This is a genomic window from Achromobacter piechaudii NBRC 102461, from assembly GCF_001571245.1.
Lineage (GTDB): Bacteria > Pseudomonadota > Gammaproteobacteria > Burkholderiales > Burkholderiaceae_B > Achromobacter > Achromobacter piechaudii.
The window spans coordinates 278,966-328,613 of the sequence record NZ_BCTK01000014.1 but is presented as its reverse complement, the minus strand read 5'-3'; the positions used below and the strand labels follow the sequence as shown (position 1 = coordinate 328,613).

Genomic DNA, 49,648 nt, shown 5'->3' with positions numbered 1-49,648 from the left:
CTGCTGGCCGGACTCCGCCCGTTCGGAACGCTCAATCTAGTAAATGCAGGTGTCCCGCGCTGAGCTAACGCCTCTACACGCCGCCCGGCCGCACCTTCTCGAGTTCGCGGACAACATCCAAAAAGTTAAGCTCGGTATATGCCATCGATGTCCGCACATCGTCATGTCGCATGGCCTTCGCGATCACCCGCACGTCCACGCCCATCGCCGTCAATTGCCGGCCGAACGTATGCCTAAGCCAGTGCGTTGAAGCGCGCTCAAGCAGCCCTGCGTCTTGATCCCGGCCCGCATCGCGAAGCCGCACTGCACACCCCTGAAACGCGCTGGTGAGTATGTCCCAAAGGGTAGCCCGCCGTCGAATCTCCCGCCACCGCCGCTGACTGCGGCGTCCCACCACCGACGACGAGCAAGGGCCCGGACCTTCCACTTTTCGCGTGCGGGTCGAGAGAATAAGCGCCGTTGGATCTCCGGAGGCAGGCTCGGGCGGAAAGCTGAATGCGTAGCGGTAGGCACGCAGGTCATCCATGACGTTGGACGGCAAGGCTACTCGCCCGGCTTTCCCGCCCTTTCCATGTCTGACGAGCAAGGACCAATGCGCGCGTCCGGACTTCGGATCCGCGTAAAGCTCCACGTCCCCCATGGTGGCTAACACAACCTCACTTGCCCGCAACCCCGTGAACTGCAGCAGACGCAGAATGAACCGATCTCGCAGAAACATCAGCCTCTTTTCGACTGACCCACGCGCAGCCTGTTCCATCGATTCCAGAACTTCCTCGATCAAGTCCGGAGGCACTGCATGGCGACGCGGCGCGTCGCGCCCCACCCCGCCGCCACTTCCGATAGACGCCATTGGATTCGCACGTCTATACCCTGCCTCAAACCAAAACTTGAGTAGTGCATGCAGGACCTTCTGCGCATTCGCGAGTGCTGACGCTCCGAGCCTGGTTCGAAATGGCGTCCAGTCAGGATCGCCGGCGCGCGCGGTGCGCCTACCGCAAACATGGTCACCCGACCTTTCGCGCAGGAATGCAAGGTAGCGGGTCACGTCAGGGATAGACCACCGGCTAGGCCCATCCGATCCCACCAGGTTGCAGTACCAGCGGATACGCTGAATCTCGCGCCGATAGTTCGCGAGGGTATGAGGACTTACCGGCGGTCGACGCGCTGCCAGCACGTCTAGCCAGCGCTCCGCGGCGTCCCAGTCATCGCGGACCAATCCCAGGACGCACGGAACGCCCTCTGAGCCGCTCGTGATGGAAGAGGCCGCGGTAGAAACCACGGCGTTCATCGCGGCGCTCCGGTGGCCCCTAACGCGGCTCGCCTGTATGAATCCAACAGCGCTTGTTCTTCCTTTCGCAGTACCTGCAATCCTTCATAGCGTTCCCGCCAGAGCCGGCTTTCCGCGCGTGCCGCTTCAATTGCCCGCAACGCAAAGGCACGCCCGCCCTGCTCGGCTTGTGTGACCTGCGTCACCGTATTCACTAGCGCGGCCATCTTGTCCGCCAGGGCAGAGAGGGCGCGGTCAGCGCTATCAACCTGCCCCAGCGCGCGAGCCAACTCGCATTGTTGCGCGCTCATCGCCGCCTCCAATCGAGCTTTGTCTGCCTCAAGCACCAGGCGTCGGCGGCGACTCTCCTCAAGCTCGATCGCGAGCAGACGTACCGGTGTAGGGTCCTCCTGACGCGCCAGGACCTGCGCCGGCGCAGCTGCAGCGCAGCTATCGTGATCGGCGCCGGTCGACGGCGTCTGCACCATGGCTTTCTGCACACCCACCAGCACGGAGAGGATGGTTTTGGTGGACGGGCTTCGCGTCGGTGCGTACGCCCGCAGAATTCGCTGGTACGTGGGAACGCCATACAGGCGCCCCGTAACCTCCAGCACCGCGTTTACTAGCCCACCAAGAAAAGCGCGGTTATCCGCTACCGCCGGATACGCTTCCTGCAGGCGCCCGACGGCGACCATGATGCGTCTCGCCTGGTCGTCTGTTAGCTGAAAGGACGGCCTACCCATTGCCGGCTAACCTCCAAAACCACGATCATGAAAATCGTCATATTTATGACGCAAGTTTTTCTATACCGTACACACCGCGCAGTGTGTACGGTAGAGCCGCCAGTCGGCCCAGTGAGCAGCAACTTCCTCATCCAATCAGATCCTGGCAATCCAACCGCTGGCGTCGTTCAACTGCAAGGATCGAGTCCATCAACCGGTCCACGAGTTGCCGCATTCCCTCGACATCAAGAGTCGCCGACACAGGGCCGCGCCCCTGCGCTGTGCCCAGGTCGATCGACAGGCAGGCCTTTGAAGACGCATGAAAGGCACTCTCGTCGAATCGAAAGGACACCTGTCCCATCGTTCCAATTGCCGCTCTGAACGGCACTTGCACGCTAACGTGTCCCATTGCCCTTCTCCCATTCGAAATGACGGCATTTCGGGAATTTGCTGCACCCCAGGAACCGTCTGTCCGAGGTGGAAGAAACACGGCTCACAAGCTTGCCGGCCCCGCAGGTAGGGCACGCCGCCCCTGCACAACCCGCCCAGGGCTCACCGCCGGCAGAGGCACTCAATACTTCCGCAGTTGGCATCGACGCCGCAACAGACCCTGCGCGAACCCACGGCTTACCGCCCTCGTCCGGTTGAGTATGTTTGCACTCTGGGTAGGCACTGCATCCCCAGAAAGCCCCCCGTGAGCCCTGTCGCAAGCGCAAAGGCTTACGGCAAAGAGGGCATGGGTATGCCTTCTGCGTTCCTCCGGGAGTGACGCCCGCGCCCGTCGCGGTACCGGCGCGTGGCTCGAATTCGAATTCCAGACGTCGTTCTTCATTGAGCTTAAGCCTGGCATTGAACGAACGCTTTGCCTTGCTAACGAAGCCCTCCAGCACCTCCGTCTTACCCACGCTGTACAGCGCGGTTAGCTCCGCATAAGACAACTCGCGTCCGGCCACCGAGCGATCCTGCCGAAAGCCGCAACCGGCGCTGCACGAAACCTGACGAGCGCTCGCCAGCAGTGGGGCCTGGCACCGAGGACAAGGCGCAGCGAGGGAGGTCTTCGGCGCTGCCGGCAACGCAGCCGCCCTGGCCTTCAGCGTCTCGACGAGGCGACGTGCGAACTGCGCAGTCTCAGTCATGAAGAGCGATCGCTCGTACTGTGCGCGCTCCATAAGACGAAGTTTGGATTCCCAATCGCCGGTCATCCTGGGCGACGTGAGCTCTTCAAGGCCATTGGTTTCCAGAAACTCCACAAGCTGAATGCCCTTGTCCGTGGGAACCAGGTGCTGCTCTTTCCCCTGTCGCCGCAAATAGGGCTCTATCGGACGCTTGGCCCGGTCTTGATCTGCCAGGAGCACCTCGATAATCGACGCGCGAGTGGCGGGCGTACCAAGGCCGCGCTCTATCATCGCCTCGCGGAGATCGTCATCCTCTAACAGCTTACCGGCAGTTTCCATTGCCCCCAACAGCGTTGCCTCATTGAACCTGGATGGAGGCTTGGTCTTCTGGGCAACGAGCTTCACATCCCGGTTTGCTGCGGCTTCTCCCTGTACCAGTGGACAAAGAGACGGCGCCTCATCCTCTGCGTCGGGGTCTCGCCCATAGACCGCCATCCATCCAGCGTCTTGAAGCACCCGGCCTGTCGCGGTGAACTCGTGCCCGGACACGATTGTCGTCCGCTCTGTCTTGGCGAATGACGCCGGCGGATGGAAGGCCGCCAGGAACCTCCGAACGACCAGGTCGAAGACCTTTGCCTCGCCGTCGGTCAAGTCGCCCGGAAGTCGCCCCGTCGGAATGATGGCGAAGTGATCAGAGATCTTCGCGTTGTTAAAGATCCGCTTATCCTGACGGACCCAACTGTTGGCAATGACCCGTCCCGCATGCTCGCCGTATGCGCTATCCGCCAAGGCTTCGACGACTGCTATGGCCTTGCCCACGTAGTCCTCTGGAAGCGCGTTCGAATCCGTCCTTGGGTAGGTGAGTGCTTTGTGCTTCTCGTACAGGGCCTGGGTCAGGTCCAACGTCTTTTTCGCGGAGAATTTAAACCGCTTGTTGGCCTCGCGCTGGAGCGTCGTCAAGTCGAACAGCTTGGGAGGACTGCTGGTGACTACCTTAGACTCATCGCGCACGGATGTGGGCGGAGTTGCCCGGCAACTTGCAAGCAAGGCGTCTGCCTTGGCTTTATCCCATATGCGGTGTCTCGAATCCCCCGCGGATTCTCCTGCGTCAATGGCCGGCCCACGCCAGCGGGCAACATACTCCCCAGCCTGCACCGCAAAAGTCGCGTGCAGCTCCCAGTATGGCCTCGGAATGAAAGAGCGAATAGCGAGCTCTTGATGGACGACAATCGCAAGCGTCGGCGTTTGCACTCTGCCGACGGAATTTCGCTCCCGCCGATCAGTCTGCGCTTCGAGCAGGGCGGAAACCGCTCGGGATCCATTAATGCCAACCAGCCAGTCTGCCTCCGAGCGGCTCCGAGCCGCATCGCCCAGCCTCGCGAAAGCGGACGCTGGCCGAAGCCCCTTAAATGCCTCACGGATCGACGCAGGAGTCATGGACTGAATCCACATCCGAAACACCGGCTTTTGTGCCTTGTGGAACTCGTAGATCAGGTTAAAGATTAGCTCGCCCTCGCGGCCTGCGTCGCAAGCATTGACCACCTTGGAGACGTCGGGCCGGGCAATCAATTTCCCGAGTAGTTTGAGCTGATCTACGGTGCCCGGAATGGCACTGAGAGCGAACTGATGTGGAATTCGGGGCAGGCCCCCGAAACCCGCGGAGGGATGGCCAGATTCTGGATCGGCGATCTGCACCAAGTGTCCGATACCGGAGCTGACGACGAACTGTTCACCTTCCAGCCAGTTTCCGACCTGGCGGCACCCGCCGATTGCGGCAGCGATATCGCGCGCAACGGATGGCTTTTCGGCAATGATGAGCGTCTTCATCAGTCACGCTCCCGAAGGATATTGCGCGGGCAATTGGGGCGCTGTGCCTTGCCCTGTAGGAAGGACGCCCGCGTCATCTCCTCGCGCCCCAGCCGCCGGCACACCGAAATTGCGTGCCATGCACCAAAGCAGACAGCGTATCCGACAAGGTAGGCGATGAGGGCCGTGTTCAACGGCCGCCCGATAAGCTCGGCGATCGTTCGGCTCCCGGACGCGCCTCCTGACAGGAAATGAGAGATTGCGCTCACAACGAGCGCTCCAGAGCAGGCGATCGCTAGGAGCGCCCACAACCGGCGAGGGGCTCCCATCACTGCGGTGCGCGCCCTCTTGGCGACGACCGCTGCCCCTAATCCCGCCTCACGAGCGGCGACGCGAGCGTACGAAATTCGCTGAGCAACAGTAGTGCGCATGGTCGCCTCTACGCCGCACGGGCCATGGGGCTTGCCGTCATGCCCTTGAGCACCACTACGCCCGCGCTCAGCCTAAGAATATCCTCCACCTTACGCTTGGCGTCCTGGAGGTTGTAGGCAACATCCGTTTTGTCGGCCGTTTGCCACCAATATCCAACCGATCCGATCAGGTCCACTCTGCCAAGCACGCGCTGATCCTTGCCCACACGCAGAACGTGCGATTCCCGAAATTGCTCCCACTTCGGCCTTCTCGTGCTGATACGCATCACAAATCCTCCAAGCCAGGGGCAGCGGCGCCACCCCCGGAATATGTTCACTGGGTTAGATCGCAGCCGGAGCCGTATCGCTAGCCTTCGGCGCCTCGGGTTGAGCCTTCGCACGGTATTGCACGGATTCGACCCGTTGAAGGCCCAAGGTCACCCGTTCCGCATCCATGCACATACCAGCTTCGGCCTGGTTGCTCTGCTCGTTGACCCAAGGCCGCGCATACGTCGTTCCAACCACGGTCACGGATGCGCCGACCCGGACGACCTCATACACGCGCTTGGCGGTCCCTTCGTGCCAAATGGTCACCTGCACCGGAAATGTCCGGACGTCGTCTTGGACGTATCCACCATTCCCGTCCGACTTGTAGTCGGCGCACATCACGCGCAACTCACAAATCTGGCGATCCTCACCCTTCACTTTCACCGTCTTCAAGACCGGGTTCGTCAAGACGTTTCCGCCCATCTCACTTCGCATTGCCATATCAACACTCCAAAAAAGTTATCCTCGTTATGTATTTGAGCCATCTGTACTGGGTCGTCCGCCCAACTTTGATGGCATCAAGATTGCTGGTTTCGTCCATAGCGTTTTCTGTTTTGCAGCAAAACGTCCTGCCGGATCGGTACACCTCTCTCGTTCACGACAACACCGCGCCGCTTCGCCCTTGATTCTTCAAGGCCCGTCATGATGTCGTTCACCAGCACACTTCCGAAGAACGCCAGCAGTGCGGCGAAGCCGATCCAAATTCCGACCTCAGTCCAATACGGCCAGAGCGGATACATGATGTGGAGCACGAGGAGAGCAATTGCTATCAGCGCGGGAGACGTTACGATCGCAATGGCGGCGATGACCCAAACCCAGCACAGGGTGCGAGCAGATGCACGCGTTGGGTTAGTGAGTTCGCTCATCGCCCGTTCCTGTTTTGCAGCAAAACAGGCGGCTCAGCCCCCCCCCTCCGCTTTCTGGCGCAGTGCCCCGTTCCGCAGGTACGACTCCAATTGATCGACCGCTTGACGCAACACGCTTTCGAGGACATTGAGCTCCATCGCTCGTTTTTCGCAGGCATGAAAGTGCTCGACGACCGCCGGAGGAAGGCTGGTCAAGGCACGCTCCAACGCTTCGAAAAGCACGTACCTGGCTTGTCCTCGAATGCACCAGCGCAGGCGCGCCCGTCCCATCTCTCCACGTCCACGCTCCTCCACCAAACGCAGGTAGCAACCCGCATCGAAACGTGTCGTGTCACGCGCCAATGAGCTCATCGCATCCCGAGTTTGCGCCACGGACTCAGATAGCTGCCTCGACAGGGAGCGGAACGCTCCCTTACCCTTAAAGGCTTTTATGTCCACAGATACGGATGACGCCAAACGCGATCCGGCCCGGACGTCCCCATTCGCAGCCGAAAGATCAGACTGCGGCGGCAAAGCGGCCTGATCCCCGCACATGAAACGCACTGAAGCTGTCGACATCAAGAGCTCCGTCTAAGCCAACAGGCTCTTATCGACACCCGCTCCAACCTCGTCGGTCAGAGGGACAGCATCCAACAGCCGTAACTCCGCAGCAGACAGATTCAAGCGGCGCTTGGTGTGACGGGGCGCGTCTTCACCCATAAACACCGCCTTCGGCACGTCCCCGAAGATTGCCTTCACGGCCTGCGTTCTCTGCTGAGACGCGGCGTCGGCGCCGGCCACGAAATCCACGCGGCTGAGCGCGACCAACTCCTCATTCATCAGGTACTTCTGCCAGTAGAGGACGCGCTCGAATACGCTCCGACATTTGTGCTTGACCGATTGCAGCAGTGCGTGTCCCTGCCGTCCGGACACCAGGTCGCGCCTCTGGGCGCTCTTCAAAACCCGCGTGAAATAGTCCACCTCGACGATTAGCAGGGCCACCATGTAGCCGTAGGGCGACGCGAAGCCGAGCTGCATTTGCGCGGGCTCGCGCGATTGCAGAACCGAGTACGTCAGCCCCTTGTCTTTCATCTCGTCCAGCTTATGGAGAAGTTGCGCTTGCTCCGCTTTGATGTACGCGCGCACTTCTTCAATGCGAGACTTCGTCTCGACCAGCGCCCAGTCGGCATATGGATTGTCATTGGACGATAGCGACCAGAGCGATCGAAGCGCCGCGGCCACGCGCTTTCCTCCGGCGATCGGCGCGCCTTGCTTGCCCGGCTCGACCGCCTTGCCCATGAACAATCGGAGCGCCTCCAAAGTGTGGAGAGACATCACGTCCTGACTCTCCGCGACAAGGGAAGGCAACGACTTTATCTGGCGGGCTTCCGAATTGCCCACAAGAGGATCGGCGCCAGCACGGGCCTCATGAGATTGCCGCATGCGTTTGAACTCGGCATCTCGCTCGTAGTAGAGCTGCAAACGACCAAACAGCGGATTCGCAGGGTCGGGGTCATCTTCGTTGAGCAACGCACCAAGAATGCGGCGCTCGCCCTCCAAGTCGTAGCCGTCGGGAAAAGGGGAGGTGTCTGCCGTCGCAAACGCGGACAAGGAAGTATCAATCGCCATTTTTTTCGGTGCCATCAGGCGCTTCTCCGTTGTTGAGTATGTTTTGGGGTGCTGCTGGCCCACGACGCTGATAGGCTGCTCCACGACGGCAATGCCATCTCGCAAAGCACTTCCTGTCTGGGCCTGTTTTGCTGCAAAACGGTCATGTTCGTGTGCTCCGTCCAGCCATCGCCGCCCGCAGTTCCGCGATACGGGCTCGACCCTCCGCCTTCGAGGACGGCTCCAAAGCCGGCGATACGTCCGCCATAACCCCTGCCTCAGCGGCGCGAACCGATGCGCTTACCGCCGCGAGATTGCGACGCCGTTGCGCCTCAACGTGAGCAAGTTCAGGAACAAAGCGCCCTTGTTGGGCCAGAAGCACAAGCCGCCTCAGGTATCCGAGCGGGTTCTCCACCGTCTGCTTTCGAGCGCGGGCAGCGAATTCGTCCAGGAGCGTCTGTCGGAAAACGTCCGGTGCGTAGCCAAGAATGGTCATCGCACCTTCTCGGCTCTCCGGAGGGAGCACGTCTGGCCAGATAAGCGAATCCAAGCCCACCACCACGGATGTGTTTTGCAGCAAAACGGCGTCGTTTGCGCTCGCGTGGGTTGTGGTCGTTGGTGTATTCGAGGATGTAGTCGTACCCCTTATAGAAGTGGACGAATTCAGCAAACTGCTTTGAACTTTTCGAGCAATCTGCAATGGACGATTCCCGCAAACTGATATTTCCGGTTGGGTATTTCCAGTTTGCTGATTTCGTACATTGGCCCGCCCGACGCTCTGCTTCTGGGCGGTTGCCATGCCATCGTCCGTGGCCATCTGGAATGCTTGGTGACGACGAGTGGTAGCCATGCCCGCAACCTCGGCCCTCTTTTGGACAGCGGCCTGGGAGGCGAACTGCTGCTCCAGTAGTTCGCACAGCAACGCTGGGTCGACCTGCGTGTACACGCGTTTCGCACCCCGATTCAGGTGAAACTCTTGAACAAGACCAAGGGCTTTCAATCGGTCCTTGGCGTTCTCCAATGAGCGCCGATTGAGCGCCAGATCCTCTTGCCAATTCAGCGCGGTCAAGCTGAACCAGGGATAGCCGGATTCGACCGACCTGCGTTGTAGTTGAAGCAAACGCGACAGCAGCAAACCTGCGTTCACTCCGCCCGTCACGTCTGCGAGAATTCGGTGATAAGCCGTCGTGGGACCCAGGAGATCCCGGACGGCGCGCTCAGGGGCGCGCATAAACTCGAATGTGAGTTCCACTGGTAGGGCCTCCTTACGGCAGACTTCCAGCGCTCTCGCTATGTTTGGCAGATTCATCCGGTACCACAACGTGGCGGGCCGGCCCGCGAGCGTCTCCTCCACAAACCCGAGATTGCGGAGGCGCCGGCGTGCCGTATCTAACTCGGCACGCGACAGCCCTGTCTCAAGCCACCACTGCTGCTGCGTTTTAAAGATCCAGCCATTGGTCTGAGCTACGTCACGCCCGGTTCGGGTCCAGTGTGCGAGCTGAGACAGTACGATCGCCGCCTTCGGATTCCCGGCCATGCGAGCCAGGAAGAGACCAAAGGCGATGGGCCGGCTCTGCTTCAAGGCCAGCCAGAGACGGTCGTAGGCGAAGTTCTTCGACATACGACTGTCAGCTACTGAGAACGGGCAAGGGACGCGCCAGCGCGGCATTTGCGGCCTGCTGACGCAACTCCCGGTCTACCGCAATCCAGTTCACTCGCACTGCTGTACGAGGCGGCATTCCGGTACGCAGGGTCTCAAGGAACCCCTTGCGCTCTAGTAGCTTGCGCGCAGTGAGCTGCTCCTTGTAGGACAGGCCGAGGCGAGCACGCCATTCGGCCGCGTCGAGATAGACCCAGTCTCCCTCCAGTTCAGCCAGGTCGGACTGGGTCGCCAGATCGCTGAGTATGGCTGCGGCGTTCAGACTTCCCGCGAGCTCGACGAAAGCACGGTGGATTGTGATTGGGGCGTCTAGAACACGCAGCAGATAGTGCTCGTTGGCCTGGTCGCGCTGAATCGCGGTGCCTGCGTCATTCTTTGCAGCATATCGCCGGCCGTAAGGATCGAGCGTGAAATCCCATGTGGTCATTGCGGGCTCCGGTCGATCGAGGAAGTCCCTTCGTTGTGACCAAACAGAGAGTCGTTAGCTGCGGCGCCACACTCGCCATCACGCCCGAGCAGAAACCACAAGACAAGCGCAGGGCTGGCGTTACTCCACGCGCCTATGGACTTGGGGAGAAACGTCTTGGGTGAAGTGCGTTTATCCACGACCGCCCCTCCCGAATCCAGCGCGGCCGGACATCGCCTTCATCGGAGGCTGATCGGCGGCTCGTTCCGCGACGCGTCGCATGGCGAGCGTGTAGGCCAAGGGTCGCAACGCGGGTGTCCCCTCGAGAACGGTGACAGTGGCGGCATGGCTTTCGCCGGGCACCGGCGCGGCCACGCAGCCTTGCATCTTTGGTGAGCTCATACGGGTCTCCTGCTAGCGCTGATTGAGCGCCGCGAACAGCGTAAGAAGGGTGTACTTGGGGAAGGCATCGTGTAGCGCGAGGTAGCGTTCACGAACGTCGGAGGTCGATTTCTGCAATTCCTTCCAGATGCTGTGAACTCGCAAGTACTCTCCCGACTCCAGCTCGACCGCAGGGCCTGGCTGGCTCAGTCTCATGTGCGTCCGCAATTGCTCGACATCCATCGTCGGTATCGACGGAAACAGCGCGCGTATCAGGGATCCGCTGGCTTGTGCCCGTAGAAACCGTCGAAGCTGCTCCATCAGCTCCATACGTTGTTGATGCTCGCTCTGCTGAGCAACGAGCGCTTCGGGATCCACATAGATTCGAACCGTCACGGCCGGCAGCATTGCGTCAAGTCCACGGTCACGGAGGCCGGCCAGGAGAAGTTGGGCCGTATGCGGCGGGATAGCACCATCGGCGCATGCGTGCCGGCGGATCTGTTCATTCAGCTCGCGCAGGGCTTTACGCTTGAGCGTCGGATGCTTCAGCTCCATGAAGTTCACGACATACCTCCCATGAGTTCTGCCGGCACTCCTACCGAGCTCCAGAAGGACTGTGTGGATCGCTCAGGGAATGCCTGATTGAACTGACGGACCGCTTGAATGACCCGGAGATACATCAATCCCGTCGCATCGCTGGCATCCGTCATTCGTCGCACAACGTGATACGAGCCGTCGGCGTATACGGGATCTCCCAGCAACGTCTCGCATGCTTCTTGCCAGGACTCAGTGCTATCCGCCTGCCGCTTGAACTCGCAGTCCGGAATCACGAGAAGGCCGGCGGGGGTGTTTTGCTGGGAGAGGAGCACGAGCCACCACCACGCGTAGTAGCGCTCGGCAAAGTCGCCGCCCTGCAACGCCTGTTCCTGCAAGGACCCCAAGTGGCCGCCGACATCTGAGGGAATCTCAACCATGAAGCGCAAAGGCAGTTCGTCGATGGACTGCAGGCAGCCTTGAAGACGGCTGGCCATGGCAAGCTCCTCCAGTGCGTGCCAGAGCTCGCGCTCGGCAGCACCTCTGTCGTCGACCGTGGATTGCAACGTGCCAGATTTCGAAACTACTGATGCGGCGTGCGGCTTCTCATGCTGGTTGGGAAGCGAGTCTTCTGACTTTTCGCGGTGCTCCGCAGGGCTTTTCTCCACCGCGCCTGAGGTCGGCGGTTGGGCGGAGCCCTTTTCGCCGCCACCTACGACTTCGCTGTGCGCGGAAGTGCCGCCCGAGACAGACGGGGGATGCTTGGCGTCGCGCATCAGACTGGCAGCATCAATATCCGAATTCGCTTGCACAACTAGCGCCGCACGCTGAAGTTCGTCCACGGTCAAGGTCGCGCGCTGCGCAAAGTTCTCGTCAAGTCTGGCGGTGAATGCCCCAAAATCGAGCGACTTTGTCGCAACATAGTTTTCGCGCATGTGGCCGATAGCGAGCGTCCAAGCCTCTTCCAGTGCATCCTCTGCACCAAGTTTCGACGCAATCGCGGCCAGCCGACTCCGTGCCGGTATGAAGCGATCTTGCACATCCCGTCTGGAGAGGTGATTGGCCGCGCAGGCGAGGTCGGCGAGATGCTTCATGGTGAAGCCGTAATGACTGAGGAGCGCCGGAGAGGCTTGTATGCCTTCGTTGGTTTTGAGGTGCTCAGAAAAGTCCCGCAAGCTCAGGGCGGCTCCCCGCTCGCGCTCGACTTCCTGTTTGAGGTCAAAGGTCGACCGAGCAGCGTCCCAAAAGAGGAGCCCCGAACGTTGATCGTTCTCCACCATATGCGCCGCGAGCAAGGCTGCCTCGCTGCGGTACGGGACCTTCACGAAGTCCATGTACAGAAACCGAACTTCGCCTTCGGCGACGAGTTCTTGCAGGATCTCCAAGCGGGTGTTGCCACCCTTGGCGGGGATGTGCTGCTTCTCTCCCGGCCTTTGCGTCACCGCGATCATCTGGTCGAGTCCGCGCTTGCGGATCGACTCTTTGATCTCGTCGAACTTTTCATTACGGACCGTTCGCGGGTTGCGTTCGTATAAGCGGCAGTCGTCCCTGACGTTCAGCGTGATGACATTGGTCACCGCCGATTCGATTGCAGCCGGCTCGGGAGATCTTTCGCTCAGCCGCGACGCAATCATTTGGTCCAGGTCTACTTTCTTCGATGCGGGCTTCATTCGTTGCCCCTCAGAGTAGGCAGCTTGTCATCCTCGCCTGCGAGGGCGGTGGCCATGAAGAGCAAGTCGTCTTCACCAAGTACGCCCAGATTTCGATATGCGCTTACGGCGCCCAGCACAACGCCCAAGTGCAGGGCACGTTCGGGCGATCCGGCCGCTGCGCGGTGCAAGAGGTCCAGCTCAGTGCTTAAGTGCTGGAGCGCAAGTTCTTTGTTCGTGCTCACGCCTCGATCCTCCCTGAGCTGATCGCGGACCAAGCCTTCAGGTACGGGGCCGGGTCCGGCACGATGAAGATGGGTCGGTGGACCCAGTGATGGAGGACCGGGTCCTCAAAGATGCGCGCAGCTTCCATTTTTGATACCCCCATGAGCGTCATTTCGCTGAAGCTCATGACCTCCGACGGAGCGGTCTCCGCAGAGTCAAGGCCAATGGGCCGCATCGCAAGGAGTGCTGTTTGAACGACGGCTGCAGCGCGCGCACGTCGCATTTCCAGCGGCGCGTGGTCCGAAGACACGGCCACGTAGAACGTCAAGGGCGGTTGTTCGCCTCCTGATGGCGCGGTAGCTCGGAATACGTCGCCGATGTCCGGCAGTTCAGGCAGTCGGTTGGCTCTTTTCATCGATCAAGCCTCCGCCTCACCGGCCTGGCCCTGACCGTCCACATAAATGCCGTTCAGCGCGGGGAAGAGTTCCCACGCCAGGCGGTGCATGACGTCCCAGGGGGACTTGTCACCCCTGCGACGGTCGTATTGGTGAACTGGGACACGTGCTGTTGCGGCAGCGGTATAGGCTGCGGCGTGCGGTATGACAGTCTCCAGAATCCCTTTCACCTGCCGATGGCCAAGAAAGCTCCGGCGGATCTGATCCGCGACTTGGCGGGCATTGTTGTTGCGTTCCAGGGCGCTGATAACGACGTACAGGTCCCCGCTGCGAAAGTCCGAGCCGAAGTCCGAAAGACTGTTCAGAGACTCCATCATGCGCAGCGTGCCGTCGGCAAATTCAGCCGCAGATAAAACGTCCGGCTTGATGGGAGATAAGATCACGTCCGCCGCCATCGCCGCCGTCTTCTGTAGCTCGCCGGCAGCACCCTGCGTGTCAATGATGATCCCGTGGTATTTCTCGACGGCCGCTGAGCGCCTCACTGCCCGGCGCATTATCAGCAGACGATCTTCTCGATCCTTGAGCCACGTTTGAAGATTGCCCGCGACAGCATCCGAGCAAATGATGTCAATCCCAGGAATCGCGGTCTGGCTTATGCAGTCTTCGGTGACGAGGCCGCCCCGGGTGATGACGCGTGTCAGCCCGTGCTCCGCGCGATGTTTAATGGGGTAGTACTTCGTCAGGCTGTTCTGTTCATCAGCGTCTATCAGCAAGACCCGCATGCCGAAGTCGGCAAATATTCCTGCGAGATTTGCGCAGGTCGTGGTCTTCGTGACTCCACCTTTGGTGGACGCGACAGCGATCGCGTGTGGCATGGCGTTCCTCTTTTTCGGCGGTAGGCCGTTCGGCCCAGTTGCATACCCGTTCAAGGGCGGTTATCGTTAGAAAAAACACGGTTCCGTGTTACACGATTTTGTGTAATTCAGGGCGACATTACCCGAATCCGTGTAATTCGGCAAGATAGGACTGGCGATGGAATATCAGGAATTTGTAGAAGCCGCGCTCAAGGGGCGCAGCGTCAACAGCATGGCGAAGGCGTGGGGTCTGAAGCAACAGACCTTGGATCGCTATGTCAAAGGCACGCACTTGCCGGACTACCGGACTGCTATGCTGATGGCTCAGGAAGCCGGTGTCGCAATCGATGCGACGTTCATCCTGCTGGCGCAGGAAGAAAGCAAACGCAAAAAAGCCGGCGCCGCTTTCGCGGTTCCGGCTCTTGCTGCTGGTGTCGAGAACACCACCAAAAATTCGACCACAGATAAGTGGTCGGGGCGAGAGGATTCGAACCTCCGACTCCTGCGTCCCGAACGCAGTACTCTACCAGGCTGAGCTACGCCCCGAATGAGTTTGACAACTCGTACTACCAACTTAGCGGCGCTCAGTGCTACCAAGTTCTTGCTACTGCTTTTTTTACTGCTTTCCGCTGCGGGCCTGAGATCTGACAACTGCTGCAATAGCGTTTCCGCCTTCGCTTCAATCATCACGGCCTCAACAGCGACCGCTATTAGAACCTATATTCCGCTTTTTTGAAAATCAGACTTTCGTCCACCAGACTTTCGTCTACTTCAATCAGCGTCACCATCCGCGCCAACTTCAGCGCCGTCTTGGATTTCGGCTTCAGCGATCTCTATTCACCGCGAAAGCGCAGAATTCTAGCAGAGAATTCAGAAAAGGCGAAACGGGGTAGATCGACAGGGCTTCGCGCGCCCGATCCGCCTCGGCCACGGCGGCCAGACGGGCGTGTTCCAGTGCATCGGTGGCCTGGATCGCCGCGGCCACGGCGGCGAAATCGGCGTCGCCCGTCTTGATGGCGTCGCGGATCAGTTGTTGTTGCTGCGGCGTGCCCACTTCCATCACACGGATCAGCGGCAGCGTAGGCTTGCCTTCACGCAGGTCGTCGCCCACGTTCTTGCCCAAGGCGGCGGCGTCGCCGCTGTAGTCGAGCACGTCGTCGACCAACTGGAACGCGGTGCCGACGTGGCGGCCATAAGCGGCGGCGGCGGCTTCCTGTTCGGGCGTTGCGCCGGCCAGCACCGCGCCGACCTGGGCAGCGGCTTCGAATAGCTTGGCGGTTTTGTAGCGCACGACTTGCAGGTAGCGGTCCTGCGAGACGTCGGGGTCGTGCACGTTCAGAAGCTGGAGCACCTCGCCTTCGGCGATGACGGTGGTGGCTTCGGACAGGATGCTCATGATGCGCATCGAGTCGGCTTCGACCATCATTTCGAACGAACGCGAATACAGGTAGTCGCCTACCAGCACGCTGGCGGCGTTGCCGAATACGGCGTTGGCGGTTTCGCGGCCACGGCGCAGGTCGGATTCGTCGACCACGTCGTCGTGCAGCAAGGTTGCCGTGTGGATGAATTCCACCACGGCGGCCAGCAGTTGGTGATGGGTGCCTTCGTAGCCCAGCGCGCGCGCCACCATCAGCACCATCGCCGGACGCATGCGCTTGCCGCCCGCGCCGATGATGTAGTCGCCAATTGTGCGGATCAGGACCACGTCCGAATTCAGCCGTTCGCGGATGACCGCGTCGACAGCCTTCATATCGTCAGCAATGGGGGCAATAAGCGCGGGGAGATTCAAGACGTATCCGACAAGTGAAACGAGCCGCGAGGGGGGCTCTTACCGCTGGGCCGCCAGGAATGGCGGGGGATTCGACCAGCGATTATACGGGGTGTGACGGCAGCGGGGCGGCCCGCTTGCCGCCCCGCTGTCAGTGCAGGATGCGCCCGACGCCGCCCCTATCGAACCAGACCGCGCTTGGCCAGGTTGGCGTACAAGGCCCGCACGCCGAAGGTCCACGGCGCAATCTCGGTGGACAGCCGCACCTCGTTGACCAGGGCGCCGAGGCGTTCCGATGCGATCTCTACGCGATCGCCCAGCTTATGGGTAAAGCCGGTGCCAGGACCCTTGCGGTCCTGGCTGGGCGAGAACATCGTGCCCAGGAACAGCATGAAACCGTCGGGGTATTGGTGATGCGCGCCAAACGCCTGGCGCACCAGATCCTGGGGATCGCGACTGATCTCGCGCATGTGGCTCACGCCGTCCAGATGGAAGCCATCGGTGCCGTCGATGCGCAAGGACACGTCGGCCTGGCGCACGCTGTCCAGGTCGAAATCGCCATCGAACAGGCGGATGAAGGGGCCGATGGCGCAGGAGCCGTTGTTGTCCTTGGCCTTGGTCAGCAGCAAGGCGCTGCGGCCTTCGATGTCGCGCAGGTTGACGTCGTTGCCCAGCGTGGCGCCCACGATCTCGCCCCGGCTGTCCACGGCCAGCACGATCTCGGGTTCGGGGTTGTTCCATTGCGATTCGGGCAGCACGCCGATCTGCGCGCCGGTTCCAACCGAGGCCATCGCGGGCGTCTTCGAGAAGATCTCGGCATCGGGGCCGATGCCCACTTCCAGGTACTGCGACCACTGGCCGCGCTCCATCATTTCGGCTTTCAGCTTGATCGCCTCGGCCGAACCCGGCCGCAAGCGCGATAGGTCCGAGCCGATCAACGCCTGCATGCGCACACGGATTTCGTCGGCGCGGCTGGCGTCGCCGCCCGCCTCTTCCTCGATCAGCCGTTCCAACAGGCTGATGGCGAACGTGACGCCGGCCGCCTTGATCGGCTGAAGATCGCAAGGGGCGAGCAGCCGTGGTCCGTCCTGCCCTTGAATCGTCGCGGCCACCAGGGCGCGCACGTCGCCCAAAGATTCGCCGGCCGCGCCCTTGGCCAGCACGACGCGGTCGGGACGATCCAGCAGGTCGGCAACGGTGGGCGCCACGGCGCTGATGTCAAAGACCTCGCCGTTGCGCACCACGACGACGCTGGGTCCGTCCACCGGCGCCGGCCGCCATACGCGGCCCACCAGCAAGGCGTTGTCCAGGTCTACAGGCAATGAGTTGTCTTGGTTCATGAGTCTCCACGCTTTATGCCGTCTGGGCGGCATGTCGATTAGGTGCAACGAGTCTAGAAGAAGGTGAGTATCATGTCCAACATTCTGAATTGCAGTCCAACAGGTTGGACAGAGAAGCCATGAGCGCCGACTACGATGTGCCCGCCATCCGCCGTACCCACGACATCCTGCGCGTGCTGGCCAGCCGCCGCACCCCGGTCAAGGCGGCCGAACTGGCGCAAGCCTGCCAATTGGCAAAAAGCACCCTGTACCTGCTGCTGGACTGCCTGGAGCAGCGCCGCTGGGTCGAACGCAAGGACGGCGGCTACCTGATCGGGATCGAGCTGATGTCGCTGGGCTTTGCCTACCTGCGCCACGACGGGCTGCAAGCCGCGTTCCACGAAGCCGCCGGCGCCTTCGTCGCCCGCTGCAACGAGGTCGTGCAACTGGCCGCGCTGGATGGTTTCGACGTGGTCTACATCGCCCGCGAAGACGCGCGTCGGCCGGTGCGGCTGGTGTCCGAACTGGGTATGCGCCTGCCCGCGCACGCCTGCGCGTTAGGCAAGGTGCTGCTGGCCAGCCTGGAGCCCGACGCACTCAGCGCATGCGTGCCCGACCCCCTGCCCCGCGTAACCGACCGCACGCTGACCACGCGCGCAGCGCTGGACCGCGAACTGGACCAAGTCCGCCAGACGGGCCTGGGCCACGATCAAGAGGAATTGGCGACCGGGCTGGTCTGCTACGCGGCCTATGTGGGCGTGACCGCGCTGGGCAAGCGCGTCGCGGTCAGCACGTCGATCCCGACCGACCGGCTGGACGACGCCCACCGGCGCGAGGTCATGGAAGGCATCCGCCAGGTGGCGCGCCACGTCGCCCAGCGGGTGGTGGCGCCTGCGTGAAGCCCCCGCGCCACACCTAAGCCCTTAGCCCACAACAGGTTTTTGACTTTTGAAAAGTCACGCGCTAATATTGCGGATTCGGTCAGCAATGCCCGAATTACGTCGGTTGTTCGCGTAAACCCTTTGGTTGGCTTTCTACCTGAAGTTCATCGGTATAGAGCTCGGAGGCGTTCTTGCTTTTGGCCCGCTGCATGCAAATGCCAGCGCGGCATGAAAGGAAAAACAGCCAGTCGGGAAACCGATCTTTCCAAAGTGGCACCCCGCCCAGCAGGGCGGGCCGCGCGAATGAACCCATTTACCTATTTAAGGAACACCCCATGTACGCGGTCGTAAAAACCGGTGGCAAGCAGTATCGCGTTGCCGCTGGCGAAAAACTCAAGATAGAACAGATACCGGCAGACATTGGGCAAGAAATCACCCTGGACCAAGTGCTGTCCGTGGGCGAAGGCGACCAACTGAAAGTTGGCACGCCCCTCGTCTCCGGCGCCGTGGTCAAGGCAACGGTTCTTGCGCAAGGCCGCCACGACAAGGTCAAGATCTTCAAGATGCGCCGTCGCAAGCACTATCAGAAGCGTCAGGGCCACCGTCAGAACTACACCGAAATCCGCATCGAAGCCATCACGGCTTAAGAAGCGACTCGGTACCACTTAGCAGGAGCTAAACATGGCACAGAAAAAGGGCGGCGGCTCTACGCGGAACGGACGCGACTCAGAATCGAAGCGTCTGGGCGTCAAGGCATTCGGCGGCGAATTGATTCCCGCTGGTTCGATCATCGTGCGTCAGCGCGGTACGCGCTTCCACGCTGGCGTGAACGTCGGCATGGGCAAGGACCACACCCTGTTCGCGCTGATCGACGGCAAGGTTCAATTCGGCTTCAAGGGCGCATTGAACAAGCAGACCGTTTCGATCGTCGCTGCCGAGTAATCGGACAAGCACGGTCAGCAACGCGGTTCGCCGCGTTCTCGAACGGCAAAAGCCCTGTCGCATGCGGCAGGGCTTTTTTGTTTTTGAGGTCATTGGCGAGTAAAGTTTCCAATGCCAACCTGGCAGCGCCCCATGGCGGGCGGCTGCCCTATTACCCACTACACGCGCAGACACCATGAAATTCGTAGACGAAGCCACCATTGAAGTGGTCGCCGGCAAAGGCGGCAATGGCGTGGCGAGCTTTCGCCGCGAAAAGTTCATCCCCAAAGGGGGCCCGGACGGCGGCGACGGCGGCCGCGGCGGCACCATCTATGCCGTTGCCGATCGCAACATCAACACGCTGATCGATTTCCGCTACGCGCGCCTGCATCGCGCCAAAGGCGGCGAAAACGGCCGTGGCTCGGACCAGTACGGCGCAGCCGCCCCGGACATCACCCTGCGCGTGCCGGTGGGCACCGTCATTCATGACGCCGAAACCGGCGAAGTCCTGTTCGACATGGACACGCATGACCAGAAGGTCGTGCTGGCCGCTGGCGGTCAGGGCGGCATGGGCAACATCCATTTCAAGTCCAGCTTGAACCGCGCCCCGCGCCAATGGACGCCCGGCAAGGAAGGCGAACACCGCTATCTGCGCATGGAGCTGAAGGTGCTGGCGGACGTGGGCCTGCTGGGCTTGCCCAACGCCGGCAAGTCGACGCTGATCACGCGCATCTCGAATGCGAAGCCGAAGATCGCCGACTACCCGTTCACCACGCTGCACCCGAACCTGGGCGTCGTGCGCACCTCGCCGTCGCGCAGCTTCGTCGTGGCGGACATCCCCGGGCTGATCGAAGGCGCCTCCGAAGGCGCGGGCCTGGGCCATCTGTTCCTGCGTCACCTGGCGCGCACCCGCGTGCTGCTGCACCTGGTCGACGTGTCCACGCCCGACCCTGATGCCGATCCGGTCGAGCAAGCCGTCGTCGACGCGCGCGCCATTGTTGAAGAGCTGCGCCGCTACGACCCGGAACTGGCCGCCAAGCCGCGCTGGCTGGTCCTGAACAAGCTGGACATGGTGCCCGATCCCGAAGACACCAAGCGCCGCTTCCTGGAACTGTACGACTGGAAGGGCCCCGTGTTCGCCATTTCCGGCCTGACCGGCGAAGGCACGCAGGATCTGCTCTACGCGCTGCAAGACTACCTGGACGCCGAGCGCGAAAAGGAACATCTGTCGCGCGATCAGGCAGATGGCACCTATGTGGCGCCGGACCCCCGCTTTGACGACACGCGTTCCGACGCCGACAAGCCGGCCGCCGCTCCGCGCGGCGGTGACGAATAAGCCATAATCGCAGTCCTTTCGATTACGTCTTTTTTCGCCGCAGCCGGCGCCTACCATGTCTGCTGAAACACCCGCCGTTTCCGTCGTCACCCACGCCCAGCGCCTGGTCGCCAAAGTTGGCTCGTCGCTGGTCACCAACGAAGGCCGCGGCCTGGACCGCGCGGCCGTCGCGCACTGGGCCTCGCAGATCGCCGCCTTGCACAAGCAGGGCAAACAGATCGTGCTGGTCTCCAGCGGCGCCATCGCCGAGGGCATGGCACGCCTGGGCTGGCGCAAGCGCCCCTCCGTCATGCACGAGCTGCAAGCGGCGGCCGCCGTGGGCCAGATGGGCCTGTGCCAGGCCTACGAAGCAGCCTTCGCGGAATACGGCCTGCGCACCGCGCAGATCCTGCTGACCCACGAAGACCTGGCCGACCGCCACCGCTACCTGAACGCGCGCAGCACGCTATTTGCGCTGCTGCGCCTGGGGGTGGTGCCGATCGTGAACGAAAACGACACGGTCGTCACCGATGAAATCCGCCTGGGCGACAACGACACGCTGGGCGCGCTCGTCACCAATCTGATCGAAGCCGACACGCTGATCATCCTGACCGATCAGCGCGGTTTGTATGACTCCGATCCTCGCAAGAACCCTGGCGCCACCTTCATGTCGCACGCGCAAGCGGGCGACCCGGCGCTGGAAGCCATGGCCGGCGGCGCGGGCAGCGGCATCGGCACGGGCGGCATGCTGACCAAGGTGCTGGCGGCCAAACGCGCGGCGCACAGCGGCGCACACACCATCATCGCCTCTGGCCACGAACGCAATGTGCTGACGCGCCTGGCCCAGGGCGAATGCATCGGCAGCGAACTGCGCGCCGTGCTGCCGGTATGGTCCGCCCGCAAACAATGGCTGGCCGACCACCTGCGTCTACGGGGCCGCGTGGTGCTGGACGATGGCGCGGTGCAAGCCCTGATGCGCGAAGGCAAGAGCCTGTTGCCCATCGGCGTGACCGACGTGCAAGGCGAGTTTGGCCGGGGCGACGTGGTGGCCTGCGTGGACAGCGAAGGCCGTGAATGCGCGCGCGGCCTGATCAACTATTCGTCCGTCGACACGCGGCGCATCCTGCGCCAGCCGTCCTCGCAAATTGCTCGCATCCTGGGCAGCATGACCGAACCCGAACTCATGCATCGGGACAACCTGGTCGTCCTTTAGTCCTGCTGCTCTTGCGATTCCTGCGGGTGGCCGTGCTGCAAGAGGATGTACCCCCATCCGCGCACGGCCAACACCGGCAGCTCAATATCGAAGCGGCGCGCCTTCGTGCGCAGCCGCGATACCAGCACATCGACACGGCGCGCGCCCTCCCGGGGATTGCACGGAAAGAAACGCTCGCGCCGCAGACATTGGCCAGGGGCCTTCAACAATCGGACAAAAAAGTCTCGTTCGGTGATCGTCAATGGCAGACGCTCACCGGCCGGCCCCGACAGCACCCGCTTGTCCAGCCGCCATGCCGGGCCGTCCGTCGAAGGCGGCAGCAGCCGCCGCCGCACATTGCGCAGCAGCGCGTCCCATTCCTCGGGTTCCATGCGGGCCGAACTATAGAAGTCCACGCCCGCCTCCAGCGCCTCGACCCGCTCACGCGCCGACGCTGCCTGCGATTGCCACACGACCGCCGCGTCTGGCGCCGCGCGACGCAAGGCCGCAATCAGCTTGGGGACCTCGGGCCCCTGCCCACGCAACACCATCGCGTCGACATCATCGGTGCGCAACCGTTCCAGAAGTTCATCCGGTGAAGCGCACGCGCTGACTTGCCATTGGAAATCTCGCAAGGCAGCAACAAAATGATTGCTCGTCATTTCATCAAGTTGCACGACGAACACGTTGCCTCGTTCATGCATGTGTATTCGCCTCCAAATCTATCACCCAGGTAATGCTTATAACCACCAAAGTAAATCCTGAGCAAGCTTCAATCGACGCGTGAAGACATTTTCAGACCGATTGAAGCAAGCCCGTCTTCTGCGTGGTCACACGCAGAAGACGCTCGCTCGTCTTGCGCGAATCTCGCAAAGTGCAATCGCCAGTTACGAAAGCGGGCTTCGGCACTCCAGCCGATCCGTCCGTAAGCTTGCGCAGATTCTGAAGATTGAGCTGGAATGGCTAGAGACCGGCAAAGGCCCCATGGAGCTTCCCATGGAGGGCTACGACCTGTCGGATACGCTGCCAGCGGCAGGGGTCGCCGAGACCATGCCACGCCTGGCGCGACGGCCCCGTCCGCAAGCGCCCTGGCCGTTTCCCAACATCGCGCCATCGCAATTCGACGGCCTGACGCCAGACGATCGCGCGATGCTTGAAGCACTGACGCAGACCTTCATCGAAACGGCGCAGGCACGCCGTACCGTCAAGCCGCGCGGCCGAAAAATCGGCTGATATTCCGTCCGCATCTTGATGCCCGCAGCGCCGATTACGCGCCGCTCAGACAAAAAAATATCCGCACCTTTCGGTGCGGATATTTTTATTTGAGCCGACGATTAAGCGACTTGGCTTATGCGCAGGAAGATCAGGGCTTGGGCGCGGCGGGCATGCCACCGGCTGCCGGTGTGGGCGGGGCATCGCCACGGATCTTGGCGGCGATTTCAGACGCGGCTTGTGCCGAGGCCACGCCAAAGGCCAGCACGCCACGGTTCAGCGGTTCGGCGATGCTGGGCGCGGCGACCAGTTCCTGATCGATCACCAGAGCCAGGCGGTTGCCGACGTTCTTGGTGCTGACTTCGGTCAGCTTGCGAGCGCCGGCTTCGGAAAAGCGCAGGCCCACGAAGTTCTGACCTTGGCGGTCAACCAATGCGGCGGCGTCGGTCAGGTCGGCGCGCGTCAGCACGGGCACTTCCTGCATGTAGAGCTTGCCATCGGGCAGTGCGATTTCGCGCAGGCCGGGGCCGGGCTGTTGTTGCGCGAGGTAGAAGTCCACCGAGGATGCGGTGGCCGGCTTGGACGATTGCTGGCCGGCTTCGGGCGTGGCCGCGGCGCCGGACGTTTTCGTCGGGGCGGTCTTGCAACCCGCCAGCGCCAACGTCACGACAACCAGGGCGGGCGCCAATTTGCGTAGGGTCAGTTGCATGCTCGATTCCTTCTTTTAAGTTAGCTATGCCCGGCAGGTCGAAGGCCAGCCGGGCGTTTGGTTGAAAAAAGTGTACAGAACCTGAATGACGGTGTCGCCGCAGACTGAATCCAAATGTAAAGCAGTAATACCAGCTCTGGGTGGCTGACGATCTTCGAATGATTTCATGCATTCAGATCATGAGTGCGGCGCGCTCGATCTATACTTCGCTTTCGCGCAGGGGTACTCGTTCCGCTTTACCAGGAACGGGTTGAGAGAGTCCCTTCGTACCAGTACGGATAATGCCGATGCTGGGAGCCGTATTTCCGCCGCGCGTCCCTGCACGCCTGACGGAAGTCCATTCCCGATCGGCTCCAACCACTCGCTTGGAGCTTTCCATGAACGCCAATCCCAAATTCCTGGCCGCTACCGCCGAAGTCGACGCGGCGGCCGTCGCACCGCTGCCCAAATCGCGCCGCGTGTATGAGACGGGCTCGCGCCCCGACATCCGCGTACCGTTTCGCGAGATCGAGCAGGACGACACGCCGACCATGTTCGGCGGGGAAAAGAACCCGCCGCTGACGGTCTACGATTGCAGCGGCCCATACACCGACCCCGACGTAAAAATCGATATCCGCCGCGGCCTGCCCGAACTGCGCCGCGCGTGGATTGAAGAACGTGGCGACACCGAGGTGCTGTCCGGCCCCAGCAGCGACTATGGCAAGCAACGCCTGACCGATCCGAAACTGACGGCCATGCGCTTTGACCTGCAACGCCCGCCGCGCCGCGCCCGCACGGGCGCCAACGTGTCGCAGATGCACTATGCGCGACGCGGCATCATCACGCCGGAAATGGAATTCGTGGCGATCCGCGAAAGCCTGCGCCGCGAGCACTATCTGCAAACGTTGCGCGACAGCGGTCCCGACGGCGAAAAGATGGTCAAGCGGCTGCTGCGCCAGCACCCGGGCCAATCGTTCGGCGCGGCCATCCCCGCCGCGATCACGCCGGAATTCGTGCGTGACGAAATCGCACGCGGACGCGCCATCATCCCCGCCAACATCAATCACCCGGAAGTCGAGCCGATGGCCATCGGCCGCAACTTCCTGGTCAAGATCAACGCCAACATCGGCAACTCGGCCGTCAGCTCGGGTATTGGCGAAGAAGTGGAAAAGATGACCTGGGCGATCCGCTGGGGCGGCGACACGGTGATGGATCTCTCCACCGGCAAGCACATCCACGAAACCCGTGAATGGATCATCCGCAATTCGCCCGTGCCGATCGGCACCGTGCCGATCTATCAGGCGCTGGAAAAGGTGGACGGCAAGGCCGAGGACCTGACCTGGGAAATCTTCCGCGACACCTTGATCGAGCAGGCCGAGCAAGGCGTGGATTACTTCACGATCCATGCCGGCGTGCGCCTGCCGTTTATTCCCATGACGGCCGATCGCATGACGGGGATCGTGTCGCGCGGCGGTTCGATCATGGCCAAATGGTGTCTGGCGCATCACAAGGAAAGCTTCCTGTACGAGCGCTTTGAAGACATCTGCGAAATCATGAAGGCGTATGACGTCAGCTTCTCGCTGGGCGATGGGCTGCGCCCGGGCTCGGGCTATGACGCCAACGACGAAGCACAATTCGCGGAATTGAAGACGCTGGGCGAACTGACGCAGGTGGCGTGGAAGCACGACGTACAGGTCATGATCGAAGGCCCCGGCCATGTGCCGATGCAGATGATCAAGGAGAACATGGAGCTGCAACTTGAGCACTGCCATGAAGCGCCCTTCTACACGCTGGGCCCGCTGACGACCGATATCGCGCCGGGCTACGACCACATCACGTCGGGCATCGGGGCCGCGCTGATCGGTTGGTACGGCACCGCGATGCTCTGTTATGTGACGCCGAAGGAACACCTGGGGTTGCCGAACAAGAAGGACGTGAAGGACGGCATCATCACGTACAAGATCGCGGCCCACGCGGCGGACCTGGCCAAGGGCCACCCGGGCGCGGCGATCCGCGACAACGCGTTGTCGAAGGCGCGCTTTGAATTCCGCTGGGACGATCAGTTCAACCTGGGCCTGGATCCCGACACCGCCAAGGAATTCCACGACGAGACCTTGCCGAAGGACTCGATGAAGGTCGCGCATTTCTGCTCGATGTGCGGTCCGCATTTTTGCAGCATGAAGATCACGCAGGACGTGCGCGACTACGCGGCGGCGCAGGGCGTGAGCGAGAAGGACGCGCTGCAAAAAGGCATGCAGGAAAAATCGGTGGAGTTCGTGAAGAAGGGCGCCGAGGTCTATCACCGGCAATAGCGGCGATGGCAGCAGGGCCGGCATCCAGACGCGATGCCGGCCCTGCCCGAGCCATCAGTTTCAGTTCAACCGGGCGACCGCTTACAGCAGCTTGCCCGGATTCATGATCCCGGCCGGATCCATGACCTTCTTGATTTCCCGCATCAGGCGCAGCTCGACCGGGTCCTTGCTATGCAGGAAGTGGTCGCGCTTGAGCTGGCCGATGCCATGTTCGGCGGAAATGCTGCCGCCATAGCGGTTGACTTCGTCCAGCACGGCATCGGTGATCGCGGCGCCATGAATCGCCACCCAATCACGCGCCGCGCCGGCGGGCCGCGACAGGTTGTAGTGCAGGTTGCCGTCCCCGAAGTGTCCGAAGATGAACGGGCGGATGTCGGGATACAGCGCACGCACGCGCGCCTCGGCGGACACCATGAATTCCGGAATGCGTTCGATGGGCAAGGACACGTCGTGCTTCAGATGCGGCCCATCGGCACGCTGCGCTTCGGAGATCTCCTCGCGCAGCTTCCACAAGGTCTGCAACTGCGCCATGGACGCCGACACCGCCGCATCCAGGCACAGCCCGCGTTCCAGCGCCGTGCCGATCACGTTCTCCAACAGCGTCGTCAGGCCGGCTTCGTCCGCCGTGTCGGCAAGTTCGACCAGCACGTACGCGGGGTAGCGCTGGTCGAAAGGTTCCTGCACGCCTTCGGCATGGGTCAGCACGAGATCCAGGCAATCGCCCGAAAAATATTCGAATGCCTGCAAGCGCGCGCCACATTGCTCGAACAGAATTTCGAACAATTGCAGCGCCTGCGCGGGCGACTCGACCGCCGTCAGCACCACCGAGCGCACATCGGTGCGCGGGAACAGCCGCAGCGCCACCGCCGTGATCACGCCAAGCGTGCCTTCGGAGCCGATCAGCAGCTGTTTAAGGTCGTAGCCGGTGTTGTCCTTGCGCAGCGTGCGCAGGCCATTGAAGATTTCGCCGGTGGGCAGCACGGCTTCCACGCCCAGCACCAGTTCGCGCGCCATGCCGTAGCGCACCACGTTGACGCCGCCGGCGTTGGTGGCGACGTTGCCGCCGATCTGGCTGGAATCTTCCGCCGCCAGGCTCAGGGGCAACAGTCGCCCGGCCTCTTGCGCGGCACGCCGCAGGTTGCCCAGGATGGCGCCGGCCTCGGCGACCAGCGTGTTGGCCACGGTGTCGATGGAACGCACGGCGTTCATGCGGTCCAGGCTCAACACCACGTTGCGGCTGCTGCCGTCGGGCGTCGCGCCGCCACACAGGCCGGTATTGCCGCCGCGCGGCACCACGGGCACGCCCTCCTGCTGGCACAGCGCCAGGCAGGCGGCCACTTGCGCTGTGTTGCGCGGGCGCACGACCGCTTGCGCGTGGCCGTTGTACAGGCCGCGCCAATCGGACAACCAGGGCGCGATGTCCGCTTCGGCGGTGTAGACGGTGTCAGGGCCCAGGGCTTGGGCCAGGCGTTGCGGGAAGTCGGATGCGGTCATGATGTCGGCGTGGCTGCGGGAAAGAGTTGATCGAGTTGCAGGCGGTTAGCCGCCTGCTGCAAGTGACGGACCGCCGCCAGTCGGGCGCGGTCGGGGTTGCGCGCGCGGATGGCTTCGAACACGGCAACGTGTTCCTGGTGCACGGCGGCGGTCAAGCCATCGTGCAGCCGGCTGTTCGACCGGGCGGTGCTGACCGCCAGGCGCAACTGGCGGTTCAGGTACTGGAGCAGGTCCTGATAGGTGCGGTTGTGCGTGGCGGCGGCGATGGCGACGTGAAACGAGATGTCGTGTTCCACGCCTTGTTCGGGATGCTCCAGATGCGCTTCCAGCGAGGCCAGCGCCTGCGCCATGGCGGTCAGGTCGGCAGCGTTGCGCCGCAATGCGGCCAGCGCCGCCGCGCCCCCTTCCAGCTCCATACGCAATTCATAGACGTTGGCCAGTTGCTCGCGGTTCACGGCGATGCCACTGGACACCTGGAACCCCTGGCCACCCGTGCGCGACACGACGGTGCTGCCCGACCCTTGCCGGCTCTGGATCAGCCCCTGCGCGCGCAGGCGCTCGGTCACTTCACGGATCACGGCGGCGCTGACGCCGTATTGGTCCGCCAGGACGCGGCCGGGGGGAAGCTTGGCGCCAACAGGATGCACGCCGTCGGCGATGTCCGTGGCGATCTGTTGAGCGACCTGTTCGGTCAGGGTGAGGCTTTTGGTGAGCATGGGGCGGATTATAGATAACTTTTCAGGTTATCTGATAACTTTTATGGAGTGGGGAGGCGTTGCTGGTCGAGTGGATTGAGGTAGTGCAGGAAATCGTGAAGGAGGCGGTGCCTGCGATGCCTACGGTGTCGACGCTCCGCCGCCTGCGTCCGCGCCTCGCCCCGCTATCCGCCTATGCAGCCGATGCCGCAATGGCCCACACAGCCCGCACCCATCAGGCCGTGGCTGGCGCGCTGTCGTCGCCCGTCACGGGCGCTTCATCCAACGCCGTGCCGCCCCCGTCGATTTCGCAGCACCGACCGCCGCGCGCCTTGGCGCGGTACAGCGCGGCGTCGGCGGAATCCAGCGCCGCCTGCGGGCTGCGGTTGTTGGCAGAAATAATGGAAATGCCGATCGACATTCCCACGATGACCCGCGTACCGTCCGCCAGCGCGATGGGCTGCAACGCGTCCAGCAGCAAGTGTTCGCCCAGCCGCAACGCGGCTGTGGCGTCGATGCCCGTGACCAGCACGATGAACTCGTCGCCGCCGATACGCGCCGCCACGTCATCTACGCGCAGCATGGCGCGCATGCGCTGGGCGATGGTCGTCAGCACCTGGTCGCCGGCAGCGTGTCCGTAGGTGTCGTTGATGCGCTTGAAGTCATCCATGTCCATGTACAGCAACGCCGCGTCGCTGTCCTGCCCGCGCGCGCTGGCGCACACGCGCTCCAGCGCCACTTGCAGGCCGGTCCGGTTGGCCAGCCCGGTCAGCGCATCTTCGTTCGCGCGCTGTTTGCTGGCGCGCTCGGCCAGCATGGTCGACACCAGGATGCGGTTCAGCCGATGGGACGCGATGGTCATGCTGATCAGATAGAACGGAATCTGAATGAAGACGATGGCGGTGATGACCTCGCCGCTGAACAGGGCGCCCAGGCACATGGGCCCCAGGCTCAGGAAGATCATGGCGGCCACCAGGCGCGGCGCGCCATAGTTGCGAAAGCAGATGCCCCCGGCCATCGCGCCGCAGGAAACGCCCGCCAGCGTTGCCGCCAGCCAGTCGCCGTTGAGGAGCGTAATGAACACCCCGTACCCCACGCTGAACGCCCAGAACAGCGCCAGCAGCACGTAGATATCGGTATAGGTGTTGCCGCCCTTGGGCGCGGCCCGCAGAGCCGCCCGCAGGATCGTGACGCGCACGATGGCCAGCACCACTTCCAGCAACAACCAGGATATGTACAGCGGTTCGGGGCGGCGCCAGGCGATGACACCCGCAATCATCAGGGTGTTGATGACGCCGCCGGCAAAGATGGGCAACGTGCCGAACAGGCTGGCCAGGAGCGCGGCGCGGATATCCGCAGGCGTATCCGGCCCGGAATGGGTCAACCAGCGCGTCAGGCGCCACTTGGGCAAGCTGAACTTCAGTCCTGTATCCACGCCGTCACGTCCAATCACCGCCTCAAAATTCGGTAGGCTGGCTGGCGTTATAGCAGGTATTTCTGGCCGTTAATATTGTCCGCGAGGGCAATACGGGCCCATTACATGACGAAATCGGGGTGGAAAAGAGGCGGCGACCTTAGCGCCCGCGAGGGCCGCAAACGGCGCATTCGGGGTCTCGCTGCACGTTCACGCTGCGCCATTGCATGGTGCGCACATCCAGCCACAGCAGCCTGCCGGACAGGCTTTCGCCCACGCCGGACAGCAGTTTCAGGGCCTCGGCCGCCTGCATGCTGCCGATGATGCCGACCACCGGCGCAAACACGCCCATGGTCGCGCAATTGGCGTCTTCGACGTCGTCGGCTTCCGGAAACAGGCAGTGGTAGCACGGGGCGCTGTCGTCGCGCAGATCGTAGACGCTGACCTGCCCGTCAAAGCGGATGGCCGCGCCCGACACCAGCGGCTTGCGATGCTGCACGCAGGCGCGGTTGATGGCGTGACGGGTGGTGAAGTTGTCTGTGCAATCCAGCACGAGGTCCGCCGCTGCGACCGCCTCGGACAGCGCTTCGCCCTGCAAACGTTCCACTCGGGCATGCACGCGCGCTTGCGGGTTGAACGCGGCAAGCATGTCGCGTCCGGATTCGGCCTTGTGGCGGCCGACGCTGGCGGTCGTGTGCAGGATCTGGCGTTGCAGGTTGCTCAGTTCGACGACATCGTCGTCAGCGAGAGTGATGTCACCCACGCCAGCCGTCGCGAGGTAGAGCGCGGCGGGTGAACCCAGTCCACCCGCGCCCACGATGAGCACCCGCGCCGCCAGCAGCTTTTCCTGGCCTTCGATGCCCAGCTCATCTAGCAGGATGTGCCGGGCATAGCGCAGCAGTTGCTCGTCGTTCATTTGTCCTTGCTGGGCTCGACTCCGGACGGCGTGATCTTCATGCGCGTGGGAGTACCGCCGCCGGCCTTGGCGTCAGCCTTGGCCTGGGCGCGCGCCGAACCCTTCTGGACCGGCTTGCCAGCCAGCACGTTCAGCGCTTGTTGCAGTTGGAAGTCGTCCTTGCCGCCGAACTCGAACACCTTGGTCGGCAGGTCAACGTTGTCTTGCGCCGAGTTGGACTTCACCTCGTTGGAGGTCTCGGGGTTGGACAGGTGGCGTTGCAGATCGGCTTCGCGCGGCAGGCGGAACAGGTCGCCGTCGGCCGTATCGGCAACGACGTAGTCCGGTTCGATACCCGTGGCCTGGATGGAACGGCCGCTGGGCGTGAAGTAGCGCGAGGTGGTCAGCTTGACGGCAGTGGATTCGGACAACGGCAGGATCACCTGCACCGAGCCCTTGCCGAACGTGCGGTTGCCCAGCACCTTGGCGCGCTTGTGGTCTTGCAGCGCGCCGGCCACGATTTCGGAAGCCGAGGCCGAACCGACGTTCACCAGCACCACCATCGGGACCGTCTTGGTCCAGGCCGGCAAGCCGGACAGGTAGTTGCTTTCGCCGCGCGCATATTCCGACGGCGTGGCCAGGTACTTGTGGCGGGCGTCGGGCGTGCGGCCATCGGTGGACACCACCAGGGCATCCGGCGGCAGGAACGCGCCCGACACGCCGATGGCGCTGGTCAGCAGGCCGCCCGGATCATTGCGCAGATCCAGCACGAGGCCCTTGGGGGCTTCCTTGGCGCCGAGTTCTTTCAGTTGCTTGGCAAGATCGGAACCGGTCTTTTCCTGGAACTGGGCGACGCGGACGTAGCCGATGCCGTTGTCCAGCATCTTGCTGCGCACGCTGCGCACCTTGATGACGTCGCGGACGATCTTCAGCACGATGGGCTGCGGACGGTCGGCGCGCATGATGGTCAGCGTGATGGGCGACTTGGGTGCGCCACGCATGAGCTTGACCGCGTCGTTCAGCGTCATGCCCTTGGTGGGCGTGTCGTCGATCTTGATGATGAGGTCGCCGGCCATGACGCCTGCGCGCGCGGCGGGCGTGTCTTCGATGGGCGAGATGACCTTGACGAAGCCGTCTTCCGCGCCGACTTCGATGCCCAGGCCGCCGAACTCGCCTTGGGTCGCTGTCTGCATTTCGCGGAACGCGTCGGCATCCAGATATGCCGAGTGCGGATCAAGGTTCGAGACCATGCCCGAGATCGCGTTGTCGATCAGGGTTTTGTCGTCGACCGCTTCGACATAGTTGTTTTTGATGGCCGCGAAAACATTGCTCAGTTGCCTGAGCTCGTCCAGGGGCAATGGGCTGCCGCGCTGGGCAACAGCAGTTACCCCTACGCTAAGCAAAACACCAGCCACCGCACCGATGGCAATCAGACCGAAACCGCGAAACTTGCGAGTGCCCATGCACACTTCCCGAATTTTGTTTTCGCCGATGGGGGTTTGGTAATTTACCAACGACTTGTACCTACCAACCTACTGGGCCAGCCACTGGGCCGGGTCCACAGGAGCGCCACGATGGCGAATTTCAAAGTATAGGCCGGATTCCACTTGGCCGCCGGTTGCCCCTACCGTAGCAATAGTATCGCCACCTGTCACCGAATCCCCCACCCGTTTGAGCAGACTTTGGTTGTAAGCATAGACCGTCAGGTACTGCTGGCCATGATCCACGATGATGAGGTTGCCAAAACCGCGCAGCCATTCGGCGTAGACCACGGTACCGGGCGCGACCACCTTGACGGGCGTGCCTTCCGGCGCGCGCAGCACCACGCCGCGCCAGACGCCGCCATCGGGGCGGTCCACCCCGAATCGGCCTTGCACCTGGCCGCGCACCGGCATGGCCAGCCCATGCTTCAGGCCGCTGCCGCCACCCACCGGGGGAGCGGCGCGGGCCGGCTGCTGCACGGATGCAGTGCGGGTTGGAGTGGTATCGGCCTCGGCGGGTTCCGTCTTTTTCGGCGGTTCCGCAGATTTGGCGGGCGTTTGCGCCGGATCGGTCAGGCGCGTCTGCTTCTGTTCAGCTGGACGTAAACCGGCGGCGTCCGGATCGGCCACGGCGACCGGGCCACGGCTTTGGCGGGAGGCGGCTTCGACCTGCTCGCGCGCCTGGGCCGCTTCGCGGGCATCGCGGCTGTCGCGATCGCGCCGGGCGGCGGTTTCGGTGGCCGCCTTGCGGTCAGCCTCGGCTTTTTTTCGGGCTTCGTCGGCGCGGCGCTCGGCTTCGGCGCGCTTGCGGGACTCTTCGGCGGCGCGGCGGGCTTCTTCCACGCGGCGCGCCTCTTCCGCCTTTTTGCGGGCCTCTTCGGCCTTGCGGGCGTCTTCGATCTGCTTGGCGATCGCCGCATCCAGATCGGTGATCAGGCGCGACAGGCGCTGGTCGTCGCGCCCCAGCTTGTTGGCTTCGGCGCGCTGGGCGGCGATCTGCCCTTCCAGTTGCGCAAGCAGCGTGGCGCGCTCTTTCTGCTGCCCGACCAGGGCCGCCTTCTGCTCGGAGGTTTCCGCCACGACTTTTTCAATTTCGGCGCGGCGCTCGTCGGCGCGCGCCTGCAAGGCCGCGAGGCGATCGATATCCGCCCTGAGCGCCTTGACGGCATCGGCACGGGCCCGCGAAACGTAATCCAGATAGCCCAGATTGCGGCCCAGCACCTGGGGATCGTCGCCGGACAGCAGCGCGGTCCAGGGCGACAGGCCGCTGGTGTATTGCGTGCGCAGTTGGTCGGCAAGTTCGACGCGGCGCTTGGCCAGCACGATTTCCTGCGCGCCGATCTGCTTTTCCAGGCTGGTCAGATCCGTCTGCGCCTGGCGCCCGGCATCGGCCAGTTCGCGCAAGCGCAGATTGATCTTGGAAATGGCCGATTCCGACTGCTTGAGCGCATCGGCGGCTTCCTTGCGGGCGGCTTCGCGCCCGTCGATCTCTTTCTGGAGATTCTCGATGCGGTCGCGCAAGGCCGCCTGCTGACGCTCGGCGTCGGACTGGCGGCCGGCAAGGTCGTTGGGCGCGGCGCGAGCCGATAGCGCCCCACCGGTCAACATGACCGCCAACAACAACCCTGCCGTGCGACGCATAGAGATATCAGTCCTTCTTAGCCTTGCCTTGAGCGGCAACCGCAGCCATGGCCGCCTCGATCTCGGCGGCATCGCCCAGATAGTAGTGGCGGATCGGGCGCAGGTCATCATCCAATTCGTAGACCAGCGGCTGGCCGGTCGGAATGTTCAGGTTGACGATGTCGTCGTCCGACACATTGTCCAGATGCTTGATCAGCGCGCGCAGGCTGTTGCCGTGAGCGGCGATCAGCACCTTGCGGCCGGAGCGGATGGCGGGCGCGATGGACTCGTTCCAGAACGGCAGGACGCGATTGACGGTGTCTTTCAGGCATTCGGTGGCGGGCAGCTGGTCGGCCGGGATCTTGGCATAGCGGCTGTCGAAACGCGGATGGCGTTCATCGTCCAGCGACAGCGGTTCCGGGGCGATCGCGTAGGCGCGGCGCCAGATCAGGACCTGTTCGTCGCCATACTTGGCGGCGGTTTCCGCTTTGTTCAAGCCCTGCAGCGCGCCGTAATGGCGTTCGTTCAGGCGCCAGTTCACGCCCACCGGGGTGTACATCGCGTCCATGGCGTCCAGCGCGATCCACAAGGTGCGGATGGCGCGCTTGAGCACCGACGAGTAGGCCAGGTCGAAGGTATAGCCTTCTTTCTTGAGCAGCTCGCCGGCGCGGCGGGCCTGTTCACGGCCGGTTTCGGTCAGGTCGACGTCGGTCCAGCCGGTGAAGCGGTTTTCCAGATTCCACTGGCTTTCGCCGTGGCGCATCAGAACAAGTTTATGCATGGTTTGGCACGCTTTCCGCGCGGGTTAAAGTTAAAGGATGGTTAAAGAATGCGCTCATTTTATAATTGAGTGATTTTGCCCTTGATTTTGCCCCGGCGCACCCGTCCAATTCCCTGGCGCGGCGCCTGCGGGTTGGCCGAGGGTTCGCCCATATCCGGCTAGCTGCCGCACTTCAGGATGCCCCGTGGATCTTTTGCAATTCTTGCTCGATAAAAACAACGTCTTCATCGTCGGCGTCGCCGTGGTTTCAGGCGTGATGCTGGCCATTCCGGCGTTGCGCCGTGGCCGCAGCGGCTCGGCCGTCAGCACTGGCGAGGCCATCCAGATGGTGAACCAGCGCAACGCCGTCTGGGTTGACGTGCGTCCTGTCGAACAATTCCAGGCCGGCCACATCGCCCAGGCACGAAATGTGCCGGTAGCCGACCTTGAACAGAAAGCCGCATCGCTGCCCAAGAACAAGCCGCTGATCCTGGTTTGCGACAATGGCCGCGACTCGGCCCGCGCCGCCGCCAAGCTGCGCGCGCAAGGCCTTGCCGACGTGGTGCCGCTCGAAGGCGGCATGCGCGCCTGGTCGGCCGCCAGCCTGCCCGTCACCCAAAAGGGCTGACCCGGCGGTTGCCCCTATTTCAATCTTGGATTTTTCGAGGAGCGCCTATGAATAAAGTCGTCATGTACAGCAAGGACTACTGTCCGTATTGCTCACGCGCGAAGGCCCTGCTCGAGCAGCGTGGCGTGACCGACCTGGAAATCATCCAGATCGACCGCGATCCGTCACAGCGCGATGTCATGATCGAACGAACCGGCCGACGCACCGTGCCGCAAATCTTCATCGGCGATACTCATGTCGGCGGTTGCGACGACCTGATGGCCCTGGACCGCTCGGGTGGCCTCGCCCCCTTGCTGAACGGCTAATCGCCTCTACTTTTGCCCCCCCCCACCAACGGAATCACTCATGGCTGATCAAGACCAAAACACCCAGCAAGAAGGCGGCAACGACGCGCCCTCGTTCAATCTGCAACGCGTCTACCTGAAAGACCTTTCGCTGGAAATGCCGAACGCGCCTCACGTCTTCCTGGAGCAAGAAGCGCCCCAGGTCGAAGTGAGCATCACCGTGGGCGGCCAGCGTCTGGCCGACACCGTGTTCGAAACCACGGTCACCGTCACCGTCACGACCCGCATCAACGACAAGGTCGTGTACCTGGTCGAAGGCACGCAAGCCGGCATCTTCGAAGCGGCCAACATCCCCGAAGAGCAGCTTGATCCGCTGCTGGGCATTGTCTGCCCGACGATGCTGTACCCGTACCTGCGCGCCAACATCGCCGACGCGATCACGCGCACCTCGATGCCGCCGCTGCACCTGACCGAAGTGAACTTCCAGGCCCTGTACGAACAGCGTCTGGCCGAGCTGCAACAACAGCAGCAAGGCGCCGCCAACGGCAATGGCAACGGCAGCGACTCGGGCATCATCCTGCCCGCCAGCGCCACCCGCCAGTAAGCGCGTCCGCCCCGATGAACCATCCCGCTCTGCCATGCTTGCGCGTCGCCGTCCTGGGTGCGGGAAGTTGGGGCACCGCGCTGGCGGCGGCCGCCAGCCGCCGCCACCCCACCGTCCTTTGGGCGCGCGACGCCGCGCAGGCCGCCGACATGGCCGCCTCGCATGAGAACGCGCGCTACCTGCCGGGCATTTCCCTGCCCCAGTCCCTGAATTTCTCGTCCGACCTGGACGCCACGCTGCGCAGCTTGCAGGACGAAGGCGCGCGTCGCCTGATCGTGCTGGGCGTGCCCGTGGCCGGTCTGGCCGCCACCTGTGGCGAACTGGCCCGCCGCCTGCCGGCTTTGGGCTTGCAGGACACTCCCATCGTCTGGACGTGCAAGGGCTTTGAAGCCGACACGGCCAGGCTGCCCCACGAAATCGTGCGCGAAGCGCTGCCCGACGCGATCGGCGGCGCCTTGTCCGGCCCTTCCTTTGCCCGTGAAGTGGCCCAGGGCCTGCCCGTGGCCCTGACCGTGGCCAGCACCCATAACGCATTACGCGAAGCCACCACCGCCGCCCTGCACGGCGCGGCGCTGCGCGTCTACGCCAGCTCGGATCTGGTCGGCGTGGAAGTGGGCGGCGCGTTGAAGAACGTGATCGCCGTGGCCTGCGGCATCGGCGACGGGCTGGCGCTGGGCACCAACGCGCGCGCCGCGCTGATTACCCGCGGCCTGGCCGAAATGACCCGTTTCGGTGTCGCATTGGGCGCGCGGGGCGAGACCTTCGCCGGCCTGACCGGCCTGGGCGACCTGGTCCTGACCGCCACCGGCGAACTCTCGCGCAACCGCCGCGTGGGCCTGGAAATCGGCGCCGGCCGCAAGCTGGCCGACATCCTGGCCAGCGGCATCACCGCCGAAGGCGTGCGCTGCGCGCGCGCCGCGCGTGACCGCGCTCGCGCCATCAATGTCGAACTGCCCATTACCGAAGCGGTTTGCGCCGTGCTGTTTGACGGCGTCGCCCCCATGACGGCCGTGTCCGCCCTGCTGGCGCGCGACCCGCGCGACGAAAGTGTCCACGGCAGCGGTCCGCTGGATGAGTCGTTGGGCGGCCATCTCTGATTCCTTCCTGACAACAAAAAACCTGCCCATCCCGAGGAGACATCCTTCATGACGCATACCCGAAAATTGCGGGTCGGCCCGCTTCTGCGCGGCCTGTGCCTCAGCCTGGCCGCCGTGTTGCCGGCCGCCGCCCAAGCCGATTGGCCCGAACGGCCGATTCATCTGGTGGTGCCCTTCCCGCCCGGCTCGTCGCCGGACATCCTGGCGCGCACGATCTCCGAACCGCTGTCGCAGGCGCTGGGCCAGCCCATCGTGGTGGACAACAAGCCGGGCGCGGGCGGCAACATCGGCACGCGCGTGGTGGCGCAGGCCAAGCCGGACGGCTACACGCTGCTCTACACGATCAACGGCCCGCTGGTCACCGCGCCCACGCTGTACAAGAAGACGCTGGGTTACGACCCGCTCAAGGACCTGGCGCCGGTCAGCCTGGTGGGCACCAGCCCCAACGTGCTGGTCGTGCCGGGCAGCCTGAAGGTCGATAACGTCCAGGACTTCGTCAAGCTGGTCAAGGGACGCGGCAATTCGCTGAACTACGGCTCGGTCGGCGCGGGCAGCTCCGCGCATCTGGCGATGGAAATGTTCAAGGAAAGCGCGGGCGTGGACCTGGCGCACATTCCGTATTCCGGTTTTCCGCAGGTCATCACCGCCATCATCAGCGGCGACGTGCAGGCCGGCTTCATGGTGCCCGCCATCGCTGTGCCGCAGTCGCGCGACGGCAAGGTCAAGCTGTTGGCCGTGACCAGCCTGCAACCGAGCGAGGCGCTGCCGGGCGTGCCCACGATGGCATCGCAGGGCTATCCCGACTTTGAAGCGATTTCATGGAACGCGGTGCTGGTGCCGGCCGGAACGCCCACACCCATCATCGAACGGCTGAACAGTGAATTGGCCCGTGTCATCAACAGCGACGCCGTGCGCAAGCAACTGGCGCTGCAATACTTCACGCCCGCCCCCTCCACGCCCGAAGCCCTGACCGCCCGGATCAAGAGCGAAACTGCGCGTTGGGACCAGGTGATCGACAAGCTGAAGCTGTCGCTGGATTGATGCGCTTTGGCCGGGACCGGGCGCGGCGTGAACCGCCCGCCCTGCCTGGCCCCCTTCGAACGGCCTACGACCCGCCTTCGAACCCCTGCTGACGCCACGCTTCGAACACCGTCACCGCGACGGCGTTGGACAGGTTCAGGCTGCGCTGGCCGGCGCGCATCGGCAGCCGCAAGCGTTGCTGCGGCGGGAACATCGCCTGATGTTCGTCCGACAGCCCGGCCGTTTCGCGGCCAAAAACGAATACGTCACCCGGTTTGAAAGCGATGTCCGCCACGCTGCGTTGCGCGTGCGTGGTCAGCGCATAGATGCTGCCAGCGTCCGCACCCGTGTCGTCCAGCGCTTCTTGCAGCGTGTCGTGCACCCGCACGGGTTGCCACTCGTGATAATCCAGCCCGGCGCGCCGCATGCGGGCATCATCCAGTTCGAATCCCAAAGGACGCACCAGGTGCAGTTGCGCGCCGGTGTTGGCGCAGAGGCGGATGGCGTTGCCGGTATTGGGAGGGATCTCGGGGCAGACGAGGATGACGTGGAACATGGCGGATAGGGAGCGATGACAGCCTGCGGCGCCAGAGTGGCCGCACGGGGGGATTGTCGCCGATTTGCAAGGCGGCCGCGCGCAACGGGTGCTTGCCCGCCGTCGCCCCGCTGGCGGTTGCCTGTTGCTGGCGAGCCGTCGTTCACTGCCTGTCGCCCTTCGCCCTTCGCCCTTCATCCTTCGCCCGTTGCCGGTCGCCCATTGCCCTTTGCCCGTCGCACGCATCCCTGGCTTGGACAGCCACGCCAGCCGGCCCGGCGTCACGACGGTGTCCGCGCGGCCACCAGCACCGTCACCCCGGTGGCGCCCGCCGCCTTCAGGGCCAAGGCAGCGGCCTGGACGGTGCTGCCCGTGGTCATGACGTCATCCACCAACGCCACATGCCGCCCCCGCACCAGAGGCGACGCGACGAACAAGCCGGCCGCCACCTGTCGCCTGGCGCGCCGGCTCAGGCCAGTCTGACGCGGGGTTTCGCGTTGCCGGCGCAGCGCCTGCCGCAACAGCGGCGCGTCCAGGTGCAGCGCCAGCCCACGGGCGATCTCAGAGGCGGGGTTCATGCCGCGCGCGCGCAGCGATGCTCGGCTGGCTGGCACGGGCGCCAGCAAGACGCCCTGCGGCAAGCCGCCCTCGCGCACGATGGCATCGGCCAGCAGCCTTGCCAGCACCGGCGCCATGCTCAGGCGCAGCTGGGTCTTGAGCATGCGGATCAGCGCATCGGCGGGAGGCGCGTAGTCAAAGGCCGCGATCGTCCGCCCGTAGGCCCGAGGCGCGCCCAGGCACGCCGGGCAGATCGAAGCGGTGGCCGGCAGCCGCAACGCGCAGCGCGGGCAACGCGGCCGCGCGCCGGGCGGGGCCGCCACGATGTCATCCGCGCAACCGCCGCACAAGCGCGCCCCCGTCACCCGAGCCCCGCAGAGCGGACAATCGCAGCCCACGCGGGACCCGAGACGCCGCCCCAAGGTCAGTAGGGACAATCGGGGCCAGCGGCCGGGATGCGCAATAATGGATGCCATCCCTCATGTAACCATGTTCCGCCCCGTGGCCAAGACGCGGGCGTGACCGAAATGTCCCTGCCAGAATCCGCACCGCTTCCCTCTCTACCCATCGTCAGCGCCGACGTGCCCCGGCAGTTCGCCCGCCGTGGCGACTTGTCCGACGCACAATTTCTTTACGGCGAAGTGGCCCGTCGCATGCTGGGCCGCCTGCAATACATCCGGGTGCAGCCTCAGGCGATGCTGGATGCGGGCTGCGGCGCGGGTGACAACCTGCCGCTGCTGCGGGAACGCTATCCCGAGGCCGCCTATACCGGCCTGGACAATTGCGAACCCCTGCTGGAGCTGGCCAAAAAGCGCCATGCCCCGGCCGGCCTGGGCGCCTGGATCGGCAAGCTGGCGCGACGCGGCCCCACCGCGCCGACGTTCGTCAACGCCGATCTGGCCGAAACCGGCCTGCCCCCCGAATCGCTTGAGCTGGTGTGGTCCAACCTGGCCATGCATTGGCACCGCGCCCCGCATGCAGTGCTGGCCGAGTGGCGGCGGATTCTGAAAGTGGGCGGATTGGCGATGTTTTCCTGTCTCGGGCCGGCCACCCTGCGTGAACTTCGGCAGGCGCTGACCGATGCCGGCCTGTCCACCGCGACCCCGTCATTCGTGGATATGCACGACTTCGGCGACTTGCTGGTGGAAAACGGCTTTGCCGACCCCGTCATGGACCAGGAGATCCTGACCCTGACCTACCGCAGCCCCGAAAAGCTGCTGGCGGACGTGCGTGCGTTGGGTGGAAACCCCGCCGAGGGGCGTCGCGGCGGTCTGGTGGGGCGCGACTGGCGCGACCGCCTGTGCGCAGCGCTGGAGGCCCAGCGCCGCCCGGACGGGCTGATCGCGCTGAGTATTGAAGTGGCTTATGGGCATGCGTGGCGCGCCGCGGCGCACCGGACGGTAGCGGGAGAAACCCGCCTGTCCGTCAGCGCGATCGGCGGACGCCAGCGCGGCAACCCCTGACGGTAGAGCCATCGCCCGCCTGCGCGCGCCACCTACCTGTGTGACGCCCGCAGGCCAGGACTTAGTGCAAGCGTTCCGGCAACGGCACCGCGACGCCGGGCTCGGAGGCAGACAAAGGCTGCATGGGCTCGGAGTTGGCGCGGATGCGCCGACGCAATACGGCGGTCGGTTCCGCAGGCGGGGCCGACACCGATTCGCCACGCCAGGCGTGCGACATGGCGTCAACCACCAGCGGCAGGTCACGCAGCCGATGGAATTGGCTGCGCAGCCAGCGCGCGTCGTTGCCGCTGCGCATGGCCTCGTCGCGCAGCGCGGCGATCATGTCGCCCGTACCGAGCTCCTCGGCCACCGGCATCAAGCGTTGGAACAGCGCGCGCAGATGGTCCATCAAGCGCAGACGCTGGCCGTCCGGCGTCACATAGCTGCCCTGCAAGCCAAAACGGCAAGCCTGGAAGTGGTTGCTGCGGTAGGACAGCCACGCGCTGTCGCTGGGATCGTCCTCGCGCATCAGCAGCACCGCCAGCGCTTGTGCGAACGCGGCGATCTGGCAGGCGCGCTCCACGGTCAACGGCGTGTCGCAAACGCGGATCTCGACCGTGCCGAATTCCGGCTTCGGGCGGATATCCCAATACAGGTCCTTGATGCTCTCGGCCAGGCCGTAGGCGCGCAGCTGCGACAGATGGGCTTCGAACTGGTACCAGTCCTTGACCTCGGGCGGCATGTGACCAGCCAGCGGGAAGCTGTTGACGGCGTTCAGACGCGAACAAGAGAACAGCGTGTCCACACCTTCGCAATACGGCGAGGACGCCGACAGCGCGATGAAGTGGGGTACGTAGGGCGAGAGCCGGCGCAGCAGCTTGATGGAATCATCGCCGCTTTGAACACCCAGATGGATGTGCTGGCCAAAAACAGTAAATTGACGCGCCAGGTAACCGTACATTTCGGCCAGGTACTGGAAGCGCGGGGTGTCCGAGATGGACCGTTCTTGCCACCGCATGAAGGGGTGGGCGCCGCCACCGGCAACCGACACACCGACGGCATCTGCCGCTTCGACCAGGGCGTCGCGCATCTCGCGCATTTCGGCCAACAGGCCCATGGGGTGCTCGTGCACCGACGAATTCAGTTCAATCATGGACCGCGTGATCTCGGGTTTGACGCGGTCGGCAATGGGGTGATTGGCCATCTGGGCCAGCAGCTCGTCAGAGGCTGCGGTCAGGTCAAAAGTGCGGGGGTCGATCAGTTGCAACTCAAGTTCGATGCCCAGGGTGTTGGGGGCCGACGAAATGAACGGGATCGGTTCCATTCCGGACTCCTTTGAATGTTTGATGAGGGGACGCGCCGTTCGACCTTGAAGCCCGGTAACTTCCCGGGGGGCACTAGACGGCGGCTTGTGAAACGGATGATAGCCGCAGGTTTGTGGCAATAAGATTGAAAATCGTGACATTTGTGTGCAACATCGCGTAGCACACGGTTTTGCCCTCTGAGAATTAGTGAGCGAGCACTTACAACTCAGGAACGGCGCGGGTCCCCGGCCGATGGCGGTCGCATCGGCAGTGATCATGCGGTTTTCGAGGGTGGGTGGGATAACCCTGAATCGGGTTATCCCTGATCAAAAACAGGGGCGCGCGCCCCTTATTTGCGCCAGAAAATCGGGGTGAAAAGCACCAGCACGGTCAGCAATTCCAACCGGCCGATCAGCATGGCGAAGGTGCAAACCCAGATCTGGAAATCGGACAGGACGGCAAAGCTGCCCATCGGTCCAACGGGCCCAAGCCCCGGCCCCGTGTTGTTGATACTGGCGAAAATGGCCGAGAACGCCGTGATGGGATCCAGGCCCGACAGCAGCAGCAGGCTGGTGAACACGGCAATGGACAGCCCGTAGAACAGCATGAAGGCCAGCACGGACGACATGGTGCGCGTCTCGACCGCGCGGCCGTTGATGCGCACCGGGCTGACCGCGTGCGGATGCAGCATCGTCACGAGCTCATTGCGGGCCTGCTTGACCAGCAGGATCGCGCGGATCATCTTGATGCCGCCCCCGGTGGACCCGGCCGACGTGGCGAAGCCGGACAGCAGCAGCATGGTCAACGGCGCGAACAGGGGCCACTGGGCGAAGTCCGTATTGGCGTAGCCCGTGGTGGTCGCCATGGAAATCGTGTTGAACATGCCATAGCGCAGCGCTTGCAGGGGCTCGCTGTAGACGCCCTTGATGTACAGAAACACCGAAATGACCAGCCCCACGCCCAGCACCACGACCAGGTACGGAATGGCTTCAGGACACCGCACATAGGCGCGCGGGCTACGTTGGCGGAAGGCGTTGAAGTGGGTGGCGAAGTTGATGCCGGCGATCAGCATGAACACCATGGCGACCATTTCGACCGCCACGGAATCGAAGTGGGCGAATCCGTCATCCCAGGTCGAGAACCCGCCCAGGCCCATCGTGGTGGCCATGTGGCACCAGGCCTCGAACCAGGACAGCCCCACGGCCCGGTAGGCCAGAAAGCACAGGATCGAGAACACGAAGTACACCGCGTACAGCGCCTTGGCGGTGCTGGCAATGCGCGGGGTGAGGCGTTCGTCCTTCATCGGGCCGGGCGTTTCGGCCCGCACGACCTGGTGGCCGCCCACCCCCAGCAAGGGCAGAATCGCCACGGCCAGCACCAGGATGCCCATGCCGCCGATCCAGATCAGCGTGGCGCGCCACAGATTGATCGACGCGGGCAAGGTGTCCAGATTGGTCAGGACGGTGGCACCGGTGGTCGTCAGCCCGGACATGGCTTCGAAGTAGGCGCCCGTGAATGACAGGGGCAAGCCGGCCCGGTGAAAGTACAGCATCAGCGGAATCGAGGCCAGCAGCGGCAGGCCCGCCCACACCGCCGACACCAGCACGAAGCCGTCGCGTGCCCGCAGTTCGCAGCGGCTGCGGCGCGTGATGGCGGCAAGACCGCCGCCGATACCCAGGGAAATCAGGAAGCCGTGCAGGAACGCATCGCGCGCGGCGTCGCCACCCACATACGCGATCAACAGCGGGATCAGCATGGTGAGCGCGAACATCACCATGGTCAGGCCCAGGATATAAAGGGTGCCCAGAACGCGCTTCATGAAAGCCTACCCGGCGAGGCCCGGCCCACGGCGGAGCTTGAAAAGTGTGCGCATCAGAAAAAGGATGCCGAAACTTGGAACAGCTTTTCCACGCGCGGCATCTGGCGGCGCGAGGGCACGAAGACGATCACGTGGTCGTCCGTTTCAATGACGGTGTCGGCGTCGGGCAGGATGATTTCATCTCCCCGCACCAGTGCGCCGATGCTGGCGCCCTTGGGCAGGCTGATCTGGCCGACCGGCCGGCCCACGACCTTGGAGGTGGAGCGGTCGCCATGGGCAATGGCTTCAAGCGCCTCGGCCACGCCCTGGCGCAAGCGGTGCACGGCGGCCACGTCGCCGCGCCGCACGTGCCTCAGCAGCTCGCTCATGGTCGCCTGGGACGGGGATACGGCGATATCGATATGGCTGCCCTGCATCAGCTCGCCATAGGCCTGGCGGTTGATCAGCGCGATCACCTTGCGCGCGCCCAGGCGTTTGGCCAGCAGGGACGACATGATGTTGTCCTCGTCGTCGCTGGTCAGCGCGAGCCAGGTGTCCATGTCTTCGATGTTCTCGCGCTCGAGCAGGGCTTCGTCAGTGCCGCTGCCGTGCAGGACCAGTACGCTGTCGGGCAGCTGCGTCGCCAGGTATTCGCAACGCTTGAGGTCACGTTCGATGATGCGGACGCTGTATTTTTCTTCGGCCAGCTCGCGGGCCAGACGTAATCCGATGTTGCCGCCGCCTGCGATCATGACGCGGCGCACGGCGCGTTCGGCCTCGCGCAACTGGCGCACGGCGCGCCGCGCATCGCGCGAATCCACCACCAGCACGACTTCGTCGCCCGGGGCGACAACGGTGCCGCTGCCGGCGCGCAGCGGTCGCCCGCCGCGCAGCACGTCGATCACGCGCGCCTTCACATCGGGCCAGACGTCGCGCAGCTTGTCGACGGAGGAATGCGCCATCGGGCTGCCATGGCCCACGCGCACGGTCACGACGGAAACCCGGCCCTCGGCGAATTCCACGACCTGCAAGGCTTCGGGAAATTCAATCAGGCTATGCAGGTAGGTCGTGACGCTGCGTTCGGGGCTGATCAACGCGTCGATGCAAAAGCCCTCTTCGCTCATGAGTTCCGGGTGTTCCGGAAACTCGGCCGAGCGGATGCGGGCGATGCGACGGGGGACGTTGAACAGCTGGCGGGCGATCTTGCACGCCACCATGTTGGCGGCGTCAGAGGCGGCACAGGCGATGAAGAGGTCGGTGTCGGCCGCGCCGGCGGTCTCAAGCACCGACACTTGCGAGCCATCGCCATGGACGACGCGCAAGTCAAAGTGTTCCTGCAAGTACCGAAGTTGAGTGGCGTCGGTATCCACCACGGTGATGTCGTTTTGCTCGGACACCAGGTTTTCGGCCACGCTGGTGCCTACGCGACCAGCGCCCATGATCAGGATTTTCATGTGCTGCGCTTGCGCGCCGACTCGATGCCCAATTGCTTGAGCTTGCGATACAGGTGGGTGCGTTCCAGGCCGGTGCGCTCAGACACACGCGTCATGCTGTGGCTTTCGCGGACCAGGTGGTATTCGAAATAGATGCGTTCGAACTCGTCGCGCGCTTCGCGCAGGGGCTGATCCAGCGAAATGCTGCCCAACTGGCCGTTGGACGTGACCGGCACTTCGTTGGCGGGCGCCGTGGTCAACACGGGCGGATCCAGCTCGTCTTCCAATGCCACGGCCGGGCTGACGGCAGCGGGGTGCGCGGCGACCGGCGCCGGATGCGGGGCGCGTCCACGCGCCAGGCCAGCGGCCACCGTCTTGAGCAGGCGTTGCAGCGTAATGGGCTTTTCCAGGAAATCCATCGCGCCGATGCGCGTGGCTTCGACCGCCGTGTCGATGGTGGCGTGGCCGCTCATCATGATCACGGGCATGTCGAGCAGCCCTTGCGAGCCCCACTCTTTCAGCAAACTTACGCCATCGGTGTCGGGCATCCAGATGTCCAGCAACACCAGATCAGGACGCATGCGAAGGCGAGCAGCGCGCGCTTGCGCCGCGTTTTCGGCCAGTTCGACCGTGTGTCCTTCGTCGTAAAGGATCTCCGACAAAAGCTCGCGTATACCGACTTCGTCGTCAACCACCAGAATTCTGGCCATAAAGCATCCACCTATTGCGTAGCCGCATTATCCTTTTCTTGCGCGGTCGCGTCCATAGTATCTGCCCCGGTAGTCGTCGCCAACCGGGTCAACAAGATGGAAATCCGCGCCCCCCCTTCCTTGCGGTTCGCAAGGTCGATACGTCCGCCGTGCTCTTCAACGATCTTGCGCACGATTGCCAATCCTAACCCAGTCCCGTGGGACTTTGTGGTTACGTAGGGCTCGAACGCGCGCTGCATCACCTGCGCCGGAAAGCCCGGCCCGGTGTCCGCAACGGTAAATCTGAGAGCCTGCTGGTCGGCCCGATCGGGCTGTTCGCTGCGCATCAACTGCGTCGTCACGCTGACCCGGCCCTGCCCGCCCATTTCGGCGATGGCGTCGCGCGCATTGGACAGCAGGTTGTGGATCACCTGGCGCAGCTGGGTCGGGTCGCCCTCGATGTCGGGCAGGCCTGGCGCCAGCGAGACGTCCAGGTTCAGCGCCTTGGCCGCGCCGCGCGAAACGCCGCCATCCGGCTCCCAGCCGTACAGCGACAGCACGTCGGCCACCAGCGCGTTGAAGTCGATGCGCTGCATCACGGCGGGCGGCGTGCGCGCATATTCGCGGAAGTCGTCCACCATCTGCTTGAGCGAGGCCACCTGGTTGACGATGGTGTTGGTGGAGCGCTGGACGATCTGCGCCTCGGCAGGCTGCAACTTGCCTTCCAGCTTCATCGCCAGGCGTTCGGCGGACAGCTGAATGGGCGTCAGCGGGTTCTTGATCTCGTGCGCAAGGCGGCGCGCCACCTCGCCCCAGGCCACGGTCCGGTTGGCGGAGATCACTTCGGTAATGTCGTCGAACACCACCAGATAGCCGTTGCCGCGCCCGTCCACGCGCAGATGGGTGCCGCGCGCCAGCAGCGTCAAGGGCTGCGGCGCGATGGGCGCATCGCCCTGGGCCGGCCCGATTTCAAACTGCTGCTGCCAGTGCTGGCGTTCGGAGCCGACCGCGGCGTGGGTGGAAAACGCCTGCCGCACGATGTTCGCGAATTCAAGCATGCCGTCTACCGTTTCCAGCGGCCGACCGATGACTGATCGCAGGTCCACCCCCAGAATCGTCTGGGCGCCCTGGTTGACCGTCGTGACGCGGAACGACTCGTCAAACACCAGCACCCCGGACGACAGGTTCGACAGCACGCTTTCCAGATAGACGTTGGAGCGCTCCAGCTGCTGGCGATTGCTTTCGACCATGCGGCGCGCTTCGTCCAGCTGACGCGTCATCGCGTTGAAAGACCGCGTCAACTGGCCGACTTCGTCGCGCTCGGGCGGTTCAGGCAGCGGCCGGTAATCGCCCACACCCACCGCCTGCGTGCCGCCCGCCAGACTGAGCAGCGGGCGCACGAGACGCTTGGACAGCGACAGCGCCACCGCGATGGCGCCGAACGCGGCAAGCAGCAGCGCCAGCGTCAGCGTGATGCCATAGAGCTTGCGCAGCCCCAGCCGCGACAGCGCCAATTCCTGGTAATCCCGAAAACCCTGCTGAACTAGATTGGCGTTGTGCGCGATCTGTTCCGGCACGGGTTGCAGCAGTTGCAGCCAACGCGGCTCGGACGCCGCACCCAGCAGATTGTCGTAGCGGTCCGGCCCGGTCAACGGGATCACGACCCGCAGATGCAGGCCGCCTTCGGCGCCCGGCGTGACGGGGTCATCGGCCTCGGCGGCGGAATAGCCGCGCGCCAGACGCAGCTGGTTCATGACGGTGGACGGCGGCATCGCCGGCAGCAACTGGCCGTACTGGCTGGTCGAAAACGCCACCATGCGGCCGCTGCCCGTGAACACCATGGCCTCTTGAACGCCGTTGGCCTCGCGCAGCCGGGTCAGCGCCAGCGTCACGCCGCTATCTGTATTGCGATTCAGTTCCACCGCCATGGAGCGGGCGCGCGCGTCCAGGTCCGCCAGCAGGGAATCGAGCGCCGCGCGGCCCAGGTTCAGGCCGGCTTCCAGCGCGGTGTCCACCCGGACGTTGAACCAGGATTCAATAGAGCGCGACATGAACTGCACCGACACGGTGTAGATCAGGGCGCCCGGCACCACGCCGATCAACGCGAAGGCCAACGAAAAGCGCGCGGTCAGCCGCGCGCCAAATTGACGTCGCCGGATCTGGCGCGCCAGGCGGACGGTCAGCGCCACCACCCAGATGAACAGCGCCAGCGCAAAGATGCCATTCAGCACAAGCAGGGTGTCGTAGTAGCGCGCAAAGCGCGACGCATTGCCGGTAGACCATGCCAGCAGGCCCAGCAACGCCAGGCCACTTACCGCCCCCACCATCAGGGCCAGCCGAAGCAATAGCCTCATGAGGGATCTTTCTCCTGATCGCTCAACATGAACGAGAATTCCATCCAGGGCGTGCCCTGCGCCCACGAACTGCTGTTCAGCGCGTTGACCTGGAACGGCCGGGGCAAGAGCGAGGTATCCAGGCGCAGCCGCAGCTGTCCGCCATAGAGCACGCCGGCATCGAAGTCGGCCGCATCGGCCACCGACCAGTTGCGGATATGCCGGATGACGCTCATCGCGTCGTCCAGTGAGGCCACCGGGAAGGACAGCTCGCCCACCCCAGCCCGCCATTGCCGCGTCAGCGCGTTATAGACGACCCGCCAGGTGCGGGAGGTGTCCACCAGCGACTTGTCGAACCACCACCAGCGCTCGCGCGTCATGGTGAGATCCGCCGTGAAATACAGAGGGACGCCGCGCTGGGCGGCGTCCCGTAACTGCTGGTTCAATTCGAATTCGATGTCCGCATCGATCTCGAGCTTGCCATTGCGAACGGCGGGTTCCACTCGCGTCACCCTCGGCTCGGCGGCATGAACGTCGCCGCCCGGCACGGAACAAAGCAAGGTAGATACCAGCAACAACCCTAGAAATAAACGCGAAATAGTGGACATACGACACCGCAACACCGTCATGCCCCTATTCTTGGTGATTCAGGACTGCTTGGCAAACAAGGCGTAGAAAAAGCCATCATGTTGCTCGGCCGGTGTTGCATCGAGCGCAACTGGCAGCAACTGGCCGGGCGCGTCCAGGCGCTGGGCCTCGGGATGCCGCTGCATGAATTCGAGCGCCTGGCGCGCGCCTTCAATGGGGAATACCGAGCACGTCACATACAGCAGACGGCCACCGGGTGCGACCGTCTTCCACAAGGAATCCAGGATCCGGGCCTGCAACGTTGCCGTGCGGCGCACGTCGTTTTCGCGGCGCAACCAGCGGATATCGGGGTGACGGCGCACGATGCCCGACGCCGTGCATGGCACGTCCGCCAGCACCGCATCGAAGGGCTTGCCGTCCCACCAGGCGTCCAGGTCGGCGGCGTCGGCGGCTTCCAAGTGGACGCGGTCGCTGGCCAGGCCCAGGCGATCCAGGTTCTGCTCGACGCGCTCCAGGCGTTCGCCGTCGGCATCCAGCGCCACCAGATCGATGTCCGCCAGCTCAAGCAGATGCGCGGTCTTGCCGCCCGGCGCCGAGCAGGCGTCCAGCACCCGCATGCCATCGGCGGGCGCCAGCAGTTCAGCGGCCAACTGCGCGCCCGCATCCTGGACCGACCACCAGCCTTCGGCAAAACCCGGCAACTGCGTCACGGGCTTCGGGCTGCCCAGCACCACGCCCGCCTGGCCGACGGGCTGCGCTTGCAGCCCTGCGTCCTGGAATGCCGCCAGCACCTGATCGCGGGTGGCGCGGCGGCGGTTCACGCGCAGGGTCAGCGGCGCGGGCACGTTGGCCGATTCCAGAATCCGCTGCCAATCCTGCGGATAGGCGATACCCAACTGCTTGACCCACCAGCCCGGGTGGTTCCATTGCGCCTCGGGGCTGTCGGCCACGGCCGCCTCAAGCGCCGCGCGTTCACGCAGGAAGCGGCGCAGGCAGGCGTTGAGCATGCCCTTGAACGAGGCAAGGCTGCGCGTATTGGAAGCGGCCGTCACGGCCTGGTCCACCACGGTGTGCGCGGCGTAAACCGGCATGCCGGGCAACTGCGCGGCGGCTTCGCCCTCCTCTTTGAGCAGCGTCAGCGACACCAGCAACAACGATTCAAAC

Annotated in this window: 48 protein-coding genes and 1 tRNA gene (1 of these 49 only partly in view); 13 read left to right on the top strand and 36 right to left on the bottom strand. The window is 63.7% G+C overall.

The genetic code is table 11. The annotated features are described in order from the left end of the window. Positions 1 to 73 precede the first annotated feature (73 nt). The 18 genes from API01S_RS26295 to API01S_RS26195 form a co-directional block, all read right to left on the bottom strand. Positions 74 to 781: a tyrosine-type recombinase/integrase gene (locus API01S_RS26295; protein ID WP_039883693.1), complete on the bottom strand. Its 708-nt coding sequence runs from the start codon at positions 779 to 781 to the stop codon at positions 74 to 76. A gap of 503 nt (positions 782 to 1,284) precedes the next feature. Next, the gene (locus tag API01S_RS26290) at positions 1,285 to 1,962 is read right to left on the bottom strand and encodes a hypothetical protein (protein ID WP_232294643.1); all 678 of its coding nucleotides are present in this window, start codon (positions 1,960 to 1,962) and stop codon (positions 1,285 to 1,287) included. 422 nt (positions 1,963 to 2,384) lie between these two features. Further along, on the bottom strand, positions 2,385 to 4,931 hold the full coding sequence (locus API01S_RS26280; protein ID WP_006216215.1) for a DNA topoisomerase: 2,547 nt from the start codon (positions 4,929 to 4,931) through the stop codon (positions 2,385 to 2,387). Between the two features lie 418 nt (positions 4,932 to 5,349). Further along, entirely contained in the window at positions 5,350 to 5,607 is a 258-nt protein-coding gene (locus API01S_RS26270) for a hypothetical protein (RefSeq protein ID WP_006216217.1), read from the bottom strand. Positions 5,608 to 5,662: 55 nt separating this feature from the next. Then, the gene (locus API01S_RS26265) at positions 5,663 to 6,055 is read right to left on the bottom strand and encodes a single stranded DNA-binding domain-containing protein (RefSeq protein ID WP_232294644.1); all 393 of its coding nucleotides are present in this window, start codon (positions 6,053 to 6,055) and stop codon (positions 5,663 to 5,665) included. A gap of 110 nt (positions 6,056 to 6,165) precedes the next feature. Further along, positions 6,166 to 6,513 carry a Sec62 family protein translocation protein gene (locus API01S_RS26260; protein ID WP_006216219.1) on the bottom strand — a complete coding sequence of 116 codons (348 nt, stop codon included), beginning with the start codon at positions 6,511 to 6,513 and terminating at the stop codon, positions 6,166 to 6,168. Positions 6,514 to 6,546: 33 nt separating this feature from the next. Beyond that, positions 6,547 to 6,708, bottom strand: coding sequence for a hypothetical protein (locus API01S_RS26255; protein WP_156487187.1), 162 nt, complete (start codon positions 6,706 to 6,708; stop codon positions 6,547 to 6,549). 375 nt (positions 6,709 to 7,083) lie between these two features. Next, entirely contained in the window at positions 7,084 to 8,136 is a 1,053-nt protein-coding gene (locus API01S_RS26250; RefSeq protein ID WP_046803337.1) for a PFL_4669 family integrating conjugative element protein, read from the bottom strand. Positions 8,137 to 8,263: 127 nt separating this feature from the next. Beyond that, positions 8,264 to 9,721, bottom strand: coding sequence for a hypothetical protein (locus API01S_RS26245; protein WP_052945931.1), 1,458 nt, complete (start codon positions 9,719 to 9,721; stop codon positions 8,264 to 8,266). A 7-nt stretch (positions 9,722 to 9,728) separates the two neighbouring features. Further along, complete coding sequence (locus tag API01S_RS26240; protein WP_052945930.1) at positions 9,729 to 10,187, bottom strand: hypothetical protein; 459 nt, start codon at positions 10,185 to 10,187, stop codon at positions 9,729 to 9,731. Positions 10,188 to 10,580: 393 nt separating this feature from the next. Further along, the gene (locus tag API01S_RS26230) at positions 10,581 to 11,111 is read right to left on the bottom strand and encodes a hypothetical protein (protein ID WP_046803178.1); all 531 of its coding nucleotides are present in this window, start codon (positions 11,109 to 11,111) and stop codon (positions 10,581 to 10,583) included. Beyond that, a complete protein-coding gene (locus API01S_RS26225) occupies positions 11,108 to 12,751 on the bottom strand; it encodes a ParB N-terminal domain-containing protein (protein ID WP_061306519.1) in 1,644 nt (547 codons plus the stop codon). The genes API01S_RS26230 and API01S_RS26225 overlap by 4 nt, the downstream gene beginning before the upstream one ends. After that, entirely contained in the window at positions 12,748 to 12,975 is a 228-nt protein-coding gene (locus API01S_RS26220) for a hypothetical protein (protein WP_006216221.1), read from the bottom strand. Before API01S_RS26220 ends, API01S_RS26225 begins: the two co-directional genes overlap by 4 nt. After that, entirely contained in the window at positions 12,972 to 13,370 is a 399-nt protein-coding gene (locus API01S_RS26215; RefSeq protein WP_081451497.1) for a hypothetical protein, read from the bottom strand. Before API01S_RS26215 ends, API01S_RS26220 begins: the two co-directional genes overlap by 4 nt. Before the next feature lie 3 nt (positions 13,371 to 13,373). Next, complete coding sequence (locus tag API01S_RS26210) at positions 13,374 to 14,225, bottom strand: ParA family protein (RefSeq protein ID WP_006216223.1); 852 nt, start codon at positions 14,223 to 14,225, stop codon at positions 13,374 to 13,376. Between the two features lie 448 nt (positions 14,226 to 14,673). Next, positions 14,674 to 14,750 (bottom strand) — tRNA-Pro (locus tag API01S_RS26205). Between the two features lie 277 nt (positions 14,751 to 15,027). Further along, positions 15,028 to 15,993 carry an octaprenyl diphosphate synthase gene (gene ispB, locus API01S_RS26200; protein ID WP_006216224.1) on the bottom strand — a complete coding sequence of 322 codons (966 nt, stop codon included), beginning with the start codon at positions 15,991 to 15,993 and terminating at the stop codon, positions 15,028 to 15,030. Positions 15,994 to 16,151: 158 nt separating this feature from the next. Continuing rightward, positions 16,152 to 17,312 carry a fumarylacetoacetate hydrolase family protein gene (locus tag API01S_RS26195; RefSeq protein ID WP_061306518.1) on the bottom strand — a complete coding sequence of 387 codons (1,161 nt, stop codon included), beginning with the start codon at positions 17,310 to 17,312 and terminating at the stop codon, positions 16,152 to 16,154. Between the two features lie 119 nt (positions 17,313 to 17,431). Here API01S_RS26195 and API01S_RS26190 point away from each other — a divergent pair, with 119 nt between their 5' ends. The 5 genes from API01S_RS26190 (at position 17,432) to proB (ending at position 21,621) form a co-directional block, all read left to right on the top strand. After that, on the top strand, positions 17,432 to 18,190 hold the full coding sequence (locus tag API01S_RS26190; protein ID WP_061306517.1) for an IclR family transcriptional regulator: 759 nt from the start codon (positions 17,432 to 17,434) through the stop codon (positions 18,188 to 18,190). Positions 18,191 to 18,507: 317 nt separating this feature from the next. Then, on the top strand, positions 18,508 to 18,819 hold the full coding sequence (gene rplU, locus API01S_RS26185; protein WP_006216228.1) for a 50S ribosomal protein L21: 312 nt from the start codon (positions 18,508 to 18,510) through the stop codon (positions 18,817 to 18,819). Between the two features lie 34 nt (positions 18,820 to 18,853). After that, positions 18,854 to 19,114 (top strand): 50S ribosomal protein L27, encoded by a 261-nt coding sequence (gene rpmA, locus API01S_RS26180; protein WP_006216229.1) that lies wholly within the window; start codon positions 18,854 to 18,856, stop codon positions 19,112 to 19,114. A gap of 175 nt (positions 19,115 to 19,289) precedes the next feature. Further along, the gene (obgE, locus tag API01S_RS26175; RefSeq protein ID WP_006216230.1) at positions 19,290 to 20,429 is read left to right on the top strand and encodes a GTPase ObgE; all 1,140 of its coding nucleotides are present in this window, start codon (positions 19,290 to 19,292) and stop codon (positions 20,427 to 20,429) included. A gap of 55 nt (positions 20,430 to 20,484) precedes the next feature. Next, the gene (proB, locus tag API01S_RS26170) at positions 20,485 to 21,621 is read left to right on the top strand and encodes a glutamate 5-kinase (RefSeq protein WP_006216231.1); all 1,137 of its coding nucleotides are present in this window, start codon (positions 20,485 to 20,487) and stop codon (positions 21,619 to 21,621) included. On the opposite strand, the gene API01S_RS26165 is transcribed toward proB, so the two are convergent. Beyond that, positions 21,618 to 22,304, bottom strand: coding sequence for a response regulator transcription factor (locus API01S_RS26165; RefSeq protein WP_006216232.1), 687 nt, complete (start codon positions 22,302 to 22,304; stop codon positions 21,618 to 21,620). The genes proB and API01S_RS26165 overlap by 4 nt on opposite strands. A 79-nt stretch (positions 22,305 to 22,383) precedes the next feature. Between API01S_RS26165 and API01S_RS26160 the strand changes: the two genes are divergently transcribed. Further along, positions 22,384 to 22,833: a helix-turn-helix domain-containing protein gene (locus tag API01S_RS26160; protein ID WP_167351742.1), complete on the top strand. Its 450-nt coding sequence runs from the start codon at positions 22,384 to 22,386 to the stop codon at positions 22,831 to 22,833. Positions 22,834 to 22,963: 130 nt separating this feature from the next. On the opposite strand, the gene API01S_RS26155 is transcribed toward API01S_RS26160, so the two are convergent. Further along, positions 22,964 to 23,521, bottom strand: a complete 558-nt coding sequence (locus tag API01S_RS26155; RefSeq protein ID WP_061306516.1) for a SecDF P1 head subdomain-containing protein — start codon at positions 23,519 to 23,521, stop codon at positions 22,964 to 22,966. Between the two features lie 377 nt (positions 23,522 to 23,898). Between API01S_RS26155 and thiC the strand changes: the two genes are divergently transcribed. Continuing rightward, a complete protein-coding gene (gene thiC / locus API01S_RS26150) occupies positions 23,899 to 25,812 on the top strand; it encodes a phosphomethylpyrimidine synthase ThiC (protein WP_006216235.1) in 1,914 nt (637 codons plus the stop codon). A gap of 81 nt (positions 25,813 to 25,893) precedes the next feature. Here thiC and API01S_RS26145 read toward each other — a convergent pair whose 3' ends face one another. The 7 genes from API01S_RS26145 to gpmA form a co-directional block, all read right to left on the bottom strand. Beyond that, entirely contained in the window at positions 25,894 to 27,306 is a 1,413-nt protein-coding gene (locus tag API01S_RS26145) for an FAD-binding oxidoreductase (RefSeq protein ID WP_061306515.1), read from the bottom strand. Beyond that, positions 27,303 to 28,022: a FadR/GntR family transcriptional regulator gene (locus tag API01S_RS26140; protein WP_006216237.1), complete on the bottom strand. Its 720-nt coding sequence runs from the start codon at positions 28,020 to 28,022 to the stop codon at positions 27,303 to 27,305. The genes API01S_RS26145 and API01S_RS26140 overlap by 4 nt, the downstream gene beginning before the upstream one ends. A gap of 214 nt (positions 28,023 to 28,236) precedes the next feature. After that, positions 28,237 to 29,436 carry a GGDEF domain-containing protein gene (locus API01S_RS26135; RefSeq protein WP_006216238.1) on the bottom strand — a complete coding sequence of 400 codons (1,200 nt, stop codon included), beginning with the start codon at positions 29,434 to 29,436 and terminating at the stop codon, positions 28,237 to 28,239. A gap of 139 nt (positions 29,437 to 29,575) precedes the next feature. After that, a complete protein-coding gene (locus API01S_RS26130) occupies positions 29,576 to 30,331 on the bottom strand; it encodes a HesA/MoeB/ThiF family protein (RefSeq protein WP_061306514.1) in 756 nt (251 codons plus the stop codon). After that, complete coding sequence (locus API01S_RS26125) at positions 30,328 to 31,773, bottom strand: S41 family peptidase (RefSeq protein WP_006216240.1); 1,446 nt, start codon at positions 31,771 to 31,773, stop codon at positions 30,328 to 30,330. The genes API01S_RS26130 and API01S_RS26125 overlap by 4 nt, the downstream gene beginning before the upstream one ends. Before the next feature lie 69 nt (positions 31,774 to 31,842). Next, positions 31,843 to 33,432 (bottom strand): murein hydrolase activator EnvC family protein, encoded by a 1,590-nt coding sequence (locus tag API01S_RS26120; protein ID WP_061306513.1) that lies wholly within the window; start codon positions 33,430 to 33,432, stop codon positions 31,843 to 31,845. A 7-nt stretch (positions 33,433 to 33,439) separates the two neighbouring features. Beyond that, entirely contained in the window at positions 33,440 to 34,192 is a 753-nt protein-coding gene (gene gpmA / locus API01S_RS26115; protein ID WP_006216242.1) for a 2,3-diphosphoglycerate-dependent phosphoglycerate mutase, read from the bottom strand. Positions 34,193 to 34,376: 184 nt separating this feature from the next. On the opposite strand from gpmA, the gene API01S_RS26110 reads away from it, so the two are divergent. Genes API01S_RS26110 through API01S_RS26090 form a run of 5 tightly spaced genes read left to right on the top strand, consistent with a single transcriptional unit; the run spans position 34,377 to position 37,825 of the window. Further along, entirely contained in the window at positions 34,377 to 34,799 is a 423-nt protein-coding gene (locus API01S_RS26110) for a rhodanese-like domain-containing protein (RefSeq protein WP_006216243.1), read from the top strand. A gap of 47 nt (positions 34,800 to 34,846) precedes the next feature. Beyond that, positions 34,847 to 35,104: a glutaredoxin 3 gene (gene grxC, locus API01S_RS26105; RefSeq protein WP_006216244.1), complete on the top strand. Its 258-nt coding sequence runs from the start codon at positions 34,847 to 34,849 to the stop codon at positions 35,102 to 35,104. A 40-nt stretch (positions 35,105 to 35,144) separates the two neighbouring features. Then, complete coding sequence (gene secB, locus API01S_RS26100; RefSeq protein WP_006216245.1) at positions 35,145 to 35,687, top strand: protein-export chaperone SecB; 543 nt, start codon at positions 35,145 to 35,147, stop codon at positions 35,685 to 35,687. 14 nt (positions 35,688 to 35,701) lie between these two features. Beyond that, entirely contained in the window at positions 35,702 to 36,784 is a 1,083-nt protein-coding gene (locus API01S_RS26095) for an NAD(P)H-dependent glycerol-3-phosphate dehydrogenase (protein WP_061306512.1), read from the top strand. Between the two features lie 48 nt (positions 36,785 to 36,832). Then, positions 36,833 to 37,825, top strand: coding sequence for a Bug family tripartite tricarboxylate transporter substrate binding protein (locus API01S_RS26090; protein WP_061306511.1), 993 nt, complete (start codon positions 36,833 to 36,835; stop codon positions 37,823 to 37,825). Between the two features lie 64 nt (positions 37,826 to 37,889). Here API01S_RS26090 and API01S_RS26085 read toward each other — a convergent pair whose 3' ends face one another. Both API01S_RS26085 and API01S_RS26080 read right to left on the bottom strand, forming a co-directional pair. After that, positions 37,890 to 38,360 carry a tRNA (cytidine(34)-2'-O)-methyltransferase gene (locus tag API01S_RS26085; protein ID WP_006216248.1) on the bottom strand — a complete coding sequence of 157 codons (471 nt, stop codon included), beginning with the start codon at positions 38,358 to 38,360 and terminating at the stop codon, positions 37,890 to 37,892. A gap of 260 nt (positions 38,361 to 38,620) precedes the next feature. After that, on the bottom strand, positions 38,621 to 39,220 hold the full coding sequence (locus API01S_RS26080) for a ComF family protein (protein WP_322788549.1): 600 nt from the start codon (positions 39,218 to 39,220) through the stop codon (positions 38,621 to 38,623). A gap of 204 nt (positions 39,221 to 39,424) precedes the next feature. Between API01S_RS26080 and API01S_RS26075 the strand changes: the two genes are divergently transcribed. Next, entirely contained in the window at positions 39,425 to 40,360 is a 936-nt protein-coding gene (locus API01S_RS26075; protein ID WP_061306510.1) for a methyltransferase domain-containing protein, read from the top strand. A 61-nt stretch (positions 40,361 to 40,421) separates the two neighbouring features. Here API01S_RS26075 and API01S_RS26070 read toward each other — a convergent pair whose 3' ends face one another. From API01S_RS26070 to rsmB, 7 genes are all read right to left on the bottom strand, one after another. Continuing rightward, a complete protein-coding gene (locus API01S_RS26070; RefSeq protein ID WP_006216251.1) occupies positions 40,422 to 41,663 on the bottom strand; it encodes a YbdK family carboxylate-amine ligase in 1,242 nt (413 codons plus the stop codon). 329 nt (positions 41,664 to 41,992) lie between these two features. Then, positions 41,993 to 43,462 carry a TrkH family potassium uptake protein gene (locus tag API01S_RS26065; RefSeq protein WP_006216252.1) on the bottom strand — a complete coding sequence of 490 codons (1,470 nt, stop codon included), beginning with the start codon at positions 43,460 to 43,462 and terminating at the stop codon, positions 41,993 to 41,995. A 53-nt stretch (positions 43,463 to 43,515) separates the two neighbouring features. Next, positions 43,516 to 44,895 (bottom strand): Trk system potassium transporter TrkA, encoded by a 1,380-nt coding sequence (gene trkA, locus API01S_RS26060; protein WP_006216253.1) that lies wholly within the window; start codon positions 44,893 to 44,895, stop codon positions 43,516 to 43,518. Continuing rightward, complete coding sequence (locus API01S_RS26055) at positions 44,892 to 45,584, bottom strand: response regulator (RefSeq protein ID WP_006216254.1); 693 nt, start codon at positions 45,582 to 45,584, stop codon at positions 44,892 to 44,894. The genes trkA and API01S_RS26055 overlap by 4 nt, the downstream gene beginning before the upstream one ends. Positions 45,585 to 45,595: 11 nt before the next feature. Continuing rightward, the gene (locus API01S_RS26050) at positions 45,596 to 47,917 is read right to left on the bottom strand and encodes a sensor histidine kinase (protein ID WP_061306509.1); all 2,322 of its coding nucleotides are present in this window, start codon (positions 47,915 to 47,917) and stop codon (positions 45,596 to 45,598) included. Next, positions 47,914 to 48,525, bottom strand: coding sequence for a DUF4390 domain-containing protein (locus tag API01S_RS26045; protein ID WP_039882460.1), 612 nt, complete (start codon positions 48,523 to 48,525; stop codon positions 47,914 to 47,916). Before API01S_RS26045 ends, API01S_RS26050 begins: the two co-directional genes overlap by 4 nt. Before the next feature lie 18 nt (positions 48,526 to 48,543). After that, positions 48,544 to 49,648 carry the 3' portion of a 16S rRNA (cytosine(967)-C(5))-methyltransferase RsmB gene (gene rsmB, locus API01S_RS26040; protein ID WP_061306508.1) on the bottom strand. The gene runs 233 nt beyond the window's last position, so only the last 1,105 of its 1,338 coding nucleotides appear in the window; its start codon lies beyond the right edge, outside the window; it ends in the stop codon at positions 48,544 to 48,546.

Coding starts and splice junctions, on each gene's coding strand:
- API01S_RS26290 (WP_232294643.1), bottom strand. CDS start 1,962: ATGGTCGCCGTCGGGCGCCTGCAGGAAGCGTATCCGGCGGTAGCGGAT.
- API01S_RS26280 (WP_006216215.1), bottom strand. CDS start 4,931: ATGAAGACGCTCATCATTGCCGAAAAGCCATCCGTTGCGCGCGATATC.
- API01S_RS26270 (WP_006216217.1), bottom strand. CDS start 5,607: ATGCGTATCAGCACGAGAAGGCCGAAGTGGGAGCAATTTCGGGAATCG.
- API01S_RS26260 (WP_006216219.1), bottom strand. CDS start 6,513: ATGAGCGAACTCACTAACCCAACGCGTGCATCTGCTCGCACCCTGTGC.
- API01S_RS26250 (WP_046803337.1), bottom strand. CDS start 8,136: ATGGCACCGAAAAAAATGGCGATTGATACTTCCTTGTCCGCGTTTGCG.
- API01S_RS26245 (WP_052945931.1), bottom strand. CDS start 9,721: ATGTCGAAGAACTTCGCCTACGACCGTCTCTGGCTGGCCTTGAAGCAG.
- API01S_RS26240 (WP_052945930.1), bottom strand. CDS start 10,187: ATGACCACATGGGATTTCACGCTCGATCCTTACGGCCGGCGATATGCT.
- API01S_RS26225 (WP_061306519.1), bottom strand. CDS start 12,751: ATGAAGCCCGCATCGAAGAAAGTAGACCTGGACCAAATGATTGCGTCG.
- API01S_RS26215 (WP_081451497.1), bottom strand. CDS start 13,370: ATGAAAAGAGCCAACCGACTGCCTGAACTGCCGGACATCGGCGACGTA.
- API01S_RS26210 (WP_006216223.1), bottom strand. CDS start 14,225: ATGCCACACGCGATCGCTGTCGCGTCCACCAAAGGTGGAGTCACGAAG.
- API01S_RS26195 (WP_061306518.1), bottom strand. CDS start 17,312: ATGAACCAAGACAACTCATTGCCTGTAGACCTGGACAACGCCTTGCTG.
- API01S_RS26190 (WP_061306517.1), top strand. CDS start 17,432: ATGAGCGCCGACTACGATGTGCCCGCCATCCGCCGTACCCACGACATC.
- rplU (WP_006216228.1), top strand. CDS start 18,508: ATGTACGCGGTCGTAAAAACCGGTGGCAAGCAGTATCGCGTTGCCGCT.
- rpmA (WP_006216229.1), top strand. CDS start 18,854: ATGGCACAGAAAAAGGGCGGCGGCTCTACGCGGAACGGACGCGACTCA.
- obgE (WP_006216230.1), top strand. CDS start 19,290: ATGAAATTCGTAGACGAAGCCACCATTGAAGTGGTCGCCGGCAAAGGC.
- proB (WP_006216231.1), top strand. CDS start 20,485: ATGTCTGCTGAAACACCCGCCGTTTCCGTCGTCACCCACGCCCAGCGC.
- API01S_RS26165 (WP_006216232.1), bottom strand. CDS start 22,304: ATGCATGAACGAGGCAACGTGTTCGTCGTGCAACTTGATGAAATGACG.
- API01S_RS26155 (WP_061306516.1), bottom strand. CDS start 23,521: ATGCAACTGACCCTACGCAAATTGGCGCCCGCCCTGGTTGTCGTGACG.
- thiC (WP_006216235.1), top strand. CDS start 23,899: ATGAACGCCAATCCCAAATTCCTGGCCGCTACCGCCGAAGTCGACGCG.
- API01S_RS26145 (WP_061306515.1), bottom strand. CDS start 27,306: ATGACCGCATCCGACTTCCCGCAACGCCTGGCCCAAGCCCTGGGCCCT.
- API01S_RS26140 (WP_006216237.1), bottom strand. CDS start 28,022: ATGCTCACCAAAAGCCTCACCCTGACCGAACAGGTCGCTCAACAGATC.
- API01S_RS26130 (WP_061306514.1), bottom strand. CDS start 30,331: ATGAACGACGAGCAACTGCTGCGCTATGCCCGGCACATCCTGCTAGAT.
- API01S_RS26125 (WP_006216240.1), bottom strand. CDS start 31,773: ATGGGCACTCGCAAGTTTCGCGGTTTCGGTCTGATTGCCATCGGTGCG.
- API01S_RS26120 (WP_061306513.1), bottom strand. CDS start 33,432: ATGCGTCGCACGGCAGGGTTGTTGTTGGCGGTCATGTTGACCGGTGGG.
- gpmA (WP_006216242.1), bottom strand. CDS start 34,192: ATGCATAAACTTGTTCTGATGCGCCACGGCGAAAGCCAGTGGAATCTG.
- grxC (WP_006216244.1), top strand. CDS start 34,847: ATGAATAAAGTCGTCATGTACAGCAAGGACTACTGTCCGTATTGCTCA.
- secB (WP_006216245.1), top strand. CDS start 35,145: ATGGCTGATCAAGACCAAAACACCCAGCAAGAAGGCGGCAACGACGCG.
- API01S_RS26095 (WP_061306512.1), top strand. CDS start 35,702: ATGAACCATCCCGCTCTGCCATGCTTGCGCGTCGCCGTCCTGGGTGCG.
- API01S_RS26090 (WP_061306511.1), top strand. CDS start 36,833: ATGACGCATACCCGAAAATTGCGGGTCGGCCCGCTTCTGCGCGGCCTG.
- API01S_RS26085 (WP_006216248.1), bottom strand. CDS start 38,360: ATGTTCCACGTCATCCTCGTCTGCCCCGAGATCCCTCCCAATACCGGC.
- API01S_RS26075 (WP_061306510.1), top strand. CDS start 39,425: ATGTCCCTGCCAGAATCCGCACCGCTTCCCTCTCTACCCATCGTCAGC.
- API01S_RS26070 (WP_006216251.1), bottom strand. CDS start 41,663: ATGGAACCGATCCCGTTCATTTCGTCGGCCCCCAACACCCTGGGCATC.
- API01S_RS26065 (WP_006216252.1), bottom strand. CDS start 43,462: ATGAAGCGCGTTCTGGGCACCCTTTATATCCTGGGCCTGACCATGGTG.
- trkA (WP_006216253.1), bottom strand. CDS start 44,895: ATGAAAATCCTGATCATGGGCGCTGGTCGCGTAGGCACCAGCGTGGCC.
- API01S_RS26055 (WP_006216254.1), bottom strand. CDS start 45,584: ATGGCCAGAATTCTGGTGGTTGACGACGAAGTCGGTATACGCGAGCTT.
- API01S_RS26050 (WP_061306509.1), bottom strand. CDS start 47,917: ATGAGGCTATTGCTTCGGCTGGCCCTGATGGTGGGGGCGGTAAGTGGC.
- API01S_RS26045 (WP_039882460.1), bottom strand. CDS start 48,525: ATGACGGTGTTGCGGTGTCGTATGTCCACTATTTCGCGTTTATTTCTA.